Origin of the sequence: Rhodophyticola porphyridii (assembly GCF_003688285.1) — a bacterium.
Classification (GTDB): domain Bacteria; phylum Pseudomonadota; class Alphaproteobacteria; order Rhodobacterales; family Rhodobacteraceae; genus Rhodophyticola; species Rhodophyticola porphyridii.
Genome location: NZ_RCNT01000007.1, coordinates 112,933 through 169,940 on the forward strand (window position 1 = coordinate 112,933; position 57,008 = coordinate 169,940).

At 63.2% G+C, this 57,008-nt stretch carries 53 protein-coding genes and 1 pseudogene (2 of these 54 only partly in view); 31 read left to right on the plus strand and 23 right to left on the minus strand.

Features of this window, described 5'->3' with window-relative positions; genetic code table 11:
- The 3 genes in view from D9R08_RS14080 to D9R08_RS14090 are tightly spaced (each overlapping or abutting the next) and all read left to right on the plus strand, a layout consistent with a single transcriptional unit that may run on beyond the window.
- Positions 1-343: the 3' portion of a TRAP transporter small permease gene (locus D9R08_RS14080; RefSeq protein ID WP_121898702.1), read on the plus strand. Its footprint begins 134 nt before the window's first position; only the last 343 of its 477 coding nucleotides appear in the window; the start codon falls outside the window, past its left edge; it ends in the stop codon at positions 341-343.
- Complete coding sequence (locus D9R08_RS14085) at positions 340-1,629, plus strand: TRAP transporter large permease (RefSeq protein WP_121898703.1); 1,290 nt, start codon at positions 340-342, stop codon at positions 1,627-1,629. The genes D9R08_RS14080 and D9R08_RS14085 overlap by 4 nt, the downstream gene beginning before the upstream one ends.
- Positions 1,626-2,582: an alpha/beta hydrolase gene (locus D9R08_RS14090; RefSeq protein ID WP_158599003.1), complete on the plus strand. Its 957-nt coding sequence runs from the start codon at positions 1,626-1,628 to the stop codon at positions 2,580-2,582. The genes D9R08_RS14085 and D9R08_RS14090 overlap by 4 nt, the downstream gene beginning before the upstream one ends.
- Positions 2,583-2,737: 155 nt before the next feature.
- On the opposite strand, the gene D9R08_RS14095 is transcribed toward D9R08_RS14090, so the two are convergent.
- The 3 genes from D9R08_RS14095 to D9R08_RS14105 are packed head-to-tail and all read right to left on the minus strand — an operon-like array spanning position 2,738 to position 4,337.
- Positions 2,738-3,277 (minus strand): helix-turn-helix transcriptional regulator, encoded by a 540-nt coding sequence (locus tag D9R08_RS14095; RefSeq protein ID WP_158599004.1) that lies wholly within the window; start codon positions 3,275-3,277, stop codon positions 2,738-2,740.
- Between the two features lie 11 nt (positions 3,278-3,288).
- Positions 3,289-3,876 (minus strand): cytochrome b/b6 domain-containing protein, encoded by a 588-nt coding sequence (locus tag D9R08_RS14100; RefSeq protein WP_121898706.1) that lies wholly within the window; start codon positions 3,874-3,876, stop codon positions 3,289-3,291.
- 2 nt (positions 3,877-3,878) lie between these two features.
- Positions 3,879-4,337: a PepSY domain-containing protein gene (locus D9R08_RS14105; protein ID WP_158599005.1), complete on the minus strand. Its 459-nt coding sequence runs from the start codon at positions 4,335-4,337 to the stop codon at positions 3,879-3,881.
- 327 nt (positions 4,338-4,664) lie between these two features.
- Between D9R08_RS14105 and D9R08_RS18925 the strand changes: the two genes are divergently transcribed.
- Positions 4,665-5,114: a hypothetical protein gene (locus tag D9R08_RS18925; protein WP_147450687.1), complete on the plus strand. Its 450-nt coding sequence runs from the start codon at positions 4,665-4,667 to the stop codon at positions 5,112-5,114.
- Positions 5,115-5,600: 486 nt separating this feature from the next.
- The gene (locus tag D9R08_RS14110) at positions 5,601-7,358 is read left to right on the plus strand and encodes an ABC transporter ATP-binding protein (RefSeq protein WP_121898708.1); all 1,758 of its coding nucleotides are present in this window, start codon (positions 5,601-5,603) and stop codon (positions 7,356-7,358) included.
- Positions 7,359-7,906: 548 nt separating this feature from the next.
- Here D9R08_RS14110 and D9R08_RS14115 read toward each other — a convergent pair.
- From D9R08_RS14115 to D9R08_RS19435, 5 genes are all read right to left on the minus strand, one after another.
- Positions 7,907-9,247: an IS1182 family transposase gene (locus D9R08_RS14115; RefSeq protein WP_121898709.1), complete on the minus strand. Its 1,341-nt coding sequence runs from the start codon at positions 9,245-9,247 to the stop codon at positions 7,907-7,909.
- 33 nt (positions 9,248-9,280) lie between these two features.
- On the minus strand, positions 9,281-9,613 hold the full coding sequence (locus D9R08_RS19635; RefSeq protein WP_407690610.1) for an SEC-C metal-binding domain-containing protein: 333 nt from the start codon (positions 9,611-9,613) through the stop codon (positions 9,281-9,283).
- A gap of 187 nt (positions 9,614-9,800) precedes the next feature.
- A complete protein-coding gene (locus D9R08_RS18930) occupies positions 9,801-10,676 on the minus strand; it encodes a M48 family metalloprotease (protein WP_147450688.1) in 876 nt (291 codons plus the stop codon).
- Positions 10,677-10,679: 3 nt separating this feature from the next.
- Entirely contained in the window at positions 10,680-11,396 is a 717-nt protein-coding gene (locus D9R08_RS14130) for a hypothetical protein (RefSeq protein WP_121898711.1), read from the minus strand.
- A gap of 48 nt (positions 11,397-11,444) precedes the next feature.
- Positions 11,445-11,750: a hypothetical protein gene (locus D9R08_RS19435; protein ID WP_158599006.1), complete on the minus strand. Its 306-nt coding sequence runs from the start codon at positions 11,748-11,750 to the stop codon at positions 11,445-11,447.
- A gap of 36 nt (positions 11,751-11,786) precedes the next feature.
- Between D9R08_RS19435 and D9R08_RS19440 the strand changes: the two genes are divergently transcribed.
- Positions 11,787-12,104 (plus strand): transposase, encoded by a 318-nt coding sequence (locus tag D9R08_RS19440; protein WP_456114879.1) that lies wholly within the window; start codon positions 11,787-11,789, stop codon positions 12,102-12,104.
- Between the two features lie 374 nt (positions 12,105-12,478).
- On the opposite strand, the gene D9R08_RS14140 is transcribed toward D9R08_RS19440, so the two are convergent.
- From D9R08_RS14140 to D9R08_RS14150, 3 genes are all read right to left on the minus strand, one after another.
- Entirely contained in the window at positions 12,479-13,315 is an 837-nt protein-coding gene (locus D9R08_RS14140; RefSeq protein WP_121898712.1) for a hypothetical protein, read from the minus strand.
- A gap of 264 nt (positions 13,316-13,579) precedes the next feature.
- The gene (locus tag D9R08_RS14145; protein ID WP_121898713.1) at positions 13,580-14,599 is read right to left on the minus strand and encodes an IS110 family RNA-guided transposase; all 1,020 of its coding nucleotides are present in this window, start codon (positions 14,597-14,599) and stop codon (positions 13,580-13,582) included.
- Between the two features lie 273 nt (positions 14,600-14,872).
- Positions 14,873-15,685 (minus strand): SDR family NAD(P)-dependent oxidoreductase, encoded by an 813-nt coding sequence (locus tag D9R08_RS14150; RefSeq protein WP_121898714.1) that lies wholly within the window; start codon positions 15,683-15,685, stop codon positions 14,873-14,875.
- A gap of 481 nt (positions 15,686-16,166) precedes the next feature.
- Here D9R08_RS14150 and D9R08_RS14155 point away from each other — a divergent pair, with 481 nt between their 5' ends.
- The 7 genes and pseudogenes from D9R08_RS14155 (at position 16,167) to D9R08_RS14185 (ending at position 22,644) form a co-directional block, all read left to right on the plus strand.
- Positions 16,167-17,219: an ABC transporter substrate-binding protein gene (locus D9R08_RS14155; protein WP_121898715.1), complete on the plus strand. Its 1,053-nt coding sequence runs from the start codon at positions 16,167-16,169 to the stop codon at positions 17,217-17,219.
- Positions 17,220-17,286: 67 nt separating this feature from the next.
- Positions 17,287-18,378 (plus strand): ABC transporter ATP-binding protein, encoded by a 1,092-nt coding sequence (locus D9R08_RS14160; protein WP_121898716.1) that lies wholly within the window; start codon positions 17,287-17,289, stop codon positions 18,376-18,378.
- Between the two features lie 3 nt (positions 18,379-18,381).
- Positions 18,382-19,248 (plus strand): ABC transporter permease, encoded by an 867-nt coding sequence (locus tag D9R08_RS14165; protein ID WP_121898717.1) that lies wholly within the window; start codon positions 18,382-18,384, stop codon positions 19,246-19,248.
- A gap of 1 nt (position 19,249) precedes the next feature.
- Positions 19,250-20,089, plus strand: coding sequence for an ABC transporter permease (locus D9R08_RS14170; protein ID WP_121898718.1), 840 nt, complete (start codon positions 19,250-19,252; stop codon positions 20,087-20,089).
- 27 nt (positions 20,090-20,116) lie between these two features.
- Positions 20,117-21,001 (plus strand): annotated as a pseudogene (locus tag D9R08_RS19640) (NAD(P)-dependent oxidoreductase); the annotation flags it as partial.
- A gap of 115 nt (positions 21,002-21,116) precedes the next feature.
- Complete coding sequence (locus D9R08_RS14180; protein ID WP_199709367.1) at positions 21,117-21,881, plus strand: SDR family NAD(P)-dependent oxidoreductase; 765 nt, start codon at positions 21,117-21,119, stop codon at positions 21,879-21,881.
- Between the two features lies 1 nt (position 21,882).
- The gene (locus tag D9R08_RS14185; protein ID WP_121898721.1) at positions 21,883-22,644 is read left to right on the plus strand and encodes a FadR/GntR family transcriptional regulator; all 762 of its coding nucleotides are present in this window, start codon (positions 21,883-21,885) and stop codon (positions 22,642-22,644) included.
- Positions 22,645-22,742: 98 nt separating this feature from the next.
- Here the strand turns inward: D9R08_RS14185 and D9R08_RS14190 are convergent, their stop codons facing one another.
- The 3 genes from D9R08_RS14190 to D9R08_RS14200 form a co-directional block, all read right to left on the minus strand.
- On the minus strand, positions 22,743-24,458 hold the full coding sequence (locus D9R08_RS14190; RefSeq protein ID WP_121898722.1) for a choline dehydrogenase: 1,716 nt from the start codon (positions 24,456-24,458) through the stop codon (positions 22,743-22,745).
- 62 nt (positions 24,459-24,520) lie between these two features.
- Positions 24,521-24,931 (minus strand): GlcG/HbpS family heme-binding protein, encoded by a 411-nt coding sequence (locus tag D9R08_RS14195; protein WP_121898723.1) that lies wholly within the window; start codon positions 24,929-24,931, stop codon positions 24,521-24,523.
- 130 nt (positions 24,932-25,061) lie between these two features.
- Positions 25,062-25,946, minus strand: a complete 885-nt coding sequence (locus D9R08_RS14200; protein ID WP_158599007.1) for a LysR substrate-binding domain-containing protein — start codon at positions 25,944-25,946, stop codon at positions 25,062-25,064.
- A gap of 187 nt (positions 25,947-26,133) precedes the next feature.
- Between D9R08_RS14200 and D9R08_RS14205 the strand changes: the two genes are divergently transcribed.
- From D9R08_RS14205 to D9R08_RS14230, 6 genes are read left to right on the plus strand one after another with little or no spacing between them, the layout of a single operon-like run.
- Positions 26,134-27,225 (plus strand): pyridoxal phosphate-dependent aminotransferase, encoded by a 1,092-nt coding sequence (locus tag D9R08_RS14205; protein ID WP_121898725.1) that lies wholly within the window; start codon positions 26,134-26,136, stop codon positions 27,223-27,225.
- Entirely contained in the window at positions 27,218-28,411 is a 1,194-nt protein-coding gene (locus D9R08_RS14210) for an acyl-CoA dehydrogenase (protein ID WP_121898726.1), read from the plus strand. Before D9R08_RS14205 ends, D9R08_RS14210 begins: the two co-directional genes overlap by 8 nt.
- A gap of 8 nt (positions 28,412-28,419) precedes the next feature.
- Positions 28,420-30,615, plus strand: coding sequence for a thiamine pyrophosphate-dependent enzyme (locus tag D9R08_RS14215; RefSeq protein WP_121898727.1), 2,196 nt, complete (start codon positions 28,420-28,422; stop codon positions 30,613-30,615).
- Entirely contained in the window at positions 30,615-31,643 is a 1,029-nt protein-coding gene (locus D9R08_RS14220; RefSeq protein ID WP_121898728.1) for an ACP S-malonyltransferase, read from the plus strand. Before D9R08_RS14215 ends, D9R08_RS14220 begins: the two co-directional genes overlap by 1 nt.
- 10 nt (positions 31,644-31,653) lie before the next feature.
- Positions 31,654-33,150, plus strand: coding sequence for an L-piperidine-6-carboxylate dehydrogenase (amaB, locus tag D9R08_RS14225; protein ID WP_121898729.1), 1,497 nt, complete (start codon positions 31,654-31,656; stop codon positions 33,148-33,150).
- A complete protein-coding gene (locus D9R08_RS14230; protein WP_121898730.1) occupies positions 33,143-34,426 on the plus strand; it encodes an NAD(P)/FAD-dependent oxidoreductase in 1,284 nt (427 codons plus the stop codon). The genes amaB and D9R08_RS14230 overlap by 8 nt, the downstream gene beginning before the upstream one ends.
- A gap of 138 nt (positions 34,427-34,564) precedes the next feature.
- Here the strand turns inward: D9R08_RS14230 and D9R08_RS14235 are convergent, their stop codons facing one another.
- Entirely contained in the window at positions 34,565-35,755 is a 1,191-nt protein-coding gene (locus D9R08_RS14235) for a CaiB/BaiF CoA transferase family protein (protein ID WP_121898731.1), read from the minus strand.
- The gene (locus D9R08_RS14240; protein ID WP_121898732.1) at positions 35,752-36,711 is read right to left on the minus strand and encodes a hydroxymethylglutaryl-CoA lyase; all 960 of its coding nucleotides are present in this window, start codon (positions 36,709-36,711) and stop codon (positions 35,752-35,754) included. Before D9R08_RS14240 ends, D9R08_RS14235 begins: the two co-directional genes overlap by 4 nt.
- 406 nt (positions 36,712-37,117) lie before the next feature.
- Between D9R08_RS14240 and D9R08_RS14245 the strand changes: the two genes are divergently transcribed.
- The 6 genes from D9R08_RS14245 (at position 37,118) to D9R08_RS14270 (ending at position 42,629) form a co-directional block, all read left to right on the plus strand.
- A complete protein-coding gene (locus tag D9R08_RS14245) occupies positions 37,118-38,101 on the plus strand; it encodes a Bug family tripartite tricarboxylate transporter substrate binding protein (RefSeq protein WP_121898733.1) in 984 nt (327 codons plus the stop codon).
- Entirely contained in the window at positions 38,098-38,532 is a 435-nt protein-coding gene (locus D9R08_RS14250) for a tripartite tricarboxylate transporter TctB family protein (protein ID WP_121898734.1), read from the plus strand. The genes D9R08_RS14245 and D9R08_RS14250 overlap by 4 nt, the downstream gene beginning before the upstream one ends.
- Before the next feature lie 6 nt (positions 38,533-38,538).
- Positions 38,539-40,044, plus strand: a complete 1,506-nt coding sequence (locus tag D9R08_RS14255) for a tripartite tricarboxylate transporter permease (protein WP_121898735.1) — start codon at positions 38,539-38,541, stop codon at positions 40,042-40,044.
- A 25-nt stretch (positions 40,045-40,069) separates the two neighbouring features.
- Positions 40,070-40,954, plus strand: a complete 885-nt coding sequence (locus D9R08_RS14260) for a LysR substrate-binding domain-containing protein (protein WP_121898736.1) — start codon at positions 40,070-40,072, stop codon at positions 40,952-40,954.
- Positions 40,955-41,354: 400 nt separating this feature from the next.
- Positions 41,355-41,561, plus strand: a complete 207-nt coding sequence (locus D9R08_RS14265; RefSeq protein WP_121898737.1) for a cold-shock protein — start codon at positions 41,355-41,357, stop codon at positions 41,559-41,561.
- Positions 41,562-41,618: 57 nt separating this feature from the next.
- On the plus strand, positions 41,619-42,629 hold the full coding sequence (locus D9R08_RS14270; protein WP_121898738.1) for a fatty acid desaturase: 1,011 nt from the start codon (positions 41,619-41,621) through the stop codon (positions 42,627-42,629).
- Between the two features lie 48 nt (positions 42,630-42,677).
- On the opposite strand, the gene D9R08_RS14275 is transcribed toward D9R08_RS14270, so the two are convergent.
- The 7 genes from D9R08_RS14275 to murQ are packed head-to-tail and all read right to left on the minus strand — an operon-like array spanning position 42,678 to position 50,775.
- Positions 42,678-43,799: an anhydro-N-acetylmuramic acid kinase gene (locus D9R08_RS14275; RefSeq protein WP_121898739.1), complete on the minus strand. Its 1,122-nt coding sequence runs from the start codon at positions 43,797-43,799 to the stop codon at positions 42,678-42,680.
- Between the two features lie 4 nt (positions 43,800-43,803).
- Complete coding sequence (locus D9R08_RS14280) at positions 43,804-44,775, minus strand: serine hydrolase domain-containing protein (RefSeq protein ID WP_121898740.1); 972 nt, start codon at positions 44,773-44,775, stop codon at positions 43,804-43,806.
- A complete protein-coding gene (locus D9R08_RS14285; RefSeq protein ID WP_121898741.1) occupies positions 44,772-46,481 on the minus strand; it encodes an ABC transporter ATP-binding protein in 1,710 nt (569 codons plus the stop codon). Before D9R08_RS14285 ends, D9R08_RS14280 begins: the two co-directional genes overlap by 4 nt.
- On the minus strand, positions 46,478-47,317 hold the full coding sequence (locus tag D9R08_RS14290) for an ABC transporter permease (RefSeq protein ID WP_121898742.1): 840 nt from the start codon (positions 47,315-47,317) through the stop codon (positions 46,478-46,480). The genes D9R08_RS14285 and D9R08_RS14290 overlap by 4 nt, the downstream gene beginning before the upstream one ends.
- A complete protein-coding gene (locus tag D9R08_RS14295; RefSeq protein WP_121898743.1) occupies positions 47,314-48,276 on the minus strand; it encodes an ABC transporter permease in 963 nt (320 codons plus the stop codon). The genes D9R08_RS14290 and D9R08_RS14295 overlap by 4 nt, the downstream gene beginning before the upstream one ends.
- 28 nt (positions 48,277-48,304) lie before the next feature.
- Positions 48,305-49,813, minus strand: a complete 1,509-nt coding sequence (locus D9R08_RS14300; protein WP_121898744.1) for an ABC transporter substrate-binding protein — start codon at positions 49,811-49,813, stop codon at positions 48,305-48,307.
- 26 nt (positions 49,814-49,839) lie between these two features.
- The gene (gene murQ / locus D9R08_RS14305; protein WP_121898745.1) at positions 49,840-50,775 is read right to left on the minus strand and encodes an N-acetylmuramic acid 6-phosphate etherase; all 936 of its coding nucleotides are present in this window, start codon (positions 50,773-50,775) and stop codon (positions 49,840-49,842) included.
- Positions 50,776-50,900: 125 nt separating this feature from the next.
- Between murQ and D9R08_RS14310 the strand changes: the two genes are divergently transcribed.
- The 6 genes from D9R08_RS14310 to D9R08_RS14335 form a co-directional block, all read left to right on the plus strand.
- Positions 50,901-51,728, plus strand: a complete 828-nt coding sequence (locus D9R08_RS14310; RefSeq protein ID WP_456114880.1) for a MurR/RpiR family transcriptional regulator — start codon at positions 50,901-50,903, stop codon at positions 51,726-51,728.
- Positions 51,725-52,831 (plus strand): N-acetylglucosamine-6-phosphate deacetylase, encoded by a 1,107-nt coding sequence (locus tag D9R08_RS14315; protein WP_199709372.1) that lies wholly within the window; start codon positions 51,725-51,727, stop codon positions 52,829-52,831. Before D9R08_RS14310 ends, D9R08_RS14315 begins: the two co-directional genes overlap by 4 nt.
- Positions 52,832-53,144: 313 nt before the next feature.
- Positions 53,145-54,053 carry a DMT family transporter gene (locus D9R08_RS14320; protein WP_121898747.1) on the plus strand — a complete coding sequence of 303 codons (909 nt, stop codon included), beginning with the start codon at positions 53,145-53,147 and terminating at the stop codon, positions 54,051-54,053.
- A gap of 129 nt (positions 54,054-54,182) precedes the next feature.
- Positions 54,183-55,298: an OmpP1/FadL family transporter gene (locus D9R08_RS14325; protein WP_121898748.1), complete on the plus strand. Its 1,116-nt coding sequence runs from the start codon at positions 54,183-54,185 to the stop codon at positions 55,296-55,298.
- A 104-nt stretch (positions 55,299-55,402) separates the two neighbouring features.
- Positions 55,403-56,338, plus strand: a complete 936-nt coding sequence (locus D9R08_RS14330; RefSeq protein ID WP_233557481.1) for a DMT family transporter — start codon at positions 55,403-55,405, stop codon at positions 56,336-56,338.
- Between the two features lie 71 nt (positions 56,339-56,409).
- A protein-coding gene (locus D9R08_RS14335; protein ID WP_121898859.1) for an ATPase crosses the window boundary here: on the plus strand, positions 56,410-57,008 show its 5' portion. It continues 274 nt past the right edge of the window; 599 of the gene's 873 nt are visible here — the first part of the coding sequence; it begins with the start codon at positions 56,410-56,412; the stop codon falls past the right edge of the window.

Genomic DNA, 57,008 nt, shown 5'->3' on the forward strand with positions numbered 1-57,008 from the left:
GTGGTCGGGCGAGGCGGTGCAGTATGCGCTGGCCGCCATGATATTCTGCGCCCTGCCCGACATCACGCGCCGCAATGCCCATGTGGCCATCGACATCATCCCCGATGCGCTGCCCGTCGGCCCGGCAATCTGGCTTGGCCGTTTCAATGCAATGCTCGGCGCGGTGGCCTGCGGAGTGACCGGCTGGATCGTTGCGGGCGAAGCAATCAGGCAGTTCGAGCGCGGCCTGATGACAAATGCTGCCAACCCGATCCCGCGCTGGTGGATCACCACCGTGATCGCCGTGGGCTTCGCCTCGGCTGCGGCGCATTTCCTGCGCCAGATCGCCGGGCGCCGGCAATGAGCTGGGCCGCCCTCCTGATCCTCGCCATCGGGCTTTTGCTGGTGATTCTCTTTTCCGGCGCGCGGATCTTCGTGGGCTTTCTTCTGCTCAACATCCTGGGCGTTCTCGTGCTGATCGGGCCGAGGGGCTTCGGCATGTTCTCCAACTCGATCTTCGAAACCGCCACCTCCTCAACGCTGGTGACCGTGGCGCTTTTCGTGCTGATGGGAGAGATCCTGTTCCGCTCCGGTACAGTGGATGTGCTGTTTTCAAGCATAGACAGGCTGATCGGGCGGCTTCGCGGCCGGCTTTATGTCGTTACCATCGCGCTATCGACCGTCTTTGGTGCGCTTTCGGGATCGGCGGTAGCCGTGGCGGCGATGCTTGGCCGGTCGGTCCTGCCGCTGATGGCCGCGCGCGGCTATGCGTCCCGTACCTCCGCGACGACGATCCTGGCAGGCGCAAGCCTTGCGCCGATCATTCCGCCAAGCCTTCTGGCCATCATTGTCGGCTCGCTTGCGGATGCGTCAATCGCCGGGCTTCTGGTCGCCGGCATCATCCCCGGGCTGCTCTTTGCCACGCTGACCCTTGCCTGGGTCTATCTCCGCGGCGGCCCGATGCCGGAGGCGGACATCACGCAGGCGGAAACGCCGGTCTGGCGCGCGGTTCTCGCCATGGCGCCGTTCCTCATCGTCGTCTTCTCGGTGATGGGGCTGATCCTGCTCGGGGTCGCCTCGCCATCGGAATCCGCGGCAACCGGTGTGGTGGGTGCCATGGTGGTGGCCGCGATCTTCGGACGGCTCGACTGGATCATGCTGCGCGAGGCTGTGGCAAGTGCCGTCACGATCTCGGTCGTCATCCTGATCATTGTCGCCTCGGCCAAGCTGTTCAGTCAATTGCTGTCTTTCACAGGCGCAACCAGAGGCCTTGTCACGCTCATCGCCGAGCTGGGATGGAGCCCTGCGATGACGTTCCTTCTGATGATGGCGATCCCGTTCCTGCTGTGCATGTTCATCGACCAGATCGCCTTCATGCTGCTGGCGATCCCGATCTACCAGCCGATCGTCGCGGCAATGGGGTTCGATCCGATCTGGTTCTGGACGATCTTCCTGATCAACCTGACAGTCGGCAGCCTGACGCCCCCTTTCGGCTACACGCTATTTGCCCTGAAAGGTGCGGCCGACGGGATGAGTACGGCACAGGTCTTCCGCGCAGCCTGGCCCGTGGTCGGCATCTTCCTGACCGGGTTGGCGATACTCTGGGCCGTCCCCGACCTCGTCACCGCGATCCCGAGGGCCCTGCAGTGACCTGGCGCGACCACGACACCGCGGCGTCCCACTTTATCGCCTCGTCGGATGAGCCCGGTCTCAGACTGCACATCCGCGCCCATGGGGACGATCCGGCCCGTGCGCCCGTGCTGTTCGTTCATGGCGCGACCTATGCCAGCCGCCTTTACGACATCCCGCACCCGGGGGCGAGCTGGCTAAAGGCGACGGCGGAGGCGGGCTTTGCGGCCTACGCGCTCGATATCCGCGGCTATGGACTGTCGCATTCACCGGTGTTCGAGACGGCGGGGAAACCTTATGCGCGTGCATCCAAGGCGATCCGCGACATCGACGATGCCGTCGCCTGGATCTGCGCGCGCCATGCGGTCGAGAGCACTCGCCTGATCGGCGGGTCCTGGGGCTCGATCACCACGGCCCTCTACACTTCGACAATCGGCGCCGCGCGGGTCGAACGTCTCGTCCTCTATGCGCCGATCTTTGCCGAGGTCAATGCGGGCTGGCTGACGATCCTTGCCGACCCGAACGACCCGGCCAGGGTGGACCCGCGCCACGGCGCCGCGCGGCTGGTGACCGAGGCCGCCACGCGCGAACGTTGGGATGCGGAGATGCCGGATGGGGCAAATTGGCGGGATGAAGCCGTCTTTCAGGCGCTGGTACAGGCGTCACTTGCCGATGATCCTCACTCCGCTCACCATAATCCGCCCGCCTTCCGTGCGCCCAATGGTACCTTTCTCGACCTGTGGGAGGCTTTCAACGGACGCCGGCTTTATGATCCGAAAGATGTGAACTGCCCCACCCTCCTGATCCGTGGCGGCGCCGATCCGACATCGACCCGGACCGATGCCCTCAGGCTCTTCGACGGGCTCGGAAGCGCGGATAGGCAATATGTCGAAATCGCAAACGGCGCTCATTTCGCCAGCGCCGAAAAGCGCGCGCATCGTGTGTTCCGGGCAGTCAACGCGTTCCTCACATGAGCACCAGCCGCCTTGTCTGCTATAGCGCCGCAATGCTCACTTTGAGCCGCAGTGAACGATACTGCGGGCCGCATGAATGTCTGGAAATGCGAACCCAAATCTATTGCCGCGCTATGCCCGATGCAGACCTCAGACAGGAATGTTCGATACAGCGACTAGATTTCTTCTCGCACCGCCGACCCGCGACCATTCGAGGCGATCAATAGGTCTTCGATAAACAGCGACGTCAGTTGCCCGCGACCCGATACTTTAGCCTTCGCGTAGACCTTAGTCATTTGCGCCCGCACCGTCCCTTGAGCAGCCCCCCGCACCTGCGCGATGTCAGCGATATCAAGGCCTTTCAGTGTGAACATTGCAACCTCAGCCTCCGAAGGTGTCAAACGCCAATCCTGAAAGCGCGCCTGGATCAGTTCGAACAGCGCCCCCGAGGCAATCGACATGGCTGTCTCTGCCTGCCGGATACGAATGAGTATCTGCCGCATCTGCAATGCGCCGAAGGCCGTCCCGATGACAAGCGCCGCCGCCACAATGGCCTCAAGCAAGGAATGCGGAGTCACGCCGCCCAACAGAAGGTCCTGACCAACATCCGCGATAAAGAAAACCGCTGCCAGTGCCTGGACAGCCAGAACCACGGCAAGCGCACTCGCCCTGCGCTTGTCTGCTCTGATCCGTCGCGTCGTGGCTGTTTCATCCAAGGGCATGCCTCTCAGGATTTATCTCCGAATATCATCGGGCGAACCAGATTGCGACGGGAAAAGCGGGACTCGAGCACGACCCCACCGACATGCAGTACGGCCAGCAGGAGAAGGAGGTTGGCGGATACCTCGTGCATGTTTTCGATGACCTCCGTGCCCTCGTGATCCTCCTCCTCTTCATTGTCGTTGTGCTGGCTGTATGCGCTCTCATGCTCAGGAAAGGGCTCGCCGTCCAGCATCACGCCGGTGACCGAGACAAGCAGCAACATAGCCCAGAGTGCGTAGACCATGAGCGCCCCGAGTGGATTATGGGACGGGTATTCCCTGTGTTCGCCGCGTGTCAGGCCGGCGACATGGCGCGCCGCACCCGACAGGCTGATCGGGAAGGATGCGAAGCGGGCGTTGTCGGGGCCGATCAGACCCCAAAGAAGTCTGAGCGCCAGCAAGCCAAGTGCCGTGTAGCCGATCCAGACATGGGCCAGGGCATCCCCGTCGATCAGGAACCCATTGACGACGACGGCCAGTGCGATCGTCCAGTGTGTCAGGCGCACGAGCGGGTCCCAGACCCGCCCATCATCCCCTTGCGTCGGCTCGCCCATGATCAGTCCTCGGCCTCGATACGCAGGATGTCGCCCGTCCGTGGATCGATGTTTAGTTCCCAGCGGCGCCCGTCCTTCATTGCATAGACCTCGATCTCGCCGTTTTCGCGTTCGAAGCCGACCACCTCATAGCCCAGGCCTTGCAGTGCGGCACGGATCTGGTCGTCGCTGATCCCGGGCAGGGAGGATGGCCCGCGCCGGGCCGTCGTTTCGAGGCGGGTCACTTCGCCCGAGGTCGCATCTACGTAAAGCTCGTAGCGGGTGTCATCCCTGACGGCATAGAGCTCGATCCGGTTGCCCTCTCGCTCGTATCTCGTGAGCACATATCCATCTTCGGACAGCGCCGCCGAGATGTCTTCGATGCTGGTGCCCAGATTGGCGCCAAGCGAGGGTTCGACCGCGAAAGCCGCTCCAGTCAACAGGACCGAAAGTGTTGCGGGCAAAAGGACATGACGTTTCATGGGTATCTCCTTGGGTTGTGGTTCGGCACCGGAATGGTCGCCTTCCACAGGAACTTGGCCCTGCACCGACGTCGCCCCTATTGGAGGGCTGCTTATGAGCCATGAAACAAGCGCAGGCTTACGGGGACCGTTGGGCATGGAAAGCCGAGTTTGGTGCAGCCACAGTGAAAGCTCACTTCGTCCCGCACACCCGTCATCTGAGTCCGGTTCAGCCTTGCTGCGGCGCATTCGAGGTCGGCTTGGAGCCCAGAGTGCTGTTTTTCTGTGCTGCGGCGAATGTCAGCTTGTGCCTTATCGCAAATGCGTAGGATCATGTGAGGAGAGATTATGTTTTATGACGACGTAGAGCCCGATTGGACAGACGGGAAAATTAGTTGCCGAACAATAGACAACAATAAGGTCGTTACGACCAATGCTGGATCACTATTTGCAGCTGAGCTCGAAGTTCGGTGGGGCGAGCATAATGGAACTCGTTGGCTCTATGCCTGTGATGATATGTTTGCCACAGGCACCGCATACACGCGCCTCGACATTCCTGAACCTGATTATCGCCATCGCTTCAGGCTACGTAGCCTGCGCCTGACAGCCGCCGATAGCGCGATCACGCTTGTCGGAACCTTCAGCTTGCTCCGTGCTGCTGGAGCTGACCGTATCGCTGATGCCTTGGGTTTGTTCAACCTCCTCACAACGCAGTTCGAATACAGCCCGCGAGCTGTTGAATTTGGACTGTCGCGGCTAGATGGCTTTGCGGGCTGCAAATATCGAATACTTCAATGACTTGACTAGATAGTTTTCGCCGTAGCCGACATCCGCACAACCGCAGCGAAATGATGCTTTGTCCCGCGGACTGTGAGTTCGATCTCGCCCAGAGTTTGCGCTTGCAGCGAATGACCGCAAAGCGGGCTGCTACCGCAGGATCTCAAAGCTAGGTCGAAGGTCCTCAAAGGGCCAGGAACCCTCGGGGCGCCTGTGTTGGCGGTCTCTCGCAGATGCCGAACCGGTCGGGCTCGTGCGCTTGACATATCGGCGGTCTGATCGATACTTGTTGTAACGCTTTATGAGAAGCGTCTGATCAGGAGGGCGAGCATGATAATCGACTTTTACGCTGCCCCCTTCGGTCGACCACGTTTTTGGTTCGGCATTAGTTGACGCACTGGGCGATCACCACCCCTCACCGTCACCTCTTCATCGCATAGCCGCTCCCAAGCCCGGCTTCGTCTCATCCCACTAGCAGGGCGCAGACACCCGTCTGCGATTGCGTTCATGTCACAGCTTCCTACCCGCGGCACCTTTGCCCGCGTTCTCGCCTTCGCCACGTCCCGTTGGGCCCGGCGCCCTGGCCTGCTTTCCATCATCGTCGGGCTTCAGATCGTTTCGACAGGCGCCGACGTCTCGATACCCATCCTGACAGGACGCCTCGTGGCGGCTGTCGCCGACGGTGCCACGCCCTGGGTGGCATTCTGGGGCCTGATGGCATTGGGGGTTCTGTCCATAGCGGCCAAGATCGTCAGCTATTTCGCCATTATCGACCTCACGATCCCGACGATGCGCGAGGTCGAGGCCGAGGCCTTTGCCCATGTCCAGCGTTTGCCTGCGTCCTGGCACGCAAACGCCTTTGCAGGCAGCACTGTCCGGAAGATAACGCGGGGTGCGTGGGCGCTCGACGATATGGGAGACCTTCTGCTGCTCGCCCTTGGGCCAGCCGTCCTGGTCCTGGTCGGCACGACCGCAACGCTCACCGCCTTCCGTATCGAAGTCGGCCTAATGGCGCTTGCGGGCGCGACGATCTTCCTGGCGATCTCTCTGGCGCTCACGCTCAAATGGGTCGCCCCTGCGGCGCGCCTCGCCAATGCGCAGGACAGCCGTGTCTCGGGCGCACTGGCCGATGCGATCACGTCCAACGCCGTCGTCAAAGCCCATGCCGCGGAGGCGCGAGAGGATGCGCGGATCGATCGCGTTCTCAGAAAGTGGGCGCATCGCAGCCGCCGCACCTGGCGGCGAGGCACCTGGTCCGGCCTTGCGCAGGACTTGAGCCTCTGGCTGCTGCGGGCCTTGGTTCTGGGTGGCGCACTGCTGGCGTTCATGCGCGGCGCGGCGGGGGCAGGCGAGATCGCCTTTACCGTCTCGGCACTCGGTATGCTCGACGGCTACTTGCGCCAGATCGGCAACCACGTCCGCAACCTGCAAAAAGCCGTGAACGACGCTGAAGAGATGGTCGATCTCATGCAGGACAACCCGGAGAAAAACGTGGTTCGGCCACCGGCCCGTGCGCTTCCGCCGCGCGCGGCCGCGTTGTCGTTCAACCATGTCGACTACGCGTATGAGGGCGCCCCGACACCGCTCTTTACCGATCTGAACGTCGATATCCCGATGGGCCAGAAGGTGGGCCTCGTCGGCCGCTCAGGGTCTGGAAAGACGACGTTCGTCAAGCTGGTCCAACGTCTTCACGAGGTTACGGGCGGTACGATTACGCTGGACGGCGTGGACATCGCCTCGGTTTCCCTAGCCGAGCTTCGCAGTCATGTCGCGCTGGTCCCGCAGGAGCCAATTCTGTTCCATCGCTCCCTGGCGGACAACATCGGCTATGCACGGCCCGGTGCTACTATGGACGAAGTCTACGCAGCCGCCTCGAAGGCGGGCGCTGCTGAGTTCATCGAACGCCTTGAGAAGGGGTATGGTACCGAGGTCGGCGAGCGGGGCGTCAAGCTTTCAGGCGGTGAGAGACAGAGGGTCGCTATTGCCCGCGCATTCCTTTCGGATGCGCCCGTTCTGATAATGGACGAGGCGACGTCCTCTCTCGACAGCGAGGCCGAAGCGCGTGTGGCCGAGGCGGCAGAACGCCTGATGGAGGGACGCACGACACTCGTCATCGCGCACCGACTGGCCACCGTCGAGCGGATGGACCGGATCCTGGTCTTCGACCGTGGCCAGCTTGTCGAAGACGGCACGCCGTCCGAGTTGATGGCACGCCGAGATGGCCTCTACCGGGCACTACGGGAGAAGCAAACACTGGCGGCGTGATGCGCTACAGAGCATAGCGAGAGAATTGCCCCGGCAGGACCGCCTGTCGATTTGGGGTCGTGACTTCCCGGTAGCGCACTGTGTGGTTCGGCATCTCTCGCAGACCGGACTTTGCACTTGGCTTGGACAGTGCATACGCGGCCAATGGCGGCTTTGACGTGCTGGGATGCTGCATCGGGACTAAGTGGCTAAGGTCGGTTTTGGGCCGTCCTTGACGGAAGCCATGCGACGTGACGGTCAAAATGCTGCGATCGATCTAATGGCCGCGAAGAGCCCGGAGTGCTTGATGCTGCATCGTGCGCCAATGTCCACTTGTCCGGCCTCGGCCAAAAACGTGACAAAATCAAAATCGGTTTTGCCAAGGGTTTGTGTCACAAGATTTTTCAACCATTATGGCGACTGCTTCGCCCGTGCCAAAAACGGTCGATTTAGGTGAAAAACTCGACCTACTACATCTTGTGTTTTACCGACGCGCGGTCTTTCAACCCGCTGTTATCGCGGTCAAAGGCAGTGTTTTTGGCAGTTGCCGATAGCTGGTCTAGCGAACCTTAACACGGGACCATTTTGGCAAGGCGTTTTAGGTTCTGGGCGGTGGCGGCGAGGAGGAATTCTTCTTTGGCTCCCTTGAGGCCACGGAGCCGGAGGCGCTTGAAGCCGAGATGTCGTTTCAAATGGGCGAACAACATCTCGACTTTCTTTCGTCGTCGTCGGCTCTCGTCATAGGCTGCCGTATCGCGCAGATCGCGGACGGCCTGGCGCGCTTCCTCGTCCATGTGGCGGGTGACGGTTCGGAATGGCGCGTCGGTGCAGGCCTTCTTGATCGGGCATGCGCCGCAGGTGTCTTTCCCGGCAAAGTAGCTTTTGATCCGGTCGGCCTGCTTGATCCGCCGCAGCGGCATTTCATGGCCTTCGAGGCAGGTGTAGCTGTCGCGCTCGGGGTCATACTGGAAATAGCTGAGATCGTACTTGCCCTTGGTCTGATGCTGGCGGTCCAGGACAGGCACGTGCGGCGTGACCTTGCGCTTGAGAAGCCATGCCAGGAACGGTCCGGTGCCATATGATCCATCCGCTGCGACCCGATCCGGGTGGAAATCGTGGCGGGTCCGGCTGCGATCCAACATGGTCTTGGCCGCGACGATTTCCTGGCTGAGCCGGGCGGGTGTGGCCTCAACATCCACGATGATACCATGATCGGTATCAACCAGATAGTTGGTCTCGTAGCTAAACCGGCCAGGGCCATCCTTGAGCGACCATGCCGCTTCCGGATCGGTTTCCGAGATATACTTGGGCGGCTTCCTCTTGGGGCCGGATTGTGCTGTCCCATCGGCGTCAGTCAGCTGCGCCAGATAGTCAGCGACCGGGCGCTGCACCTGATCCTTGCGCGACCAGACTTTTTGAACCGCATCCGGCGCATCCTTGCGATCCCGGTTGGCATCCGCCTCGATGGTACTGCCGTCGATGGCCGCGTCCGTGCCACCTACAACTCCAAAGCCGATGCACTTTTCCACGACGCTTTCGAACAGTCGCCGCAGCACCTCGCCATCTGCAAAGCGGCCATGCCGGTTCTTGGAGAAAGTCGAGCGATCCGGCACCCGGCCTTCCAGCCCGAGCTTGCAAAACCAACGGTATGCCAGGTTGAGATGCACTTCCTCGACTAGACGTCGCTCGGATCGGATGCCGTAGAGATAACCAATCAGCAGCATCCTGAGCATCAGCTCAGGATCGACGGACGGGCGGCCTGTGTGGCTGTAGAGCGCGGCCAACTCCGCGCGGCTCGCGTCGAAATCGAGCAGCCAGTCGATCCGGCGCAAGAGGTGATCCTGCGGGACGTGATCCTCGATCCGAAACCGGTAAAATAGGTTCTCCTGCGCCTCCAACCGTCCCATCATCGCTTGATCCTCCCCGCCAATGTGGCAAGTGAATCAGGGGCATAGGCTTTGTGCAACTGTCGAGCGCCGGATCACCGGCGCTCTCTGAAAGTAATAATCCCGACGGCTACCGTCGAACTTGCCGCTCTTTAGACAACAACGCTTGTAGCGCTTGCCCGAACCGCAGGGGCAAGGATCGTTCCGTCCGAGCTTCTCTTGAAGTTCCACATCGCCCACGCACCGTTTGAACGCCGGTCTTGACGCGTGTCTCTGACGGGAACGATTTGCGACGCTTAGAAATGACCTCGAAAGGAGGCGCGGTCTTCGGGTTTGATACGCTTGGCCATGATACCCTCCATCATCTGAAATTGCCGAGGTGCGACGCATACCGCTTCAGGCGTGGTTCACCAAGAGTTTTTCACCAGTATCGGTCGTTTTCGCCTGTGACAGAAACGTGTGAGTTTTGGCGCTACATGCGCAATTTCCTGTGACCCCCGTGAGGCGTTCTCAACTGCCTGGGAGCGCTTTGGGATTGATGGCGAAACTCCGTGAAGCCGAATTGGGAATGCTCGTCCTACGGCATGAACTCTTCGGCAGCTTCCATGGCGTCCAATGTCTCATCTGCAAGTTCGTGATCACCGCGCCGTCGATGGAGTTCCGCTGCATAGCGCATTGAATCCCGCATGCGCCGCATACCTAGCGGATGCGTAGACCTCCTTTCGTCTTCGAGCGTCTCACCTCCGAGAAGAACAAGAAACCGCATCATCGGCAATGCCGCTGCCGGTGCAGCTAGATCAGACTCCACCATTATCCTGATGGCCCATCTATCCGCTGCTGCCTCCTGTTCGCGCGAGATGCTGAGCGTACGGTTGCCGCTCTCAAGGTGACCAAGAGTATGATGGGCAAGTTCATGCAAATAGAGAAAGGTCAGACTGGCATTCATCTGGGCGGCGTAGGCATTCATTATGTCAGGATGGAAGACTGTTCGGTCGTCAAAGCCCCTACAGGCACCACCATATCTTCGCCCGAAACCTCCGGGAGAGAGAACTGGGTTGACGGAGCGTCCCTCTGCAGCGCGATCCGAGTTTTCGATAACGTTGATGGCAAAATATTCGAGGTATTCCGGCGAACACCCGCGAAATCCGAGAAACTGTTCAGCGATCTGAGCGGCGGCAAGTTGCTGGAATATCCATCCTATTCCAGCGGACATCGTAATCCGTCCTTGTGTCGCCTGGGCGGTGAAAGATGAATCAAGCGGAACGCGGACGCGGAGGCTACGTTGGATCGCTCGCTCTTCGGGCGTGAGGGCCGATGCAATGCGATCAGCCACAAATGAGGTTACCTCGATCACATTACGCTGATAGCTACGAAGTTCCTGCTGTGTCTGTGCAGAGACCTGTGCTGTGCCTATTAACAAAAGCCCAAGGAGAAGTATAAACAGAAGTCTCACAGTCTATTCTCCGTCGGTAAGCTGGGCACCTGAAAACAACTGATCAATATCGAGGTAGAGGTCTTCCTCCTCGGCCGTGATATCGAGATCGGCAAGTGTCGTTCCTTCGCTGAGTAGCTGCCCCCGAATTCTTGAGTAGGTCGAGAATGCGCCGTCACCATAAACCGCATCCATAAGATCACCGAGATGGACTTCAAGGATACGAGCAGCAGAACTCACCCGCCGCCGGGTTTCGATATCGTCTGAGCTATCATCTGCGAGGTGGTCCTGGATGATTCCGAGAGAGGCAATCACCTGATGGGGGCTAAGTGCGCTTCCTGCCGGCAGAACGAGCATGCCTTCGATCTCACGTGTCATTGTTGTCGGCGCACTCGACGGCCTTGCATCACCATCATTGGCGTCATTCTCTTGCTCCTCTCCGTTGGCTTTATCCGGTTCGTTGAGCTCAATGCCTGATAGGGACCGCACGGTAACAGGTTGGGAGAAGACAATGTAACTGAACCCTACCATGACCAGCAGGAGGAATACCGGCATTGCCAGAACCACAACGCCACCAGCTCCAACCTTGTCTGCTGAGATGTTGAAGTCGATCCGTTGGACAGCCTTACGATAGGCCCAGACGAGGATTCCGCACAGAATTATGACAAAAAGAAAAATAAACGCCCGTTCTGCAACCCTCTGCATGGCAGCAAAGGCAAGCACATCCTCAAGTCCCGGCATTAAGAGCCCTCCCCCTTGGTAATCTGTTTGGTCAAATCTCAATGCTACTCATAAGAGAATAGCAGATAGGCTTATTTCGGGGAAGTCGTGCGCCACTTGGTTGACGCTTGTGACGTAGTGCCCAAGAGACCCAGCAGGTGTGCTGTTCCAGAGCACTATCAACCCGACCAGCGAGTCCCGGGTCTTACCAGGCGTCTGACAATAAACCCAGGCCAAAACATATGTGCCAAAAACGGTTGATACTGGTGAAAAACTCTTGGTGAACCACGCCTGAAGCGGTATGCGTCGCACCTCGGCAATTTCAGATTCCAGTATGACCCCGAGCGCGACAGCTACACCTGCCTCGAAGGCCATGAAATGCCGCTGCGGCGGATCAAGCAGGCCGACCGGATCAAAAGCTACTTTGCCGGGAAAGACACCTGCGGCGCATGCCCGATCAAGAAGGCCTGCACCGACGCGCAATTCCGAACCGTCACCCGCCACATGGACGAGGAAGCGCGCCAGGCCGTCCGCGATCTGCGCGATACGGCAGCCTATGACGAGAGCCGACGACGACGAAAGAAAGTCGAGATGTTGTTCGCCCATTTGAAACGACATCTCGGCTTCAAGCGCCTCCGGCTCCGTGGCCTCAAGGGAGCCAAAGAAGAATTCCTCCTCGCCGCCACCGCCCAGAACCTAAAACGCCTTGCCAAAATGGTCCCGTGTTAAGGTTCGCTAGACCAGCTATCGGCAACTGCCAAAAACACTGCCTTTGACCGCGATAACAGCGGGTTGAAAGACCGCGCGTCGGTAAAACACAAGATGTAGTAGGTCGAGTTTTTCACCTAAATCGACCGTTTCTGACCGGCTTGTTTCTCGAGAGCGGACCTTTGCGCAATTGCAGCGAACGGCAGAAATGTCCCGCACACCGGACCTTCACCCGCGCTCCGTACCGCCGAGGTGCGCTCGCGACCGCAGTGAAGATCTGCTTCGAGCCCAAACTTCTGCGCTTCTGCAACGCGGCGAATGTCTGCTAGATCGCGTTGTAGCCAAGTTTGTGACAAACCAAATGTGGCCTTGCCCACCAATGAAGCCAAAGATTCCTATGGGCTCTGGTTTGCCACCCGCTTGCCCCATGGTCGAGTGATCACAAACGCCACCGTTCCGCCTAACGTGAAAACAAGCAGGAAGAACAAGACTGAGTAGGGAACGTAGAATAGAGGAAAAACTGCGAGGAATGCCATTCCCAGAAAAGCAGAAACACTCAAGAAAACTTTAAGAATTCCAGAGAACCGCACTGGCTTGATTTTCCAATCATTGCCCCGCCAACGCCAAAACAGACGCGCCATCGGTGCCAACGCCAAACACCACCAAAAAATAGCAAAAAGAGTTGAGCCAGGAGCGCGCGTCATACCCGCAACCTCAAATGATATCTTCTCTGCGAATGTGGCGGATCGCTCAATAAAACCATAGGATATGTTGATGTGTTCGGGATATGCGTCGACTGACGGCCTGCCATCTTCCACAATAGTTCGGCCACGCCCCCACAGATCAAGATCGGGCTGATAGACCAACCCTCGCACTGCGTCATAGGCGCTGCACGATTGCCCGTCATTTGAACGGCGACATCGAATGATAAGCCCATCAGATAGGGGAGTGGCTGCCAGTAAGTGCCCCTCGCTATCAAAGACGATGACTTGCGAAGGATCAGCAAAGAATATGCCATCACCGAACAAAATGGCAAATTCGACTTCTCCGAATTCCGGCAGCTCGACCTTTTCGCGTTGGCCAAAGTAAGGAGAGTGAGCAAAGGCGGTAGTGGCCGAAACCAATACGGCAAAAATCAAAAACGATATGAGTTTCATAGCACGTGACTGCTCCACAGAACCTTTGCGTCCTATGTGGTCATTTTCGATGATCGCTGCAAGCAAAGCGGCCATTGGCGCAACCGCAGCGAAAGCCCTGTGTGGATGGCGCCCGCATAGCAAGGCTTAAATGGGATTGCGTGTACCTTTTCAGAAGCGGTCTTGTGTCCGGCCTGTTTGCGCGGTCATGACCGCTGGCCCTGATGGGATCCGCAGATCAGGTTCCTATCTGCTTTGCGGGCATTGGCACCCGGGTCATTCGTCGGAGTGTCCTGATCGTTGCGGCTGAAGGGTACACCATCACATCGTCGGTCTTGCTATCTCGTTTTCCTTTCCGGCTCAGACTGCATGCGGCCTATAGGGCTCGTTCCTGGTCAGCACCGCCCACATGATCCGAGCCGTCTTGTTCGCCATGGCGACGGTCGCAAGGCGCGTAGGTTTTCGTTGCAGCAAGTCCGCGAGCCAGGGATCGGCGCGGTCTGGATGATTGGCGACCTGTCGGACGCGGGATGTCATGCCGACCACGATGAGCTGGCGCAGGTACCTGTCGCCCATCTTTGTGATCTTGCCCAACCGTTCTTTGCCACCACTGGAATGGTTGCGTGGCGTGAGCCCCAACCAGGCGGCGAACTCGCGCCCACTTCGGAACTGGCGGCCCGAACCGATTGTCGCAGCCACGGCTGAGGCGGTGACCGGCCCGACACCGGGAATGGTCTGCAAGAGTTGCGCCTGCCTGCTGAGGCGAGCCTGAATGCGCATCGTGATCTCGTACCACCCAAGCCGATTGTGCAGATCGATCAGCTGTCGACTGAGAACGCGCAGAACGTCCTGGGCAAGCTCGGGGAGTTCTGCATGGCCTCCTTCAATAACAGATTTTGCAAAGTCGACGGCCCGCGCAACGCCGCGAGCGATGGCGATGCCAAACTCCGCCGCCAGGCTGCGAAGCATGTTGATCAGCTGAGTGCGCTGGCGGACCACGAAGTCCCGCGCCCGGTGCAGGGACAGAAGCGCCTGCTGCTCTTCGGACTTGATCTCGACAAACCGCATCGTCGGACGTGTCACTGCCTCGCAGATGGCCTCTGCATCGACAGCATCCGACTTGCCGCGCTTCACGTAGGGTTTGACATACATCGGCGGCATCAACCGGACGGTGTGACCAAGCTTCGACAACTCACGCGCCCAGTAGTGGCTCGATGCGCAGGCTTCCACGCCGATGAGGCAGGGCGCGAGACGGTCGAAGAACGCCAGAACCTGCGAGCGGCGCAAAGGCCGATTGAACGCAACCTCGCCTTCCTCAGTGACGCCGTGCACGTGAAAGATGGTCTTGGCCAAATCGAGGCCGACGGTGGTAGCTTGCATGGGGTGGCTCCTCGCTATCGCAGATCATGACACCTGCAGTATGGCGCATTGCGACGCCGGGGAGCGGGAGCCATCCACCCCATCTGCTTTGTCCGCAAAGCGGCCGTTAGGGGCGCACCGGCCTCGGGCATTGGCCGTTGTCATGAAAGCAGGCCAAGTTATCCGGGACCGTTTGGAGGTCGGAAAAGAGGCTCCCGCCGGGATCCGCCATGGAGGGCTATCGCCACCCGCCGCAAGGACGCCTTACCGGACCTCTTCGACCGAGTCTTGCAGTCAGGCTTTCGCGAGCCAGCCATTGTCGACCACAACTGCCTCTCCGTTCACGAAACGCGCGTCGTCGCTGGCCAGGAAAAGCGCTACATCGGCCACCTCCTCGGGCTCGCAGATACGCAACTGCGTCGCCGCCAGATCATCGTCGCTCCAATCGAAGCCAAGTGCCTGGAAGTCTTTGATTTCATTCAGACCATGAGGTGTGCGGACAAAGGCGGGACACACCGCGTTGCAGCGGATGTTATCTTCCCTGTACTCCACGGCGATGTTCATCATCATCGCCTGAACGGCGGCCTTTGAGACCCCGTAGAGCGCCTCCAGCGCGAAGCCGCGCATGGACGACACCGAGGACATCAGGACAATCGCGCCGCCACCCTCCGCGATCATTTGCGGGATCACCCGGCGGGTGACCATGAATGTGGATTTGACATTCACCGCCATAAGTCGGTCGAAATCGTCCTCGGTACATTCCACATAGGGTTTGACCAGAACGATACCGGCGTTGTTGAACAGCAATTGCGCGGGTCCCAGACTGGCTTTCGCCGTGTCGAGGGCGCTTTCGACCGCATCGACGTCGGAGAGGTCGACCGGGACAGGGCAGGCGGTGGCGCCGAGGGCCGCGATTTCATGGGCGACCTCCTCTGCCCCGCTCTTGTTTCGGTCGAGTATCGCCACCCTTGCGCCTTCGGCGGCGAGCCGCAGCGCCTGTGCCCGGCCCATGCCGCTTGCCCCGCCCGTCACGAGGGCGGTCTTTCCCTCGAACCGCTCCTGAAAAACACGCTGTGTGCTGACGGGTTGGTGGCTCCGGGCATCCATGATGGCTGACTCCCTCACATCAAAAAAGGCATGTCTACCGTACCATTAGGGAGCAACCTGCTGTCAACCGAGGAACGTGCCTCAACCTGGAAACCCGTATCGTCACCCTGACTGTGACTGAAAAATTAGCACCGATGGGAGGCTCGCGCGCTTCCGGCGGCGTCTTTGACCCTCCCGTAACAACAGATTTGGAGCGGTTTTGACCTTGCAAGGCATTTGGAAGAGGATTTCGGGACCACGCCCGGCGAGCGAACAGGATAACATGCTCAGGGGAGGACGAGGCCATAGGCCCGGCGACCTGTACCAGACCGGGTTGACACGAATCTCAAACTAAAATGGTATGTTGTGTATACCTTATTTGGTTGATCCGGTCTTAAGGCCAGATCGCCTGCACAACACAGTTGAGTTCTTGCCCGCGGTCGGCGCGCCGCCACGACAAAGCGCCGCACAGTCTTCACCGTCTCGCAAGGGAGCCACCGATATGGCCAAGACCACGCCTCTCAAAACGATCCTGACGACAATCTTCGTAGCCGCATTTGGCATGCCGGCCTCGGCCGAGGGCGAGCTGAGCCTGCTGACCTGGGAAGGCTATGCCGATGACAGCTTCATTGCCGCATTTGAGGCCGAGACCGGCTGTCGCGTCTCGGCGACCTATGTGGGGTCCGGCGAAGAAATCATCGCCAAGATGGCCGCGGGCGGTGGGGTCTACGACCTGATCACCCCCGCCTCCGACATCACCAGGCTGATCATCGAAGCCGGTTTCGTAGAACCCGTCGATATCAGCAGGATTGAACAGTGGGAGAATATCTATCCCCAGTTCCGGGAGCTCGACAACATCCAGATGGACGGCGAATACTACGCGATGCCCTACACCTGGGGCGCCATCGCGTTCATGTATCGCAACGATGCCTTCGAGACCCCACCGACCTCCCTTGCAGCGCTTTTCGACCCAAGGAACGAAGGCCGCATCGCGCTCTGGGACGACAAATCGGCGATCTATGTTGCTGCCCGCTATAACGGCGACACCAATATCTACACGCTCTCGGACGAGCAGATAGCGGCGGCGGTCGAGACGCTGATCGAGCAGAGGCCGCTGGTGCGCAGATACTGGTCCACCGCGGGCGAACTGGTCGATCTCTATGTGGGCGGCGAGGTCGATATCTCGAACACCTGGGCGGGCTACCAGTCGGCGCTGATCGCCGCGGAAGGCATCGAGGTCACAGAGTTCATCCCGGAGGAAAACGCCGAAGGATGGATGGATTCCTGGATGATCGTCGACGGCTCCGCGGACAATGCATGCACCTACCCTTTCCTGAACATGCAACTCAGCGAACAGGGCCAGTGTGGCGTGGCCAATGTGAACGGCTACTCGGTCGCCAACCCGGTGGCCGCGCGCAACTGCATGACCGAAGAGCAGTTCGTCGCCCTCCATCAGGACGACCCCGCCTATCTGGATGCCCTGCTGATGTGGCAGCCCCTGGGCGACCGGATGGGCGCCTATGTGAACGCATGGAACTCGGTCAAGTCACAATAACGACCTCTAGGCGGAGGGGCGTATCGTCCCCCTGCCCTTTCACGCAACTGGCAAGAGGCTCCGGCCCATGGCGGCGATCATCGAGCTCGACAGCATCAGCAAGCATTACGGCCCGGTGGTCGGTGTGAACCATGTGGATCTTGCCGTCGAAGACGGGGAGTTCCTGACGCTACTGGGCCCGTCGGGATGCGGCAAGTCCACCCTGCTGCGGATGGTCGGCGGCTTCGAAGTGCCCTCGGCGGGCACAATTCGCATTGCCGGGGTCGATGTCACCGCCGCGCCGCCGCAGCAGAGGGACGTGAACATGATGTTTCAGGACTACGCGCTTTTTCCCCATATGACCGTGGGCAAGAACATCACCTACGGATTGGAGCGCAAGGGCATCAAGGGCACCGCCGCACGGGACAAGGCCGAGGCTGCGCTGGAGCTTGTGGGCCTGTCTGGCATGTTCGAGCGTCACACCCACCAGCTCTCGGGCGGCCAGCGCCAGCGGGTCGCCCTGGCCCGGGCCGTGGTGCGCGAGCCCAAGGTGATCCTCCTAGACGAGCCGTTATCGGCCTTGGATGCGAAGCTGCGCGAGCAGATGCAGGTCGAACTGAAGCACATGCATGAAAAACTGGGCATCACCTTTCTGATGGTGACCCACGATCAGACCGAGGCGCTGGTGATGTCGGACCGGGTGGTGGTGATGGAGGCCGGCGAGATTGCGCAGGACGGCACGCCGGAAGACCTCTACGAGCGGCCTGCCACGCCTTATGTGGCCAATTTCATCGGAACCACCAACTTTCTGAGCGCCAGGGTCGTGGCGCGCGGGGCCGGGCTGGTGACGCTGGAGGCGGGAAATCAGGAGCTGAAAGCCACGGATGTCGCGACCTCGGACGGGCAAGCCATCGGGCAGATCGGGATCCGGCCCGAAAAGATGCAGATCCTGAAGGACACCGAGTGCCGGCCCGTCAACGTGCTGCCCGGAACCGTGGTCGAGACCATCTATCAGGGTCTGGCCCTGCGGACGGTGGTGCGCCTTTCCTCTGGCGAGGAGATGCTGGTGGACGAGATACTGCGGCAGGGCATGCTGCATTCCGACCATCCGCGGGCGGGGGACCCTGTCGTATTGGGCGTCGAGCCGCACAACATCCTCCTTTTTGGCGCGGAGCGATAGGCGATGACCCTGCGCGCGCTCGACCGGATCGGCATGGGGTTCTTTCTCGGACTTCCGATCCTCTGGATCGTGCTCTTCATGCTTGTGCCCTACGGGGTGCTCCTGACCTACAGCTTCTGGATCAAGAGCTACCCGCTTTTCGAGCCCGCCTTTCAGTTCGGCAATTACCTGACGCTGCTGAACGAACCGCAGTATCTGAGCGTCATCGGCCGGACCCTGAAGATCGCCGTGATCGTGTCGGTCACGGCGCTTGTTCTGGCCTATCCTTTTGCCTATTTCCTGGTCTTCCGGTTGAAGAACGTGACGATCCGCAAAGTGCTGTTTTTCGGCGTGATCGCGCCCCTCTGGGTGTCGTATCTGCTGCGCGCCTACCTGTGGAAGACGATACTTGGCACGCAAGGGGTTCTGAACAGCACGCTGATGGGCCTGGGGATCATCAGCGAGCCGCTCGATATATTTCTCTACAGCCAGGCCGCCATGGTGATAACGCTCACCTATATCTTCATTCCGTTCATGGTGATGCCGATCTATGCCGCGCTGGAGAAGATCCCACGCAACCTCGATGAGGCCTCCGCCGATCTGGGCCAAAGCTCCTGGACAACCTTCTGGCGGGTCACCGTGCCGCTCTCCCTGCCGGGTGTCGTCGCGGGCTTCACCCTGACATTCTGCTTGTGCTTCGGCGATTTCGTGGCGGCCTTTCTGGTCGGCGGGCCCGACGGCCTGATGGTGGCCAATGTCATCACCTCGCAATTCGGCGCGGCGCTCAACTGGCCGCTCGGCTCGGCTTTGGCGGTGGTGATGCTGGTGGTGGTTCTCGCGATCATCTCGCTGTCGGACCGCTTCGAACAGCGTACGAAGGTGCAATTCTGACATGGCCGATATCGCTTTGATCCGATCCAAGCCGCGCAAGCCCCCGTTGTCGATCCCGAAAGGCGCGGCGGACGGGGCGTTCATCACCTATGCCACTCTTCTGCTGGCCTTTCTCTATATGCCGGTGGCGATTCTGATCATCTTCAGTTTCAACGACTCGCGGGTTCTGGCCTGGCCGCTCTCGGGCTTCACGCTCGACTGGTACAGGACGCTCTTTGCCAATGCGGACCTGCTGGAGGCGGTGGGCAACAGCTTTTACGTGGCCACCCTGTCGACGGCCCTGGCACTCTGCATCGGGATCCCCGCGGCCATGGCGTTGCACCGGTTCGTCTTTCCGGGAAAGGCCCTCTTTCGGCGCCTGCTGCTTCTGCCGATCGCCCTGCCGGGAATCGTCACCGGCATCTCGATGCTCAACTTCTTCAACCTCATGGGCTTCAACCTGAGCCTGCACACGGTCGTTCTGGGCCATGCCACGGCCCTTTTGGCGGTGGTGGTCATCCAGGTCCTTGCCCGGCTGCAGCGGCTTCCGCCATCCCTTGAAGAGGCCTCCTCCGACCTCGGGGCAAGCGCGCTGGTCACCTTCTGGTATGTCACGTTGCCCAATATCAAGACAGCAATCGTCGGCAGCGGGCTTCTGGTGTTCGTCCTGTCCTTCGATGAAATCCCAGTGACCTTCTTTCTCACCGGACGCGATAACACCCTGCCGATGTATATCTACTCCACCATGCGGCGCGGCGTGACGCCGGAAATCAACGCAGTCGGGACTTTGCTTATTCTGTTCTCGGTTGTCCTGATCCTGCTGGCGGCGTTCCTGACCCGGCCGCCGGGGCGGAAACGCTGAGACAGCCGCAGAAGGCATGAACGAAACCCACCACAGGAAGGATCAGATATGTCCCTAGCGATCATAGGCTTAGGCAATATGGGCAGCGCCATCGCCGAGGCCGCGATAACCGGCGGCCACCAAGTCGCCGTATGGAACCGCACCCCTGAAAAGGCGGAGGCATTCGCAGACCGGGCCACGGTGGCCGAGAGCTTGGCAGAGGCCATTGCCGCCACCGACATGCAAGTCTGGGTGCTGTCCGACTACGAGACGACCGAGGCCGTGCTCGCAGAGACAGGCGTGTCCGCAGCCCTGGCAGGCAAGACCTTCGTGCAGCTTTGCAGCGGCACCCCGGCAGAAGCGCGCGCGCTCAGCGCGAAGGTGACGGATCTGGGCGCACGATATCTGGACGGCAAGATTTTCACCTACCCGGCCAGGGTCGGCGCTGAAATGACCCGCTTCGCATACTCCGGTGACGAAGTTGTCTACAAGGCCTGCGCGCCGACGCTGAAGACCTTCGGGGCCAGATCCGGCTGGCTCGGGCCCGATCCGGGCTTTGCGGCGGCGGCAGACCTCGCCTGGCTGTCCTATCTCTACGGATCCATGGTGGGTCTTTTCCAGGGCCTTGCCTTCACCCGGGCCGAGGGGATGCCGGACGAAGCGGTGTTCGGCTCCGTCCCGTCCTGGCTGGTGGAGATCGACGCGGAGGCCAGATACAGCAAGGAGCTGATCGAACGGGGCGATTTCCACGGAGGCCAGGCGGAACTGGATGTGCATTTCGCGGCGATGCAACACCTGCTGGACACCGCACAGGCGACGAGCATCTCCAACGCCTTTCCCAGGATGATCGTCGATGTCTTCGGCGAGGCCCTTGAGCGGGGGTACGGCGGCATGGAGATCACGGGCGGTCTCGAAGTGTTCTGCAAACCCTAGCCGAGTATTTACTGCCCCTGCCCGATTGCGATAAGCTGGCCCGACTGAAAGGGCCGTTATGGCGGTGAGCCGTCGATGCCGGCCCTTTCCAAATCTCAAACGGAGGCAGGACCGCTTGCAGCGCAGGAAGCTCGAGAACCTCGTCGCCGTGATCACCGGCGCGTCCAACGGCTGCGGCCGGGCCGCGGTGCGGGAGTTCATCAAGGAAGGTGCTGCGGTGGTGGGCGCCGACCGGGATGAGGAAAACGGGCAAGCCCTGTCGGAGGAGTTGCAGAGCGACCGGTTTCTCTTCGTACCCGCCGATGTGTCCCGGTCGGGGCATGTGAAGGCGGTGGTGGAGGCGGCGCAGGCCACCTTCGGCGGCATCGACATCCTGTTCAATCAGGCTGGCGAGATCCAGGTGCAGCCGCTCCTGCAGGTGACCGAGACTGATTTCGATTTTCTGATCAACAACAACGTGCGCAGCGTGGTGCTGATGACCCAGGCCTGCCTGCCTTCGATGCTGCAAAAAGGCCGCGGGGCGATCATCACGACCTCCTCGGTCTCCGCCTCGACGGCCACGCCGATGGAGGCGATCTATTGCACCACCAAAGCCGCGGTCACGCAGTTCACCCGCTCCGTCGCGGTGGAGTTCCGGGACCGTGGCATCCGCTCCAACGTGATCAGCCCCGGCTTTGTGCGCACCAAACACGGCGAGTACGAGATGGAGCAGTTGCGGCAACTGAATGTGCCCGCCAGCGAAGAGGACATCCGCACGCTGCAAGGGCGGATGTGTGAGCCCGAGGAGGTCGCCCGCGTCGCCGTTTTTCTGGCGTCCGACGACGCCAGTTTCATCAACGGGGCGGACATTACCGTCGACAACACATTTACAGTGATCTGAGATGTTCTGGACCGGAATCCGCATCGAAGGCGCACCCTTTCACGGCATCGCCTACGACTTGATCAAACGCCAGGTCGAGATCGGCGCGATGCGCCCGGGCGAGCAGTTTCCAGCGGAGCGCAAATTGTCGGAATCCCTGGGTATCTCGCGCGCGACCCTGCGCGAGGCGCTGAAACGACTGGAGGCCGAGGGGTATCTGGTCTCCAGCCGCGGGGCCAAGGGGGGGAACTTTGTCGCCGATGAGGATCAGATCAATCATCTGGCCCACACCTCGCTGCTCACCCGGCCCGATATGGCGTGGCGCAGTCTGGAGTATCTCAAGGCAATCCTCGAGGAGGCCGCGGTGCTGAGCTGCGAACGGCGCACACCGGCCGATCTGGCCGCGCTCGAAGCCGCGCATGGCATGCTGGACCCGGCCCGGCAGGCGGGGGATCTCCGCGAAGCGCAATACCTGTTCTTCTCGACCCTCGGGCACAGTTCGCGGAACCCCTTCTTCGTGGAGGGGATCGAGCGGTCCCTCGCGGGTCTGAACACGCCCGTGCGCCCGGACAGCGTGGCGGATCGTGTGGCCGAATGGCGCCCGATCTGGCGCGCCCTCGCCGATGCGGTGGGCAACCGGCAGCCGGATGCGGCGGCGAAATCGGCGCGGCGTCTCTTTGACGTCAAGTCGCGCGAGGTCATCGCAGCCATGACCGCGACCGCACTGAACGACCCACCCGATGCAGATGGAAGCGCCGAGGCGACCGAGGGTGCCCTGAGTTGAGCAAGCCGGTCTACGCGCGCCGCAACATCCCTGAGCACGCGCATATCGGCCCCCGGTTCGGGCGCGCGACGTCTGACCGCCCATGGGCGCACAGGATCTCAGGCGGTCAGTTCGACCGGCGGAGTTTCGTTACCCAGAACGCTGGTCCGTGACAGCGGCTCCCCCGTCGGCACCGGGACATCGGCCGGAGCCAGCAGCTGTTTGCCCAGGATCAGATCGGCGGCGCGCTCGGCAATCATGATCGTCGTGGCATTGGTATTGGCGCTGACGATCGACGGCATCACGGACGCGTCGACCACGCGCAGCCCCTCCGTCCCGTGAACCCGGAGTTCCGGGTCGACCACGGCCATCCGGTCCGTCCCCATCTTGCAGGTGCCGCAAAGGTGGAAATCGCCCGCGGTATTGTCGCGGATATAGTGGTCGAGCGCTTCGCGGGAAGCCACGCCGGGCCCCGGGTCGACCTCTCTGACGCCAAACCGGGCATTGGCCCTCTGTGAGGCGATCAGCCGTCCGACCTCGATGGCGTTGCGCATTTGCTGCATGTCGTGGTCCGTCGAAAGAAAGTTCGACATAAGGCGCGGTTGATCCATCGGGTTGGAGGAGCGCAATCTGAGCCAGCCCGACCGTTCGATCCGGGTGGGTCCGATGCAATAGGTAAAGCCGTGCAAATCGGGGCTGAGCCCGTCATCATGGTCCATGACAACCGGCAGGTACTGGATATACATATCCGGGTGCGGCACGGCGGGGTCGGAGCGCACGAGCGCCGCGGCCTCCACATTGTTGGTGGCCCCGGCGCCGGACTGGGTGGTGACCCAACGCGCGCCGGTGAACAGCATCAGATCCTTGCGCATGTAGCGCGACATCGAAATGGGCTTGTCCACATGGAACTTCATGTAGACGAGCGGATGGTCCTGCATGTTTTGGCCCACGCCGGGCAGGTCCGTGCGGCAGTCGATCCCCATCTCGCGCAGGTGATCCGCCGGGCCGATACCCGACAGCATCAGCATCTGCGGGCTGCCCGCCGCACCCGTGGTCAGGATCACCTCCCGTTCGGCGCGGGCGGAATATCCGTGGTCCCCGAAGCGGGAGAAGTTGACCCCCACGACCCGGTTGCCTTCGTGGATCAGACCGCTGGCCTGGGCCTGGTCGATCACTGTAAGGTTCCTGCGATGCCGGTTCGGGCGGATATAGGCCTGCGCGGTGGAGGCGCGCACGCCGTTGTGGACGTTCATCTGGAGATGACCCATCCCCTCTGGCTGGGCACCGTTCAGATCGTCGGAAACCGGGAAACCGGCCTGGGAGCCGGCCTCGATGAAGGCATCATAGAGCGGAGTGGGAAAGCTGCCTTTCCTGACCGAGATCGGACCCGAGCCGCCGCGATAGGTGCATTCGCCGCCTTCCCACCGCTCCAGACGCTTGTAATAGGGCAGAACATTCCGCCAGGACCAACCTGCCGCGCCTTCGTCGACCCAACGCTGGAAATCCAGGGGATGCCCGCGCAGGAAGACCATGCCGTTGATGCTGGATGAGCCGCCAAGCACCTTGCCTCGCGGCTGGAAGATGCGGCGGCCGTGCATCGTGGGCTCTGGCTCGCCTTCCATCATCCAGTTGTATTTCTCGTTTCGCCAAACCCAGTCAAAGGCGGCGGGCATTTCGATCTTCCAGTAATCCATGAGCCCGCCACGGCTCTTGCCCGCCTCGATCAGCACGACCCTGATCGCGGGATCCTCGGATAATCGGGCGGCCAGGGCACAGCCGGCGGAGCCACCCCCGATCACCACGTAGTCGGCAATTGCGGTCTTGTCCTTGTCCATCGCGATACCCTTTCGGCCGTGGGTTCTGAGTCTGCGGCGCGCTGTCTTCGCCCGTCCGGGGTTCAGCCCGGGAAAGCAGCCAGCATGGCCTGTGCGATCAGCACGTCATGCTCCACCGGCCCACCGGAGACGCCGACGGCACCGATGCACTTGCCCGCCCTCTCCACCGGGAGGCCACCTGCGATGGCGGTGAAACTGCGCCCGCGCCCGGCCGTTTCCAGGTTGAAGATCTCTCCGCCCGGCTGGACATCCGCCGACAGATCGCCATTGGGCATCTTGAAAGCGGCGGCAGTGTAGGCCTTGGTCACGGCGATCTCGGCGGTGCCGAACATCGCCTCGTCGCTGCGGGCAAAGCCAGCGATATTGCCGCCCTGATCGACAATCGAAACGCAGGAGGGCTCTTCCAACTCGGCGGCCTTGGTCAGCCCGGCGGCCAGCATCGCCATGATCTCTTCGCTGGTGATGTCAGTCATATCTGTGATCTCCCCAAATGGTTCTTAATATAGACCATTGGGGGAGTGGCGCAGTCTGTCAAGCCGAAATCCCTCGGCGTTTCCCGCCGGTGAAAAGCGTAAGCCGGCGCGGTGCCGGGCGCGCGCCACCTTACGCCATGGGCGTCTCCAGCCAGGCGATGAGCTTTTCCAGCGCCGCACTTGGTTGCGAATTCGCCTGCCAAACAAGGTAGTAGGCACCGCCCGCGGGGACAGGCCTGTCATCCAAAGGCGCCAGACGTCCGGCGGCGATCTCTGCCTCGGCCAGATACTCCGGCATCAAGGCGACCCCGAGCCCCGCCGCCGTGGCCGCCGCAAGGCTGGAGAATTGATCAAAAACCATACCTCTGAGCCGGGTCGCAGGCACGCCCTTGGCCGCGAACCATTCCTCCCAACCGCCCGGCCGGCTGTCGAGATGCAAAAGCCGGGCGTTGAGCAGAGACGCCGGCTCGGGCAGCGCGGCGGGTGCCGCAGAGGCAGCGCAGACCGGGATCATCCGCTCTCGCGCCAGCTCCAGATACCTGACCCCGGGCCAGTCCCGCGCGCCGTAATGCAGGGCCGCATCGAAGCTTTCGAGGTCGAAATCGAAGGGCGAGAGGCGCGCGCGCTGGTTGATGTAGATATCCGGGTTCTGATCACAGAATCCCTTGAGCCGGGGGGTCAGCCAGACCGCGCCAAAACTAGGCAGGACGGCAAGATTGATGATATCGCGGTTCCCGCCCGCCTTGATCTCCAGCGAGGCTTTGGCGAGGCCATGCAGGACCTGACGCACCGAGGCCGCGTAGCGGGACCCCGCCTTGGTCAGCGCAAGCCCCTTGCCATCCCGGACAAACATCGACACGCCCAACTGCTCTTCGAGCACCTTCAGTTGACGGCTGATCGCAGAATGGGTGAGCGACAGTTCCTCCGCGGCGGCAACGGCGGTGCCGAGCCGGTCGAACGCCTCAAGCGCGAGCAGAGAACTGATCGAGGGTAGAAATCGCCGGGGCGCAATCATGTGACAAATCCTCCAACCATTGTTCGGAACCTTCAATATTCCATGGTGAATGGTTTTGATAGGTTGACGGTACAGGTCACTTTCAAGGCACGTCAGGGAGGCAGGGATCATAGCGTTTCACCGGGCAAAGCGCATCGCTGCGATCGAGGTATCCGAAATCGCCCGCCTGACCGAGGCGGCGGCTGAAATGCGGGCCAAGGGCATCGATGTTGTGGCGCTGTCGACCGGAGAGCCCGACTTTGTGACGCCGGCCCATGTGATCGAGGCCGCCCATGCCGCCGCCCTGCAAGGCCAGACCCGCTATCCCGCGACCCGCGGCACCGCGCCCCTGCGCGCGGCCATCGCGGAGGGCGCCCGGGCAAACCCGGCGGAGGTGATCGTCTCAACCGGGGCCAAGCAGGTGCTGGCCAACGCCATGCTCGCCAGTCTCGATCCCGGGGACGAGGTGATCATCCCCGCACCCTACTGGACCAGCTATCCCGATATTGTGGCCCTGGCCGGAGGGCGGCCGGTGGCGGTGGCCTGCCCGATGGCGCAGGGCTTCAAACTGACGCCTGAGGCTCTGGCCGCCGCCATCACGCCCCGCACCCGCTGGCTGTTCCTGAACACCCCCTCCAACCCCTGCGGCGCGCTTTACACAGAGGCCGAGCTCAGCGCCCTGGCGGAGGTGCTGGACCAGCACCCAGATATCATGGTGCTGGCCGATGAAATCTACGCCCATCTCGCCTATACCGCCTTCCGGTCGTTCCGGGACGTGGCCCCCGCCCTGCGGGACCGCGTTCTGATCGTCAATGGCGTGTCGAAAGCCTATGCCATGACCGGTTGGCGGATCGGCTGGGGGATCGGGCCGCGCCCGCTGATCGACGCGATGACCGCGGTGCAGGGGCAGATCACCTCGGGTGCCTCGTCGATATCGCAGGCGGCGGCGCTGGCCGCGCTTACCGGTCCCCAGGACCTGCTGGCCGAGCGGCTGGCCGTGCTGCGCGACCGGCGCGACGGTGTGGTGGCACGACTGTCCGCCATGCCGGGGGTCAGATGCCCGGTGCCCGATGGCGCATTCTACGTCTTTCCCAATGTGGAGGGCGCAATGGCCCGGCTCGGCTTCGAGACCGACGGGGCCTTTTGCGCGGCCCTGCTGGAGCACCGGCAACTGGCCGTGGTCCCGGGCAGTGCCTTCGGGCTGCCGGGGCATCTGCGGCTCTCCTTCGCCTATTCCACCGAAGATCTCGATCGCGGCCTGAGCCGCATCGCCAAGTTTCTGGGAGCCGGGCATGCCTGATGCGTCCATCCCCACCTTCGATCCCAAGGATCCGTTCCTGCTAATCCGGCAACTTGAGGAAGAGGAACGGCTGATCGCCGAAAGCGCCCGCGCCTTTTGCCTGAAGCATTTGGCCCCGCGGGTAAAAAAGGCCTACGAGACCGAGGAGGCGGACCGCACCATCCTCCAGGAGATGGGCGCCCATGGACTGCTCGGCGTGACTCTGCCCGAAAGCGCCGGAGGTCTGAATGCGGGCTATGTCGCCTATGGGCTGATCGCCCGCGAGGTGGAGCGGATCGACAGCGGCTATCGCTCCATGATGTCCGTGCAGTCGAGCCTCGTGATCCACCCGATCCACGCCTATGGCAGCCAGGCTCAGCGTGACAGATACCTGCCGAAGCTGATCAGCGGGGAATGGGTCGGCTGCTTTGGCCTGACGGAGCCCGACGCCGGATCGGACCCGGGCGGGATGACCACGCGCGCCGAAAAGATCGACGGCGGCTACCGTCTGACCGGCAGCAAGACGTGGATCTCGAACGCCCCCATCGCCGATGTCTTCGTGGTCTGGGCCAAATCCGATGCCCATGACGGCAAGATCCGCGGCTTTGTGCTGGAACGCGGAACGGCGAACCTCTCGGCGCCCAGGATCGACCATAAGCTGTCGCTGAGGGCTTCGGTCACCGGCGAGATCGTGATGGACGGGGTGGAGGTCGGCGACGATGCGCTCCTGCCGGGGGCGGAAGGGCTCAAGGGGCCATTCGGCTGCCTGAACCGCGCGCGCTACGGCATTGCATGGGGCGTCATGGGGGCCGCGGAGGCCTGTTGGCATGCGGCCCTGCAATACGGCCTCGACCGTGTGCAGTTCGGCAGGCCGCTCGCCGCCACGCAGCTTTACCAGAAGAAGCTCGCCGACATGCAGACGGAGATCGCACTTGGCCTGCAGGCCAATCTGCGGGTGGGGCGGCTCTTTGATGAAAACCGTGCGGCGCCGGAAGTGGTCTCCCTGATCAAGCGAAACAACTGCGGCAAGGCTCTGGACATTGCCCGCGCTGCGCGGGACATGCACGGAGGCAATGGGATTTCCGGCGAATTCCCGGTGATGCGGCACATGATCAACCTTGAAACGGTGAATACCTATGAGGGCACGCATGACATTCACGCCCTGATCCTCGGGCGCGCGCAGACCGGGTTTCAGGCGTTCATGTGAGGTTGGCCATGGATCGCGCAACCATCGTTCACGAGGCCTTTCTGGGCCGGGTGGCCGCGGGCGATCTGCCCCCGGGCGCTCCGGCGGGCGGGCCGTTGCCGCCGAAACTGGCGGTATCGATCTATCGATCGGGATGTCTGTCGCGGGCACTCGACCGGGTCAGTCGGGAAATGCAGGCGCAAAAGCAGGGGTTTTATACCATCGGGTCGTCGGGGCACGAAGGCATGGCGGCCGTGGCGGCGGCGCTGCGGCCCACCGATCCGGCCTTTCTGCACTACCGCGATGCGGCGTTTCAGATCCAGCGGGCCGGGCAGGTCCCCGGCCAATCCGTGACCTGGGACATGCTTTTGTCTTTCGCATGTTCGTCTGAGGATCCGATTTCGGGCGGGCGGCACAAGGTGCTGGGCTCGAAGCCGCTGAACATTCCGCCGCAGACCTCGACCATCGCCAGCCACCTGCCGAAGGCGGTCGGCGCGGCCTACGGCATCGCCGCGGCCAGGCGCAATCCACCCGAACACGCCGCCTTTGCCGAAGACGCCATTGCCTTTTGCAGCTTTGGCGACGCCTCGGCCAACCACTCCACTGCGCAGGGCGCGTTCAACACGGCGGCCTGGACCGCCTATCAGGGGGTTCCGCTCCCCCTGCTCTTCTGCTGCGAGGACAACGGGATCGGGATTTCGGTCAAGACGCCCAAGGGCTGGATCAAGGCGACATTCTCGCACCGCCGGGATCTTGCCTATTTCGCCTGCGACGGGTTGGATATCTACGACACCTACGCCACGGCCCGGGCCGCGGCGGAATATGTACGCAAGCGGCGAAAGCCCGCGTTTCTGCACGTCCGAACAGTCCGGCTTTACGGCCATGCGGGCGCGGACGTGGCCAGCACTTACCTGTCCAAGGCCGAGATCGAGGCCGATGAGGCCAACGATCCGCTGCTGCATTCGGTGCGCCTGCTGAACGAGGCCGGCGCGCTGGACCGCGGCTCGGCCCTCCGGATCTATGAAGAAACCGATGCGCGGGTCCGGCGGGTTGCCGCCAGGGTGGTGACCCGCCCCCGGCTGCAAACCGCAGAGCAGGTCATGGCAAGCCTGATTCCGCCACCGCGCGCCTGTGCGCCGCTGATCGGCCCCGAACCAGAGACGCGGGCGCAGGTCTTTGGCGGCGATCTCAATGCGATGGCCCAGCCCCAGCCGATGTCCCGACTGATCAACTGGGCCCTCACCGATCTCATGCTGGAGCACCCGGAAACCGTGCTGATGGGCGAAGATGTGGGCCGCAAAGGGGGCGTATACGGCGTCACGCAGAAGCTTCACGGCCGGTTCGGGGCACATCGGGTGATCGACACCCTTCTGGACGAGCAGTCGATCCTCGGGCTTGCGATCGGCATGGCCCATAACGGCTTTGTCCCGATCCCCGAGATCCAGTTTCTGGCCTATCTGCACAATGCGGAGGACCAGATCCGCGGCGAGGCGGCCACCCTGCCCTTCTTCTCCAACGGCCAGTTCACAAACCCGATGGTGATCCGCATCGCGGGCCTGGGCTACCAGAAGGGCTTTGGCGGACATTTCCATAACGACAACTCGCTGGCGGTGCTGCGCGATATCCCCGGGGTCATCCTCGCCGTGCCGTCCGACGGGGCCGTTGCCGCACGGATGCTGCGCGAATGCGTCCATCTGGCCCGCGAAGAGCAGCGTGTCGTGGTCTTTGTAGAACCGATCGCGCTCTACGCCACACGGGATCTGCACCGGCCCGGCGATGACGGCTGGATGCGGCTCTATCCGGACCGGGACGCGCGGATCTGTCTTGGCGAGGTCGGGGTTCATGGCACCGGGACGGATATGGCGATCGTGACCTTCGGCAACGGCACCTATATGGCCCACCAGGCGCTGCCTCGGATCGGTGCGGCGGGGATTTCCGCCCGGGTGATCGACCTGCGCTGGCTGGCGCCGCTCCCCCTTGCCGCGCTGGATGCCGCCGTCGCGGGCTGCGACAAGGTGCTGATCGTCGATGAAACCCGCGCCTCCGGCGGAGTGGCCGAGGCGCTGATGACGCATTTTGCAGAAAAAGAACTCCACGCGACATGGCGGCTGACGTCTCTGGACAGTTTCATCGCCACCGGCCCCGCCTATGCCGCCACCATGCCCTCGGCGGAGGGGATCGTGGACACCGCCCGCGCCTGGGCCGGCACGAAGGTCCGCGCCTGATGCGAACTGCGGTGGTCATCTGCCCGGGCCGGGGAACCTACAATGCCCCCGAACTGGGATATCTGGCCGCGCATTTTCCCGATGCGGGCATGATGGCCGATTTCGAATTCCAGAGGCTGGCAGGCGATCAGCCGTCGCTGGCGTCGCTGGACGGGGCCAGCCGCTACAGCGTCCGCACCCATGGTCGGGGCGACAATGCCGCGGCGCTGATCTATGCCGCGTCCCTCGGCGATTTCCTGGCGCTGGACCGCTCCGGGATCGAGGTGGTCGCGGTCACTGGCAATTCCATGGGCTGGTATACCGCGCTTGCCTGTGCCGGCGCGTTCAGCGCCGCAGACGGCTTCCGGGTGGCCAACACCATGGGCGGGCTGATGCAGGCCGCGATGATCGGCGGCCAAATGGTCTACCCCTGGGTCGGCGAGGACTGGGTTCCGGAGCCGGGCGTCAGGGCCGCTCTCCTGAACCTGATCGCCGAGATCGACAGCCGCCCGAACCACAGCCTCGCTTTGTCGATCGACCTGGGCGGCATGATGGTGGTCGCGGGCGATAGGGCGGGGCTTGCCGCCTTCGAGACCGCGGTGCCCCCGCGCAAGGACCGGTTTCCCATGCGGCTGGCCAACCACGCGGCCTTTCATACCGCACTCCAGGCTCCGGTTGCGGGCCGGGCGCGCGCCGCGCTGCCCTCTGCCTTGTTCGGTCAGCCCGCGCTGCCCGTGATCGACGGGCGCGGCACGATCTGGTGGCCGGGAGCCAGCGCGCGGGACGCTCTCCGGGACTACACATTGGGGGCGCAGGTGACCGAAACCTATGATTTCACCAGAGCCGTGGCGGTCGCCGCACGGGAGTTCGCGCCAGACCTTTTCGTAGTTCCGGGTCCGGGCACGACCCTTGGCGGTGCCGTCGCGCAGGCGTTGATCCTCGCAGGCGTGCAGGGGCTGGCCAACCGGACCGATTTCAAAGACCTTCAATCCAGAGAGCCGCTTGTGCTGTCCATGGGACGGCCCGATCAACGCGCGCTTGTTACCTAAGGAGAGTGCCATGCAGCATCTAGCAATTCTGAAGTCCTTCGATCTGGCAACCCCGGTGCCTACCGAAGGCGGGTTCCCGTCCCGATCCCCCATCGACGGCATCGAGCTGGCGCGGGTTCCGGGCACCCCGCTGAGTGAGATGCCCAAGATGATCGCCCGATCCCGGAAAGCGTTTCAGGCCTGGCGCAGGGTTCCGGCCCCGCGACGCGGAGAACTCGTGCGCCTTCTGGGGGAAGAGTTGCGCCGGGCCAAGGCCGATCTCGGCGGCTTGGTCACCCTTGAGGTGGGCAAGATCGTTTCGGAAGGTCTGGGCGAAGTGCAGGAGATGATCGACATCTGCGATTTCGCCGTCGGCCTGTCGCGCCAGCTTTACGGGCTCACCATCGCCTCGGAGCGCCCTGGCCACGCCATGCGCGAGACCTGGCATCCCATCGGGCCCTGCGGGGTGATCACGGCCTTCAACTTCCCGGTAGCTGTCTGGTCCTGGAACGCCGCGCTGGCGCTGGTATGCGGCAATCCGGTGATCTGGAAGCCGTCGGAAAAGACGCCTCTGACCGCCCTGGCCTGCCAGGAGATCTTCAACCGCGCCCTTGCCCGGTTCGGGGATGACGCGCCCGCCGACCTCGTGCAGGTGGTCATCGGCGGGGCCGAACTGGGCGAAAGCCTTGTCGACAGCAAGGACGTCCCCGTCCTGTCGGCTACGGGCTCCACCCGGATGGGCGCCATCGTCGGGCCACGGGTCATGGCGCGATGGGGCCGCCCGATCCTGGAACTGGGGGGCAACAACGCGATGATCGTCGCCCCTTCGGCGGATCTCGATATGGCGGTGCGTGCCATCGTTTTCTCTGCGGTCGGCACCGCGGGGCAGCGGTGCACCAGCCTGCGCCGCCTGATCGTGCACCGCGACATCAAAGAGGCGCTTCTGGCCAAGCTGAAATCGGCCTATGCGAGCCTGCCCGTCGGCGACCCGCGCGAGGCGAGCACGCTGGTGGGCCCCCTGATAGACGCAGACGCCCTGGCCGCGATGCAGGCCGCGCTCGATGCGGCCCGGTCCGAAGGCGGCACGGTCTATGGCGGCGAGGTTCTGGAGGCCGTATCCGGCGGGACCTATGCGGCCCCGGCACTGGTGGACATGCCCGCCCAGACCCGAACGGTGGAGGCGGAGACCTTTGCTCCGATCCTCTACGTCATGACCTATTCCGACTTCGCCGAGGCCATCGATATGCAGAATGCCGTGCCACAGGGCCTCAGCTCTTGCGTGTTCACCCTCAACCTGCGCGAGGCCGAACTCTTCATCTCCGCCGAAGGCTCCGACTGCGGCCTGGCAAATGTCAATATCGGCCCGTCGGGCGCGGAAATCGGCGGCGCGTTCGGTGGCGAGAAGGAAACCGGCGGCGGCCGCGAGAGCGGCTCGGACGCCTGGAAAGGCTATATGCGGCGCCAGACCAGCACGGTGAACTATTCCGACGCATTGCCCCTGGCCCAAGGCGTCCGTTTCGATGTCTGACCCGGGCCGCAACCTCTGGACCCATAGTGCAGAGGAGGCCGTTTCCGCCCCGCCCCTTAACGCGGATGCACGGGCCGATCTGGTGGTGATCGGCGGCGGCTACACCGGTTGTGCCGCGGCGCTGGAGGCCGCGCGGCAGGGAGCAAAGGTCGTTCTGCTTGAGGCCGAGACCATCGGCCATGGCGGATCTGGGCGCAATGTGGGGCTGGTCAATGCCGGCCTGTGGTTGCCGCCTGACGAGATCGTCAAGGCGCTGGGGGCCGATGCGGGGGGGCGGCTGATCGATGCGCTGGGGCGCGGCCCGCAGATGGTCTTTGAGCTGATCGCCCGGCACGGGATCGATTGCGAAGGCATACGCAACGGCACCCTGCACCTGGCCCACGGGCTCTCGGGTCTGGACGATCTGCGCAACCGCTTTCGTCAGGGCAACCGCCACGGCGCGCCGCTTCAACTTCTCGACAAGGCCGAGACGGCACGGCGCACGGGAACGGCGGCATTTCACGGCGCCCTCTTCGATCCGCGGGCCGGCACGATCCAGCCCCTGGCCTATTGCCGGGGCCTCGCCCGCGCGGCGCAAGACGCAGGCGCCGCCCTGCACGGCCAGAGCCCGGTGGAGCGGATTACAAGGGAGGCCGAGGCATGGTGCGTCACCGCGGGTAGCCACAGCGTGCGTGCGGGTGCGTTGCTTCTGGCGACCAATGCCTACCACCGGACACTGAAAGGCATCGCCGCGCCGCAGTTCATCCGCGTCAACTACTGTCAGTTCGCCACCGCACCCCTGCCGCCCTCGACCCGCGCGCGCATTCTGCCCGGCGGCGAGGGGGGCTGGGACACCGCGCTGGTGATGAGTTCCGTACGCACCGACCGGGCGGGACGGCTGATCGTCGGCGGTATGGGCGACAGCGACGGATTTGGCGCGCGCGCACACAAAAGCTGGGCGCGGCGCAAACTGGCCAGCCTTTTCCCGGAGATCGTTGACGCAAAGATCGAACACGAGTGGTCCGGACAGATCGCCATGACATCCGACCATATTCCAAAGATACTCGACATCGGACCGAATGCGCTGGCCGTGTTCGGCTATTCCGGGCGCGGCATAAGCCCCGGCACGGTGTTCGGGACAGCCGCCGCAAGGAACCTGCTCCGGCCGGGAACCGTCGACAAGCTTCCCGTTCAGGTTCAGGACAGGCATATCGAGCGGTTTTCGCTTGCGAGAAGCTATTATTATGAGATCGGGGCAACACTCGCCCACGGGATCTCGGCCGCGACGGGGCGCTAGGGGCGCCTTCTGCACAAACGTGACACCTGCGTGACCAAACCTCTCGTACGCAGTTCAGCTCAAAACAACCTTGAGATCTTATCCACGCCGATCTTTTGGACGCGAATCTCGCAGACCTGTCCTAGGGCCGGGAGCCCTTCAGATGACGTTGCGCGCCTTCAACCGTGTAATATCGGCATCGGAATAACCTGCCTCGCGCAGCACCGCATCATTGTCGCCGCCCAGATCGGGTGCCGGGTGTCGGACCCTGAGCGGTGTGGCGGAGAATTTCATGGGAAACCCGGTCATCCGTACCGTCCCGTGGCCGGGATGCGGCACGTCCAGCACCATCTCCTGCGCGGCCACCTGCGGATCATCCAGCACGTCCAGCATGGTCTGCACCCGTCCGCAGGGCACACCGGCATCGTTCAGCCGGGTGATCCAGTTGGCTTGCGTATCCGTCGACAACGCCGCGTTGATCATCGCATTCAGCTCCGCGCGATGCTCCAGGCGCTTGCCGTTTGTGTCAAACCGCGGGTCGGAAAGCACATGGCCCAGATCCAGTTCGGTCATGAACTTGGCGCAGATCGCCTCGGTCGACGGGGCTACGGCGATGTCCCCGTCTGCGGTATGAAACAAGCCATAGGGCGATGCGATCGGGTGATCATTGCCCGTACGCGCGGGGTCCTTGCCGCTCGCCAGTGCGCCTGCGGACAGATAGGCCATCATCGACAGCATGGACATCATCATCGACGCCTCGACCTTTTGCGCCGGGCCGCCGGCCTCCCGCCCGCGAAGCGCCGCGACCGCGCCGAGGGCGGCATAGAGCCCGCAGATCAGATCCGTGATCGGGTTCGCGGCCCGCAGCGGCCCGGTCTCCTCGGTTCCGTTGGACGACATGAACCCGGACATGGCCTGCGCGATGAAATCGAAGGCCGGACGGTCCGCATAGGGCCCCGTGGAGCCATAGCCGTTGATGCTGGTCACAATGAGCCCGGGGTTGATCTCGGCCAGACGCTCGGCGGTCAGGCCCATCTTGTCCAGAACGCCGGGGCGGAAGTTTTCGGTCAGGATATCGGCGTCTTTCAGCAGGCGCTCGAGCACCGCCTTGCCCTCCTCCGTGCGAAGATCGAGCGTGAGCGAGCGCTTGTTGCGATTGAACCCCGCGAAATACCAGGACATCCCGTCGACGATATCGCCCTGCCGCCGGACTGCATCGCCATCGCGGCCCTCGATCTTGATGACCTCCGCGCCAAGATCGCCCAGGATCATCGAACAGAACGGCCCCGAAAGGATCCGGGTCAAATCGATAACGCGCACACCCTCAAGCGGAAGCATGTCGTCGGTCATCCTGCGGCCGTCGCGGTCAGCTCCGGGTCGAACCGGCGCAGGCGCGGGCCCGCCTTGAGCACCTGCCCCGGCAGATCTCGACCCACGGTGTCCTGCGTCATCCGCGCGACCTCGATAAGCGCGCCGAGGTCGAGCCCGGTCCGATAGCCGCTCTCCTCAAGCAGATAGGCCAGATCTTCGGTGCAGATATTGCCTGTCGCCCCCGCCGCGAACGGGCAGCCCCCCAGACCACCGACCGAGGCATCGAAATAGCTCACGCCCTCCGCCAGCCCGGTCATCACACAGGCAAGGCCAACGCCGCGCGTGTTGTGGAAATGCAGGCAGATCTCCACCTCCGGGGCTTCGGAGCGGATCGCCTGAATGGCCGCTTTCACGGTTTTCGGCGTCGCCATGCCGGTCGTATCTCCGAGGCTCACGCGTTTCGCGCCAAGTTCCCGGTATCGCCTTGCGATGCGCCCGACCTGCTCCGGCGGGACGACGCCTTCGAACGGGCAGCCGAATGCCGTGGCCATGCCCCCCTCCAGCGTAATGCCATTGCGATGCATCAGATCGGCAACCGCCTCGAAATCCTTCAGCGACTGTTCGATTGAGCGGTTCACGTTCTTGCGGTTGTGCGTCTCCGACGCGGAGACCACGGTGTGAACCGCATCCACCCCGGCCTCCGCCGCATGTTCGGCGCCCTTGAGGTTCGGGATCAGCACAGACAATGTCGCATCGTCCGGCCGATCGATCCCGGCGATCACCTCCGCCGCATCCGACAGTTGGGGCACCGCGCGCGGGCTTACGAAGGAGGTCACCTGGATATGGCGTAAACCGGCGGCGAACATCGCATTGACGATCTCGATCTTGCGGCGGGTCGGGATGAATGTCTTCTCGTTCTGAAATCCGTCCCGCGGCCCCACTTCGCAGACCGTGACGTCGCTGCCTTCGGGCAGTGGTTTTGCAGTGTTCGTCATTTCTGATTTCCTCCCGTCCGGCGGCGTTGCGGTCCGTTTCGCGGCATGTGGCGCCATACGCGCGCCGAGCAAGATGCCAGCAAGACCCGCGGCGCAGCAAGAGCGGCGCGGTTGCAAAAAGGCGATCTCTCCATAAGGACATGCAGGCAGGCTTGCCGATGATCAGCGCGCGCCTGAGATCCCGCCGATATGTATCAGGTCCCGGCAACCACATGAAATTTTATACTTAAATCCCGCTGCGATCAGACCCGCCGGCCCCGATGCCCACCCTGCCCCAGCCTCCGGCCACGGCCCAGCCATCGGATTTTTCGACGCCTGCAATCGCCATACGGCAAGACAGGCTTGAAATCCGTGAAAAGGTCACCTCTTCTGCACCGGGGTTTCTTTACGGGAGGAGTTCAGACCCATGGGAGTAAAAACCATCCTATCGGCCAAACTGGCCATTGCCACCGCCGCAACGGTGTTTTCGTTGTCGGCCGCGCCGCAGATGGCGCAGGCAAATGAGTGCATCGCGCCATCCAATCCGGGTGGCGGATGGGATTTCACCTGCCGGACCATCGGCCGCATCCTGTCGGAGCTGGATCTGGTGGACGGCAATGTGCAGATTACCAACATGCCCGGTGGAGTCGGCGCGGTGACATATGCGATGGTCGCGTCCGAACGCTCGGACGACCCGGGTCTGATCGTCGCCACGTCGACCGTCGGCGTGACCCAGATCGCACAGGGCCGATACCCCTCGGGCATCGACACGATGCGATATCTCGGCATGCTCGGGGCGGATGTCGGCGTTATCGCCGTCGCCGCGGACAGCGAATACGAAACCCTGGCAGATTTGAACGCGGCGATGGTTGCCGATCCGTCAAGCGTGGTGACGGCAGGCTCTTCCGGCGCGGGGGGCTGGGATCATATCCGCCTGCTGATGGTCGCCCGCGAGGCCGGTCTGGAGGATCTCACGGCGCTGCGTTGGGTCCAGTTCGACGGAGGCACCGATGCGGTGACGCAGATGATGGGTGGGCAGCTCGACGTTGTCTCGACCGATCTGGGCGAGATCGCGGGCTTCGTGGAATCGGGCGACATCCGCGTTCTGGCCGCGCTTTCCACCGAGCCGGTCCCGGCGTTTCCGGACATACCCACCGCCATCAGTCAGGGCATCGACGTGACAGGCTATAACTGGCGCGGGCTCTATACCGGCGGCGACGTTTCCGACGAGGCCTACAACGCCTGGGTGGCGCGGCTCGAAACGCTCTACAACTCCGACGAGTGGCAAACGGCCGCGGTCGAGTTCGGTCTGGTTCCGATCTGGATCGGCGGCGCCGATTTCGAGGCCTATGTGCGGGAGCAGGAACAGATCATGGCCGACATCTCCCGCGATATCGGCGTGATTGAATGAGCATCAGGCTTGCGGGCGTCGCGATCTTTCTGGTCGCGGCGCTCTATGCCTGGACCGCGCAGGACTACACGGCCTCGTTCGGCGACGTTCTGGGGCCGTCGGTTTTTCCGGTTATGGTGGGTATCCCGGCGATGGCGCTTGCGCTGTCGCTGGTGGTGTTTCCGGGGGGCACAGTCAGCTGGCCGTCGGGTGACAGGCTGTTGCGGCAGGCCATGGCGCTGGCAGCGCTCGTCGTCTATGCGCTGCTCCTGGAACGTCTCGGGTTTCCGATTGCGACGGCGGCGCTCATAGCGGTGGTGGCGATCATTCTGGATGGCCCGCCCGGCAAATCGCTCCTGATCGGCGTGGCCGGATCCTTGTCCTTGTGGGTGCTGTTCGATCAGCTTCTCGGCCTGCCCATAGATTTTCTCGGCAGTTTCTTCACCGGTTGAGCATATATGGAAATTCTCTCGTCTCTCGCGCTTGGGTTCTCCGTGGCGCTGCAACCGCTGCACCTCGCGCTGCTGCTTTTCGGATGCTTCGCGGGCACCCTGATCGGCGCGATGCCGGGCCTTGGGCCGGTGAACGGCGTGGCGATCCTGATCCCGCTCACCTTCGCGTTCGGCTTTGACGCGACGGCCTCGCTCATCCTGCTCAGCGCCGTCTATTTCGGCTGCATGTATGGCGGGCGGATCAGTTCCATCCTGCTCAACATCCCCGGCGATGAACCCGCCGTGATGACCACGCTTGATGGCTATCCGATGGCGCAGCAGGGTCAGGCTGCGAATGCGCTGGCGATCTCGGGCGTGGCATCCTTTGTCGGGGCCACCGTTGCGATTGTGGGGCTGACCCTCTTCGCGCCGCTCCTTGCGCGGGCGGCGATCTATTTCGGACCTGCGGACTATTTCGCGCTTTATGTCATGGCCTTTGCCACCATCGGCGGGCTGGCGGGCGTCGATCCACGCAAGACGCTGCTCTCTGCCCTGATCGGCCTGATGATCGCAACGATCGGGCTGGATCCCGCCACCGGCATCCCGCGTTACACGGGCGGCTCCTTCAACCTCTATGACGGCATCGACCCCATCGTGGCGCTTGTGGGTCTTTTCGCCATTTCCGAACTGATGTTCCTTCTGGAGCGCGCGATCAAGGATCGCGATGCCGCGATCCGCCTGACCACCTGGATCCCGGAGGCGAAGGTCATCCTGGGCACGGCCTGGGCGACCGTGCGCGGCGCGGTGGTCGGTTTTGTCGCCGGCGTTCTGCCGGGCGCGGGCGCATCGCTTGGGGCGGTGATGAGCTATTCGATCGAAAAGCAGGTCAGCAACAAGAACGGCACGTTCGGCAAGGGCGATCCCAGAGGTGTCGCGGCACCCGAGGCGGGAAACAACTCCGCCTCCGCCGGTGCACTGATCCCGATGCTGTCGCTCGGCGTGCCGGGCTCCGGCACGACGGCCGTGATGCTGGCGATGCTGATCTCGCTCAATGTCCAGCCCGGGCCGCTCCTGTTCGAGCGCCAGCCAGACCTTGTCTGGGGCCTCGTGGCGTCGCTCTACATGGCCAACGTCATGCTGCTGATCCTGAACCTGCCCCTGATCGGGCTGTTCACCCGATTGATGGCGATCCCGACCTGGTCGCTGATGCCGCTGGTGGTCGCGATCAGCTTCATCGGCGTCTACTCGATCAGCAACTCCACCTTCGACCTTTACGTCATGATTGCATTCGGCGTGCTGGGTTACATTCTGCGCAAGCTCGACATCACCCTTGTGCCTTTGGTGCTGGGTCTGCTGCTCGGTGCGGATATGGAAAACAACCTGCGCCGCGCCCTGTCGATCTCGGGCGGCGATTACGGCGTGCTTGTCGCAAGCTGGATTTCGGTGGCTCTCTATCTGGCGACGGTCGCCTTTCTGGCGCTGTCGATCTGGCTGGGCCTGCGGGACCGCAAGCGCGGCCCTGCGGCGGAGTAAAACTGTCCGGAACGCGGGAGCCGTCATGCGCCACGACTTCACCAGTCTGATCCTGTTCAGGGCCGTCGCCCGCGCCGGCTCCATCGCCGGGGCGGCGGCGAAGCACAACATGGCCGCCTCCGCCGTTTCCAAACGGATATCGGACCTCGAGGCCCGGCTGGGCGCGCCCCTTCTCTACCGCGAGCGGCGCGGTGTCGACGTCACCGCGGCAGGGCGCGAGTTGCTGACCCATATCGACAGCCTGGTTGGCGTTATCGAGCACATGGATGCCGAGATGAGCCGCTACGCCGATGGCAAGCTTGGCACCATCCGGATCGCGGCCAATACCTCCTCCATCACCCAGTTTCTGCCTGAAGACCTTGCCGAGTTTGTCAAGCATCACCCGGAATTGCGGATCGAGCTTGCAGAACGGACCAGCCGGGAAATCCTCAAGGCGGTGCACGAAGGCCAGTGCGACATCGGCATCTTTTCCGGCCTGACCAGCACCAAGAGGCTGAAGACCCTGCCCTACAGGCGCGACACGCTGGTCGTGGCAATGCCCCCGGAGCACCGGCTTGCGCGGCAGGCGGCGGTCCCGTTCGAGGCGCTTCTGGATGAGGATTTTGTCGGTCTGCAGGGGGGTAGTTCCATCCAGTCCCACGTGCGCAAAGTCGCGGCCGCCGCGGGTCGGGAGTTGAGAATTCGGGTCGAGGTTCAAAGCTTCGACGGGGTGCGCCGAATGGTGCAGGCCCGGCTCGGGATCGCGATCCTGCCCTATGGCGCGGTCGAGCCCTATGTCCACGATGCGGAGCTGACCATGGTTGCGCTGGATGAGCCCTGGGCGAAACGCGACCTTTTCATAGCGGTGCGCAGGCTGGGCACCCTGCCCCGCCACGCAAGACTCCTGCTCGACAGCCTGACCGGCTCCTAGGCCGGGCTGGTCAGTCCGCCGGGGGCGCGACCGGCTTGCCGCCAGAGGGGCGGGCCGGTTCGGGATCGGGTTGCCCTTTGGGATCTTTCGATTGCGACGCCTTTTTCTTGGCCGCCTCAATCCTCGCCAAGTCGTTGAACGACATTTTGGCTTTCCTTTTCGGGCCGCCGGGGTATCCGGCAGCCTGCCACCAGTACTGACCGGCTTGTGGAATAGCAAAGGAAACCTTGGCTAATGGATGCCACCCCCTTGCAAACCCGGCCGTCAATCGCCAAGTAGAGGATGCTACTGACCTCATTTTCGACCCTCTGTTTTCCTTCACCGGCTCACAGCGCTAGACACAGTCGTGAGAAGCCGGGCCGCCGCATTCTGCGGGCGGCGATCATAAAGGAAACTTCACATGGCCAATGGCACAGTGAAATGGTTCAATTCTTCCAAAGGCTTCGGCTTCATCGCCCCCGAAACAGGCGGCAAGGACGTGTTCTTGCATATCTCCGCACTGGAGCGGGCGGGCATGACCAGCCTCGATGACGATCAGAAGGTAACCTATGATGTCGAATCCGGCCGTGACGGGCGGGAAAGCGCGATCAATCTTGCGCTTGCCTGAATTGACTGCGCGGGCGCTCCAACGGAGCGCCCTTTCGCAATCACCGAAACCGATGGAATGACCCATCCGGCACCCAGCCCTTCGGACTGGACCCGTGTTCTTGCCCGGTATCGCACACCCGACACGGCGCGCAGCCTCTTCGAGCTGATCGTAACACTCACACCGTTCCTGGCCCTTTGGGCCTGCGCCTGGTGGATGCTGTCGGTCAGCACCACGCTCGCCGTCTTTCTGGCGCTTGGAAACGCGGCCTTCCTGATCCGCTTGTTCATGATCCAGCACGATTGCGGCCATGGCTCCCTGTTTCGAAACCGGCAGGTCTGCGACTGGACGGGCCGTGCGATCGGCGTTCTCACGCTGACGCCATATGACGTCTGGCGCAGGACCCATGCCATCCACCACGCCACCAACGGCAATCTGGACCGCCGCGGTGTCGGCGATTTGCCGACACTGACCGTGAAGGAGTATCAGGCAAAAGGATGGATCGGAAAAGCGCTCTATCGCCTTGTCCGCAATCCGCTTTTCCTGTTCGGCGTCGTCCCCTTCTACACGTTTTTCCTGCAGAATCGGCTTCCGGTCGGCCTGATGCGATCGGGTTGGAGGTACTGGCTGAGCGCCCTGGCCACGAATGCCGCCATCGGTGCCGCCCTTGCGGCGATCATCTGGCTGGGGGGCTGGAATGTCGTTCTGTTTGTCTTCTTCCCCACCATGCTGCTCGCCGCGATCGCCGGGATGTGGTTCTTCTTTGTGCAGCATCAGTTTGAGGAGACAAGCTGGCAGCGTGAAGGCGACTGGGATGTGCAGAACGCAGCCCTTGAGGGCAGTTCGCATTACGCGCTGCCCGGGATCCTGCGCTGGATCACCGGAAACATCGGCGTCCACCATGTGCATCACCTGGCCAGCCGCATCCCCTTCTACCGGCTAGACGAGGTGATCAGGGATCACGATCTGCTGGCACAATCCAAGCGCATCACGCTGTGGGAAAGCTTCCGCTGCGCACGTCTTCATCTTTGGGACGAGGAGCGCCGCAAACTCGTTTCGTTTGCCGAAGCGCGCAGCGCGGCTGTCTGACCGAGGATATCGTTCGGTGTCCCGTCGGACGCGGCTTTCCGCAGCAGGTCAGGCCGCCGTTGCGATCCGGCCCGCAAGGGTCGGAGCCGCCGCCCCGGTCGTCGAAGGGAAACTGCCCGGGAGGTTCCGCAGCCTGCGCATGGCGAGATAGGCGAAGCACTGGGCCTCGGTCGCATCCCCCTCCCAGCCGACGGCCTCGGCGGTCTCCACCGTGACCTCGGCAAAGGTTCCCAGCATCTTCAGAAGCGTCGGGTTGCGCCGACCGCCGCCGCAGACGATCAGCCGCGCGGGCCGCACCGGCAGGAGGTCGAGGCCCCGCCCCACCGCCGCCGCCGTGAAGGCCGTCAGCGTCGCCGCCCCGTCCGCATCGGAAAGCGGGGCCGCCCAGTCATGACCGAAATCGAACCGGTCAAGAGACTTGGGATAGGCCTGCTTGAGATAGGGATGCCCGAGCGCCTGCCGGAGCCGCGCGGTGTCGACCCGGCCCGCCGCGGCAAGCCGGCCGTCGCGATCCATTTCGCCAAGCCCGCGGCTTCTGACGAAATCGTTGATCGGGGCGTTTGCGGGCCCGGTGTCGAATGCCACGAGCCCGCCCGCGCCATCGCACGCCGTCACATTGGCCACCCCACCGAGGTTCAGGATCGCCGTGCCGGTCCCGCCGCCGAGGCTGTCCAGCAACGCGCCGTGATAAATCGCTGAAAGCGGCGCCCCCTGCCCGCCCGCCGCCATATCCGCATTGCGGAAATCATGGACGACCCGCACCCCGAGCAGTTGCGCCATCAGGCCCCCGTCGCCAAGTTGCCGGGTCCGGCCCGGGCGCCCGCCCACGGGTGCGCGATGCAGAACGGTCTGGCCATGAAACCCGACCGCCGCGATGTCGGACATCGCCAATCCCGCCTCTGCCACCAGCCGGGCAACGGCGGCGGACTGCGCGCGGGTAATCCGCTCCTCCGCCACGGCGAAGATGGCAGGCTCCGGGCCGTCGAAGTTCCAGTCCAGCGCCGCGCTCAGGCAGCGAGGCAGGATCGCGCGGGTGTCCTCGTCATAGGGGTCGAGCGCGTACGGGCCGAATTCGGCCACGCCCTCCCCATCGGTTCGCAGGAGCGCCACATCGATATTCCCGTCAAGGACCGTGCCGGTCATCAGGCCGACGCACCAGTGCATATCCATTTCATCACTCCGCGAAGAGCGCCTCCCCCACTGCGCGCCTGAGATCGGCGATGCCGCTTTCGGTGTGGCGCGTGGGGTGGACGCGATTGGTCAGAAGGGTCCAGGCGATCCCGGCCTCCGGATCGATCCAGAGACCTGTGCCGGTAAAACCGGTATGCCCTATGGTCGCAGCCGAGCATTTCTGCCCGCCGGACCACCCGTCATGACGGATCTCCCAGCCATGGCTGCGTATGGGCGAGAGTGCCGTGAAGATGGGCTCCGGAGCCTGCGCGAGCCGGTCTTCGGCAAAACCGAGCAGCGCATCGGCGGTGCCGAAAAGCCCCGCATGCCCGGCCCCCTGCAAGGCAAAGCAGTTCTCGTCATGCACCTCGCCGCGCAGGATACGCCCGCGCCACGTACAGGCCTCGGTCGCCGCGCAGGTCTCCGGATCGGGGGCGAAGGTAAAGCTCGGCCCTGGGTCCATTTGCCTGATAGGGCAGCCTTCAAGACGTTCCAGGGCGATGCCGAGCAGGATGAAATTGATGTCGGAATAGACCGGAGGCGCCTGCCGTCTCCATTCGCGTTGCAACACGAAGGCGCGCAATCGGGCCGGATCGCCGCCATAGGTGTAGATCGGCTCGACCGCGGGAAAGGGCGTCCGGTGGGCAAGACAATCCCGAAAGGTAACCCGCCGCTCCCAGCTCTCGGCATCGTATTGGCGCAGGTCCGGGATGATGGAGGTGAGCGGTGCATCAAGGTCGATCCGCCCGGCCTCCGCATGGGCAAGAATACGCTCGGTCGTGAAAACCGGTTTGGTCAGCGACGCAAGATCGAACAGCGTGTCGCGCGCGACGGGCACCTCTTCGGGAAACTTCGCCGCCAGTCCCGTCGCCCGCACCTGCCGCCCGTCAGGGCCGGTGACGCCAAGCACCGCGCAGGGAATGCGCCCGGCGGCCACGGCGCCCGCCGCGTTGGCCCAGGCCGCATCGAGGGTCATGCCGCGGGCTCCACCGCGACACGGTGATCGGGGCCATGATCCCGCCAGCTTTGCGGCGGCGCCTGCCACCCGTCCGGGCGCAGCGTTGAAGGGACCTCGTCCGTGTCGAGCGCGAAATCAACATGCCGGCGCTCGATCGATGGGACCGCCGCGATGAGCTTGCGGGTGTAAGGGTGACACGGATCGGACAGGACCGACCGGGCCGCGCCGATCTCCACAATGCGACCGGCATAGATCACGGCGATTCTGTGCGCGATGCGCTCTACCACAGCCATGTCGTGAGACACGAAGAGATAGGCAAGACCGAAATCCCGCTGCAGATCGATCAGAAGGTCCAGTACCTTGGCCTGCACCGACACATCGAGCGCCGAGACGGCCTCGTCCAGAACCAGCACCCTGGGGTTCGGCATCAGGGCGCGCGCGATGCAGATGCGTTGCCGCTGACCGCCGGAGAATTCGTGTGGATAGCGCGCCAGCGCATCCTGCGGCAGATCCACCTTGTCGAGCAGCATCCGCATCCGGTCGAGTGCCTCGGTGTCCACCCGCCTGCCCGCCGCGATCACCGGTTCGGACAGGAGCGCGCGCACGTCCATCCGCGGATTGAGCGAGGCGTTGGGGTTCTGGAACACCATCTGCACCGCGCGGCCCTCAGCCCCTTCCACCCGGCCCGCCGTCGGCCGCACCAGATCGAGGATGGCGCGCGCCGTCGTCGACTTGCCGGAACCGCTTTCGCCCACGATGCCGAGCGTCTCGCCCGGGACAAGATCGAAGGACACGCCCTCTACCGCGTGGACATATCCTTTGGCCTGCCTGAGGAAGCCGCCGCCAACCGAGAAGCGGACGCCAAGATTTTCAACACGAAGCGTGGCCTTGGCGCCCTCGCTGCGAACTGCATTTACACGGGCGGATCGCCCGCCCCGGAAATGGGGCACCGCACTCAGCAGATGGCGTGTGTAGTCATGGGCGGGCCGGTCGAAAACGTCATCGGCGGTCCCGCTTTCCACCGCGCGGCCGCCCTGCATCACCACAACCCGGTCCGCTATACCCGCAACGAGGCCGATGTCATGGGTGATGAAGATCAGGCCCATCCCGGTTTCCCGTTTCATCTCCGCCAGAAGCGCGAGGATCTGTGCCTGTATGGTGACATCGAGCGCCGTGGTCGGTTCATCCGCGATCAGCAGGCGCGGCTCACCCGCGAAGGCCATGGCGATCATGATCCGCTGGAGCATGCCACCCGACATCTGGTGCGGGGCCTGATCGAGGCGACGCGCCGCATCGGGAATGCGGACCCTTTCAAGGGCCCGGATCGCGGCCTGCCGTACCGCCCGTCCGCTCAGACCGCGACGTTTGGCGAAGATCTCGCCAATCTGTGTGCCGATTTTGAGCACCGGGTTGAGCGAGGTCATCGGCTCCTGGAAGATCATTCCGATCTCGCCCCCGCGAAGGTTCTGCATCCGCGCTTCGGAGGCGGTTGCGAGGTCCGTCGTCCCGTCGAGCAGGATCGACCCGCCGAGGATGCGCCCTCCGCTGTAATCCACCAGCCGGTTGATCGACATCGCCGTAACCGATTTGCCCGACCCGCTTTCGCCCACTATGGCCAGCGTCTCGCCGGCGGCAAGGTCGAGGTCGACACCCTGAACCACCTCGGTCTCGTGACCGGGCCTGCCGAAACCCACGCGCAGATCCCTGACCGTAAGCAGCGTCATGACAGCGCCCTCCGCGAGCGCGGATCCGCGATGTCGCGCAGCGCGTCGCCCAGAAGGTTGAAGCCGAGAACCGCCAGCATGATCACCGCCGCCGGGAAGATCAGCATCCATGGCGCCATCTCCATCAGGTTGCGGCTGTCCGACAGCATCAGCCCGAGGGACGGGTTGGGCGGTTGGGTGCCGAGGCCGAGAAAGCTGAGCGCGGCCTCCGTCAGGAGCGCCCAGGCCAGCGCCAGCGTGAACTGCACCGTGAGCGGGGCCACGAGATCGCCAAGCAGATGGCGCGTCAGGATGTAGCGCCGCGAACTGCCGAAGGTGCGCGCGGCATCGACGAAGCTGCGCGTCTTGAGCGACAGAGCGGGGCCGCGCGCGACCCGGGTAAAGATCGGCGTATAGACCACGGCGATGGCAAGGACCGAGGTGGCCATACCGGCCTCAAGAATCGCCACGATCAGAAGCGCCAGAAGGATCGCCGGGAAGGCCAGAAGCACGTCCATCATGCGCATCGCCACCCCATCCCAGAGCCCGCCGAACCACGCCGCCGTAAGGCCGAGTACCGTGCCGACCGTGGCCGCGATCCCGACGGAGAGGAAGGCGACCGTGAAGGACTGGCCGACGCCCACCATCAGCCGGCTCAGAATGTCGCGGCCAAACAGGTCGGTGCCCATGAGATAGCTCCCGCCCGGCGGCTGGAGCCGCGCGAGCCGGTCCTGCGCCAGCGGATCATGCGGCGTGAGGCCGAGCAGGCCCAGCACCGCCGCCACGGTGAGCACACCGATGATGACAAGGCCGATGCGACCGGCCGAATGCCGCAGGAGCGCGCCCGGGATCCTCATGGTCTGTCTCCGTACCGGATACGCGGATCAAGCGCGGCATAGGCCAGATCGACCAAGAGGTTCACAAGCATGAAGTTGAACGCAATGAAGAGGACAACACCCTGAACAAGCGCGTAATCGCGTTGCAGGATCGCGTCGAGGACGACCCGCCCGAGACCCGGCAGCGCAAAGATCTGCTCTACGATCACGGCGCCGCCGAGGAGATATCCGAACTCCACCCCGCTGAGCGTCAGCACCGGGATCAGGGCGTTGGGCAGGGCGTGGCGCCAGATCACATAGCGTTGCGAAAAGCCCTGGGAGCGTGCGGTGCGCACGTAATCCTCGCTCAGGATATCGAGCATCGCGGCACGGGAGATGCGGGTGACCGCAGCCGCGAAGGCGGTGCCGAGCGCGATCGCGGGCAGGATCATCTGGGCGAGGTTTCCGAACGGGTCCTCGCGGAACGGCACATAACGCCCCATCGTCGGCAACACGCCGAAGCCCACGGACAGGATGTAGATCGCCAACAGGGCGACGACGAAATTCGGCATCGACTGGCCGATCATTGCGAAAACCCGCACGAGCAGGTCCGATGGCCGATCCGCCTGCGTGGCGGCATAGACCCCTGCCGGCAGACCGATCAGAAGCGCGATGACCATGGACATAAGCGCCAGTTGCAGTGTCAGGGGAAAGCGCTCGAGGATGATCTGGAGCACCGGTTGTCCATAGGTCACCGAGATGCCCAGATCACCCCGGAAAAGGCCGCCGAGCCAGCGGAGATACTGGACCGCCCAATTCTGGTCTAGACCGAAATAGACTGTGAGCGCCTCGCGCTGCGCCGGTGTCAGCATCCCCCCCTCGGTGCCCAGCATCGCCGTAATGGCGTCGCCGGGCACAAGCCGGATGGCGATGAAGACGAAGATCGACACGCCCAGCATCACCAGTGGAAAAACCGCGAGACGTCTGAGAAAGTAGCTCACGTCGGCCCCTCCACCGGCGGGTTACGGGTCAATCGGGGATCGTCACATCGACAAGCCCGAAGAGCGAGCCCGTCGGGCTCGGCTCGAAGCCGTCAATGCCCTCGCGCTGCGCCGTGTAGGTATTACCGGTGAAGAGCCAGACCCAGGGCGCCATCTCTGCCAGATGGCTTTCGAAGTTCGCGAAAATTTCACGTCTTGCCGCCTCGTCGGTCTCGATCCGACCCTCGGACATCAGGCTGTCGAGCGTATCGTCGATATAGTTGGCCACACCTTGCAGGTTGCCATCCCGCGTCCAGTAGCGGTTGTACATGGTGTAGGGGTCGACCCGCCCGCCATTCAGCGCCACGGCCATGTCGAAGTCTCCCGCCAGCCAGCGGTCGATATAGACATTCATCTCCTGCATCTCGATCTCAAGCTCGATGCCGACCTCGGCAAGCTGCGACTGGATAAGCTGCGCCACGGCCGACGCGGTGGGCGGCTCGCCCGTTGCGGCCATCAGCGTCGCGCTGAACCCGTCGGCATAACCCGCCTCGGCAAGAAGGGCGCGCGCGCGGTCCTGATCCTGCTCGTAGCAGAAAAGCCCCTGCGGGTCGCTGCGATAGGCTGGCGATGTGAGCGGTCCGGTCACCTCCCCCTCGCCCAGAAGGGCTGCGTCGAGAATATCCTGCCGGTCCACGGCACAGGCGATGGCCTGCCGAACCGCCAGTTCGCCCATCGGCTCCCGCGCGGCGTTGAGCTGAAGCACATAATAGCTGAGCGTGGGCGCGGCGTTGAGCTCAAGCCCTGCGGTCTGCGGCACGAGTGTCGCCACAAGCGGATCGTTGATCAGCGCGAAATCCGCCTGCCCCGCCCGCAGCGCGGCCAGAAGCGCCGTTTCGTCGGGAAGCACGTTCACCGCGATCTCGTCATAGGCGATCTCTCCGCCATGCCAGTCCTCGAACGCGGCAAGGCGGGCATTCGCGTTGGGCGTCCGCTCGGCAAGGGTGAAGGGCCCCGAACCCACGATCTCCGTGCCGATGGTTCCCGCCGCGATGGCGGAGGCCGGGACGATGGCGGCATTGACCGAGGCCAGACCGTTCAGGATCGGGGCATCCGGCCCGTCGAGCTGGAGAACGACGGTCTGCGCATCGGGCGTCTCGATCCCGGTGATGGAGGTGTAGTTGGCCCGCGCCACGGCGCCGGTCGCCTCGTCGAGGATACGCTCGAAAGAGGCGCGCACATCCTCGGAGGTCACGGATGTGCCATCGTGGAACACCGCGTCGGGGTCAAGCCGGAAGGTGAGCTGCGTGCCGTCTTCGGAAAAGGACCAGCTTTCGGCCACCGCCGGCTGGAGTTCGAGATTTGCATCGAGGCGCACCAGCGGCTCGTAGAGCAACTCCAGCAGGCGGATCGAGGCGAAGCCGGGCTGCGTGTGAGGGTCCAGCCCGGTCGCGTCCTGCGACCACGCCACGTTCAGCGTCTGTGCACCGGCCGGGGCGACCAGTGCCGTGGTGAGGCCAAGCGCCAGCGCGGCGGCCGTCTTCTTGATCGAAGTCATTCGAAACATCTCCCTTGTATCGGTTGTCATGGCGTGGCGGGGTTGCTCCCCGCGCGTCTGATGGCCTTGCGCAGAAATCCGCGCTCGGCTTCGAGGTCTGCCCGTGCCGCATCGGCATCTTGGCCGGTGATCTGCATGAGAATGGCAAGCTTCACGCTGCCGCCGCTGCGCGCAAGAAGGTCGCGCGCCTCTTCGGACCCGCATCCCGTGGCCTCCCGCAGGATGCCTTCGGCGCGATCAGCCAGCTTGCGGTTCGAGATGGTCACATCGACCATCAGATTACCCCAGGTCTTGCCGAGCCGGATCATGGCTGCCGTGCTGAGCATGTTGAGAACCATTTTCTGCGCCGTGCCCGATTTCAGCCGGGTCGAGCCGGTCAGGATCTCGGGCCCCACGACGGGTGCGATGGCGATGTCCGCGAGATCGGCGATGAGCGATCCGGGATTGCAGGAAAGCGCGATGGTGCCGGCCCCGACGCCTCGCGCATGGCGGAGCGCACCAGCGACATAAGGCGTCCTGCCGCTGACGGCGATCCCCACGACCACGTCCGTTGCGTTCAGGTCGATGGCCTCCAGATCAGCCGCGCCCCTCGCGTCGTCATCCTCTGCAGCCTCGATCGACCGGCGCAGCGCGCCGTCGCCGCCGGCGATGATCCCGACCACCATGCCGGGCGGAACCGAAAAGGTCGGCGGACATTCCGACGCGTCGAGTACACCAAGCCGCCCGCTTGTCCCGGCACCGATATAGATCAGCCGCCCGCCTGCCTCGAAGGCGGTCACAATCCGGTCCACGGCCGCGGCGATGGCGGGCGCCTCGGCGGCGACCGCGTCGGCGACCAGACGGTCCTCCGCATTCATGCAGGCGATGATCCCGGCCGAAGACATCAGGTCGATATCAGTGGAACGCGGGTTGCGTCCTTCCGAAACGAGCGCACTCAGATCCGGCGAAGCGGAATTGGACACGGCAGCTCTCTCCTCCCCAAGGTTGGCGTGAGCCTGAATTTTCTATTCCTTATTGTCAATATTTTTGTGATATACTATTCCATAGCGACGTCGCTGGAGGTTTTACCCTGTCCATCCTCACCGTCATCGAAGCGCATCTGGATACGCTGACAGCTGGCGAACGCCAGATCGCCAACGCGATCCTTGGAGATCCCGATACCGTAGGCCGCCTTTCCTCTGGGGAACTGGCCCACGCGGCGGGGCGCAGTCAGTCAAGTGTCGTGAAGTTCTGCCAGAAGCTCGGCTTCTCTGGCTATCAGGACCTGCGGCTGGAAATCGCGCGGGCCGCTGCAACCCGCATGCCCCCCCTTTCCGCAGTCCATGGCACAATCGAGGCGGGCGACGACCCATCGGTGACGGCGCAGAAACTTCTGGCAAGCAAACTGCACGCAATGCAGGAGACGATTGGCGTGAACCCGTCCGCGCAGCTCGACGCCGCGCGCGACACACTGAACGCGGCCCTGAGGATCCAACTGTCCGGCGTCGGCGCCTCCTCGCTCGTGGCGCGCGACTTCGCCTACAAGCTTCAGAAACTGGGTGCGCCAGTGTCCTTCGACGCAGACAGCCACATCCAGATGGCCAATGCCGCGACCCTAACACCGCGGGACGCGCTGGTCTCGCTCTCCCAATCCGGCACCAGTCTCGAAACCCTGCGCATCGCCGAAACCGCGGCCCGGCGCGGGGCGTCCGTCGTAACGGTGACGGGACTTCAGCCGAATCCGCTTGCGGCGCTGGCCAGCACTGCGCTCAGGACTGTCACCGACGAAGAGCGCGTGCGCTCCTCCGCCATCACCTCCCGCGACGCGCAACTGATGATCACCGATCTGCTGTTCCTGCGCCTAGTGCAGGTGCGCGAGGACGCGGCCGATCTCATCAGCGGCGCGGCCGCGGCCGTGGCGCCGCTGAAGCTGTGAGCGGCTCCTGCGATATCGACGGGACGATCCTGACGCCGGACGGATGGGTCGCTGGCCGTATTCGCTACGGGACCCATATCACCGCGATCGAGGGCACCGCCGTGGAGATGCCTGCCCCGCCCTTCATTCTGCCGGGCTTCGTTGACTGCCACATTCATGGCGGCGGCGGCGCCGACATGATGGAGGGGGCGGCGGCGATCGCCATCTCCGCCCGGCTCCACGCCCGCCATGGCACGACCGCCGTCTGCCCGACCTCCGTCACAGCGCCTGTCGCTCAGACGGAGGCCTTTCTCGATGCGCTGGCCGGGGTGATGGCCGATCCGCCACCCGGAGCGGCGCGTATCCTCGGCGCGCATCTTGAGGGGCCGTTTCTCAACCCCGGAAAGCTCGGTGCTCAGCCGCCCTTCGCGGTCCCGGCCGACGCGGAGCTGCTGCGCGACTGGGCGCGGCGGGCGCCGCTGAGGATCGTCACCTTCGCTCCCGAGATGGACCCGGGGGGCGCGCTTCACGCTGCACTCGACGCCCTCGGCATCCGCGCCCAGATCGGCCATTCGCTCTGCGACTACGCGATGGCCCGCGCAGCCTTCGCGAAGGGGGCCGCCGCCACGCATCTGTTCAACGCGATGAGCGGAATAGCCCATCGCGGCAACGGGCTGTGCGGCGCGGCCTTCGCCCATGCCGAGCGTGCCGAGATCATACCCGACCTGATCCATGTGGAGGCGGGCGCCATCCTCGCCGCGCGCCGCGCGATCCCGTATCTGCACGGCGTCACCGACGCCACCGCGGGTGCAGGCATGCCCGATGGACCCTACCGGCTCGGCGGGCAGGAGATCGTGAAGGCCGAGGGCGCCATGCGCCTGCCCGACGGCACGCTCGCAGGCTCGGCGCTGACCATGGATGTCGCCCTGCGCAACCTTGTCGAGATCGGCCTGCCCCTCGCCGAAGCGGCGCGTCGCCTTTCCACACTGCCCGCCGACTGGCTCGGCCAGACGGATATCGGCCGCCTCGCGCCGGGCGCCCACGCGGATCTGATTGTTCTGGACGACGCGCTGCGGATCGACCGCGTCGTCATCGGCGGCGAACGGATCGACGGGGTTTCGTGAGCTTGGCGCAGTAAGCGCATGGCAAGGCAGGATCCGACTGCCTGCCCGCCCGTCTGAGCGGGCGGTCGCAGCGCGAGACGCCTCAACATGTCGCAACGCCTGTCGATGAGGGCAGCGGGCCGATCCCTATCCTAAAACGGCTGGTGAGCATCGAAGGGAATATGCGCCCCTTCCTCTCTGCAACGGGTTCGATCACCGGGACTTTTCGTACAGCCTGCTCTGCCCGCTTGTGGGCCGCACCGGAAACATGGCATTGCAGGCGGGCAGGATGTGGCCGGGCAGACCGATGGCCGCGCAAACGAGGCTTTCCATCATGGCCGAGGCTGGACAGACCGTCGCCAATCAATCGCGCGCCGGATCCGCGGCGATATGGATGATCGGCGCGATCGTTTCGTTCAGCGCAATGGCGGTGGCCGGGCGCACAGTTACGGTCGAACTCGATACCTTCGAACTGATGACCTATCGCTCGGCGGTCAGTCTCGTTCTGGTTCTGGCGATCGGTGGTGTTCTGGGTACTCTGGGTCAGGTCCGGCGGAACAGGCTGGGCCTTCACGCGGTCCGCAACCTGACCCATTTCGCGGGTCAGAACCTCTGGTTCTATGCCATCACGCTGATCCCGCTGGCGCAGGTCTTCGCACTTGAATTCACCTCACCGCTTTGGGTCATGCTCTTTGCCGCGCTCTTTCTGGGAGAGCGGTTGACGCTGGTCAAAGCGCTCGCGGGGCTGGCCGGATTCATCGGTATTCTGATCGTGATCCGTCCGGGCAGCGCGCCGATCTCGCCGGGGATGATCGCCGCCGCCATGGCCGCGATCTGCTTTGCGGCCACCGCGATCGTCACCAAGTTCCTGACCCGCACCGAAACGATCACCTGCATCCTCTTCCATCTTGCCGCGATGCAGCTGGTCTTCGGCCTTGTCGTCTGCCTGATTGACGGCCAGATGACCTGGCCCAGCCTGGCCATTGCGCCTTGGGTCGTTCTGATCGGGATCGCGGGGCTGACCGCCCATTTCTGCATCACGAAGGCGCTTAGTCTCGCGCCAGCCAGCATCGTCATGCCAATGGACTTCGTTCGCCTGCCGGCCATCGCGATTGTGGGTATGGCATTTTATGCCGAACCCTTGGAATGGCCGGTGTTTCTTGGAGCGATTTTGATCTTCGCAGCCAATTACGCGAACATCCTTGCAGAGAGCCGCGCGCAACGCCGACCCGCACAACTGTAGCAATTCTGACACAACACCGCCCCGACGGATGACGTGGCACGCCGCTTACGTCAGGGAATATTTGACCGATAACCGCTTGTGTCGTGTATCATTCTTCCAAAGGGACATTTACTCTCAGGGAGGAGAGCAATGAAACACATCGCCGCAGCCAGCGCAGCACTTTTGGCCAGCACCGCCATCGCCAGTGCAGATATCAGCCGCACCGATCAGAGCATGCGCGTCCTGTTCGAAGACGTCGGGCCGACCGGAAACTACGTCGAACTCTCGTTTGGCAGGGTAATGCCCGAGGCCAACACACCCTCTCTGCCCAACCCGCTCCGTGACTACACGCTGCCTGGTTTTGCATTCCTGCATCGCATGAACGATCAGCTTTCGTTTGCGGTCATTTACGATAACCCCTTCGGCGCCGGGGTCGGTTATCCCGGGTTCGCGACTGCGGCACCAGCCGGTCTTCCGTTTTTTGGCGGCAACGCCAATGTGGAGACTCAGGCCCTGACGGTGACCGGCCGCTATGAGTTCGGCAATGGCTTCAGCGTCCATGCCGGTCTGCGCGCATTGGATTCCACCGGTACGATTTATACCCGCGTAACCCCAACCCTCCCCCCGGCGTTCTCGGATTTGAACGCCTCGTCGAGCGAGCCTGGCCTTGGTTACCTTGTCGGAGCAGCCTATGAGATCCCCGACATCGCCTTGCGCGTTGCGCTGACATATCACTCCGCGATAGACGTATCCTTCACGGGCACCGAGGCTACAGTCAATCCGGAAACCGGAGTGGCTGCAGTAACCGTAGACACGGCCTTCGAAGTGGAGTTTCCAGAAAGCATCAGCCTCGAGTTTCAATCGGGCATCGCGGAAGACACACTGCTGTTCGGCTCGATCCGACATGCGTTTTGGGACGGTTTCAACGTCACCACACCTGGCGCGGGGCGATATGTGAATTTCACGTCCGACAGCACCACCTACACGATCGGTGTCGGACGCCGCTTCAATGAAAACTGGTCCGGCTCGATTGCGTATACGCATCGGACATCGGGCACAACGCCAAGCGATACCGCGCTTTCCCCGACAACCGGCCTGAATTCGATCACTCTTGCCGGCCAGTACGAGCAAGACGCTATTACAGTGTCAGGCGGCGTTACATACGGCATGCCCGGCGATCAGATCGTCAACAGTGCTCTTGGCCCCCTGAGCTTCGAAGACAACGAGGTGGTCGCGGTCGGACTGCGGGTTGGCTTCCGCTTCTGATCCTTGCGGATCAAAGATCTCACCCGCGCGTCGTTTTTCGTCGCGCGGGTTTTTCGTGCATGAATCGGGTCGTCGGCAGCGCAGCAGGCGGCTAGACCGACCGCATGACAAAGTCAGCCAGCACTACCCGATCACTCGTTGTCAGCCACCGCGCCTGGGCAGAAATGGCGCTTCTGGGCGGGATCTGGGGGGCCTCTTTCCTTTCCATCAAGCTCGCACTGTCCGAAATGCCGGTCATGACGCTGGTCGCCCATCGTGTGTTCTGGGCCTGCCTGCTGCTTTGGGCCTATGTGATATGGCGGGGCCTGACCGTGCCACGCAGCCCGCGTATCTGGGGTGCATTTCTTGTCATGGGGCTTCTGAACAACATCATCCCCTTTTCCCTCATGGCCTGGGGGCAGCAGTTCATCGAAACCGGGCTGACATCCATCTTCAACGCAGGCACAGCCGTTTTCGGTGTGCTGGTGGCAGCGATGGTGTTCCGGGACGAACGGCTGACCCTCAGGCGCGGGCTTGGCGTGACCATAGCGTTTTTCGGTGTCGTCGTGGCGATCGGGTTCGACAGTCTCGCCGGTTTCGACATACGCAGCATGGCCCAACTGGCCGTCGTTGCAGGCACATTGTCCTACGCCATTGCCGCGGCATGGGCGCGGGTGCATCTGGTGGGCCTGCCGCCACAGGTTGCCGCGGCCGGCATGCTCACCGGCTCCTCGCTTGTCATGGTCCCGCTGGCATGGATGATCGACGGAGCGCCCAAGATGCCGACCGATCCGGTCACCTTTGCGGCTATCGGCTATTTCGCCGCCTTCGGCACCGCCATCGCCTACCTGCTCTACTACCGGATCCTTGCCATGGCAGGCAGCGGCAACGCCATGCTCGTTACCCTTCTCATTCCGCCGGTAGCGATCCTGCTTGGTGCCGCGGTGCTTGGAGAACGGCTCGGCCCGTCGGCCTTCGCGGGCTTTGCATTGCTGGCCACCGGGCTGCTGATCCTTGATGGCCGCGCGCTACAGATCTTCCGAAAATCACCGCCCATCTGAATTTTTGGATGAAGAAAGGCCCCGCCCGCGCTAGGGGTTAGATCTCCACCAGCGGGACACCCCAGATGAGTTTGATCTACGAAACACCCCGGGCCTGGCTCGACGCGCCCGAGAAACACCTGCTTGTATTCGGGATGTCCGGCCTTGGAAAAACAAGGCTGGCCAGCCTCTTGCGCGCCGATGGAGACTGGTTTCACTACTCCGTCGACTACCGCATCGGCACCGCCTATATGGGCGAACACATCGCCGATAATCTGAAGCATATCGCGATGCAGACGCCGTTTCTGGCCGAGCTTCTGAGGTCGGACTCGATCTATATCGGCTCCAACATCACCTTCAATAATCTGGCCCCCCTGTCGACCTTCCTGGGCAAACCGGGCAATCCCGCGATGGGCGGGTTGCCGTTGGACGAGTATCAGAGACGTCAGGCCCTGCACCGCCGGGCGGAGATCAACGCGCTTCTGGACACACCCAGCTTCATCGCGCGCGCCCGCGATCTCTACGGCTATCCAAACTTCATCTGCGACACCGGCGGATCGATCTGCGAGGTGGTGGACCCGTCCGATCCGGCGGACGAGGTCTTGCGCGCGCTGCAGGCCAACACGCTGATGGTCTGGATCGAGGGCAGCCCCGATCACACGGCCGAACTGATACGCCGCTTCGATCAGGC

What these genes read in the sequence shown, in the direction of transcription:
- D9R08_RS14085 (WP_121898703.1), top strand. Translation starts at nt 340, where the DNA reads ATGAGCTGGGCCGCCCTCCTGATCCTCGCCATCGGGCTTTTGCTGGTG.
- D9R08_RS14100 (WP_121898706.1), bottom strand. Translation starts at nt 3,876, where the DNA reads ATGGGCGAGCCGACGCAAGGGGATGATGGGCGGGTCTGGGACCCGCTC.
- D9R08_RS14105 (WP_158599005.1), bottom strand. Translation starts at nt 4,337, where the DNA reads ATGAAACGTCATGTCCTTTTGCCCGCAACACTTTCGGTCCTGTTGACT.
- D9R08_RS18925 (WP_147450687.1), top strand. Translation starts at nt 4,665, where the DNA reads ATGTTTTATGACGACGTAGAGCCCGATTGGACAGACGGGAAAATTAGT.
- D9R08_RS14110 (WP_121898708.1), top strand. Translation starts at nt 5,601, where the DNA reads ATGTCACAGCTTCCTACCCGCGGCACCTTTGCCCGCGTTCTCGCCTTC.
- D9R08_RS14115 (WP_121898709.1), bottom strand. Translation starts at nt 9,247, where the DNA reads ATGATGGGACGGTTGGAGGCGCAGGAGAACCTATTTTACCGGTTTCGG.
- D9R08_RS19635 (WP_407690610.1), bottom strand. Translation starts at nt 9,613, where the DNA reads ATGCGTCGCACCTCGGCAATTTCAGATGATGGAGGGTATCATGGCCAA.
- D9R08_RS14130 (WP_121898711.1), bottom strand. Translation starts at nt 11,396, where the DNA reads ATGCCGGGACTTGAGGATGTGCTTGCCTTTGCTGCCATGCAGAGGGTT.
- D9R08_RS19435 (WP_158599006.1), bottom strand. Translation starts at nt 11,750, where the DNA reads ATGGCCTTCGAGGCAGGTGTAGCTGTCGCGCTCGGGGTCATACTGGAA.
- D9R08_RS14140 (WP_121898712.1), bottom strand. Translation starts at nt 13,315, where the DNA reads ATGGCCGCTTTGCTTGCAGCGATCATCGAAAATGACCACATAGGACGC.
- D9R08_RS14145 (WP_121898713.1), bottom strand. Translation starts at nt 14,599, where the DNA reads ATGCAAGCTACCACCGTCGGCCTCGATTTGGCCAAGACCATCTTTCAC.
- D9R08_RS14150 (WP_121898714.1), bottom strand. Translation starts at nt 15,685, where the DNA reads ATGGATGCCCGGAGCCACCAACCCGTCAGCACACAGCGTGTTTTTCAG.
- D9R08_RS14155 (WP_121898715.1), top strand. Translation starts at nt 16,167, where the DNA reads ATGGCCAAGACCACGCCTCTCAAAACGATCCTGACGACAATCTTCGTA.
- D9R08_RS14160 (WP_121898716.1), top strand. Translation starts at nt 17,287, where the DNA reads ATGGCGGCGATCATCGAGCTCGACAGCATCAGCAAGCATTACGGCCCG.
- D9R08_RS14165 (WP_121898717.1), top strand. Translation starts at nt 18,382, where the DNA reads ATGACCCTGCGCGCGCTCGACCGGATCGGCATGGGGTTCTTTCTCGGA.
- D9R08_RS14170 (WP_121898718.1), top strand. Translation starts at nt 19,250, where the DNA reads ATGGCCGATATCGCTTTGATCCGATCCAAGCCGCGCAAGCCCCCGTTG.
- D9R08_RS14185 (WP_121898721.1), top strand. Translation starts at nt 21,883, where the DNA reads ATGTTCTGGACCGGAATCCGCATCGAAGGCGCACCCTTTCACGGCATC.
- D9R08_RS14190 (WP_121898722.1), bottom strand. Translation starts at nt 24,458, where the DNA reads ATGGACAAGGACAAGACCGCAATTGCCGACTACGTGGTGATCGGGGGT.
- D9R08_RS14195 (WP_121898723.1), bottom strand. Translation starts at nt 24,931, where the DNA reads ATGACTGACATCACCAGCGAAGAGATCATGGCGATGCTGGCCGCCGGG.
- D9R08_RS14200 (WP_158599007.1), bottom strand. Translation starts at nt 25,946, where the DNA reads ATGATTGCGCCCCGGCGATTTCTACCCTCGATCAGTTCTCTGCTCGCG.
- D9R08_RS14205 (WP_121898725.1), top strand. Translation starts at nt 26,134, where the DNA reads ATGCGGGCCAAGGGCATCGATGTTGTGGCGCTGTCGACCGGAGAGCCC.
- D9R08_RS14210 (WP_121898726.1), top strand. Translation starts at nt 27,218, where the DNA reads ATGCCTGATGCGTCCATCCCCACCTTCGATCCCAAGGATCCGTTCCTG.
- D9R08_RS14215 (WP_121898727.1), top strand. Translation starts at nt 28,420, where the DNA reads ATGGATCGCGCAACCATCGTTCACGAGGCCTTTCTGGGCCGGGTGGCC.
- D9R08_RS14220 (WP_121898728.1), top strand. Translation starts at nt 30,615, where the DNA reads ATGCGAACTGCGGTGGTCATCTGCCCGGGCCGGGGAACCTACAATGCC.
- amaB (WP_121898729.1), top strand. Translation starts at nt 31,654, where the DNA reads ATGCAGCATCTAGCAATTCTGAAGTCCTTCGATCTGGCAACCCCGGTG.
- D9R08_RS14230 (WP_121898730.1), top strand. Translation starts at nt 33,143, where the DNA reads ATGTCTGACCCGGGCCGCAACCTCTGGACCCATAGTGCAGAGGAGGCC.
- D9R08_RS14235 (WP_121898731.1), bottom strand. Translation starts at nt 35,755, where the DNA reads ATGACCGACGACATGCTTCCGCTTGAGGGTGTGCGCGTTATCGATTTG.
- D9R08_RS14240 (WP_121898732.1), bottom strand. Translation starts at nt 36,711, where the DNA reads ATGACGAACACTGCAAAACCACTGCCCGAAGGCAGCGACGTCACGGTC.
- D9R08_RS14245 (WP_121898733.1), top strand. Translation starts at nt 37,118, where the DNA reads ATGGGAGTAAAAACCATCCTATCGGCCAAACTGGCCATTGCCACCGCC.
- D9R08_RS14250 (WP_121898734.1), top strand. Translation starts at nt 38,098, where the DNA reads ATGAGCATCAGGCTTGCGGGCGTCGCGATCTTTCTGGTCGCGGCGCTC.
- D9R08_RS14255 (WP_121898735.1), top strand. Translation starts at nt 38,539, where the DNA reads ATGGAAATTCTCTCGTCTCTCGCGCTTGGGTTCTCCGTGGCGCTGCAA.
- D9R08_RS14260 (WP_121898736.1), top strand. Translation starts at nt 40,070, where the DNA reads ATGCGCCACGACTTCACCAGTCTGATCCTGTTCAGGGCCGTCGCCCGC.
- D9R08_RS14265 (WP_121898737.1), top strand. Translation starts at nt 41,355, where the DNA reads ATGGCCAATGGCACAGTGAAATGGTTCAATTCTTCCAAAGGCTTCGGC.
- D9R08_RS14270 (WP_121898738.1), top strand. Translation starts at nt 41,619, where the DNA reads ATGACCCATCCGGCACCCAGCCCTTCGGACTGGACCCGTGTTCTTGCC.
- D9R08_RS14275 (WP_121898739.1), bottom strand. Translation starts at nt 43,799, where the DNA reads ATGGATATGCACTGGTGCGTCGGCCTGATGACCGGCACGGTCCTTGAC.
- D9R08_RS14280 (WP_121898740.1), bottom strand. Translation starts at nt 44,775, where the DNA reads ATGACCCTCGATGCGGCCTGGGCCAACGCGGCGGGCGCCGTGGCCGCC.
- D9R08_RS14285 (WP_121898741.1), bottom strand. Translation starts at nt 46,481, where the DNA reads ATGACGCTGCTTACGGTCAGGGATCTGCGCGTGGGTTTCGGCAGGCCC.
- D9R08_RS14290 (WP_121898742.1), bottom strand. Translation starts at nt 47,317, where the DNA reads ATGAGGATCCCGGGCGCGCTCCTGCGGCATTCGGCCGGTCGCATCGGC.
- D9R08_RS14300 (WP_121898744.1), bottom strand. Translation starts at nt 49,813, where the DNA reads ATGACTTCGATCAAGAAGACGGCCGCCGCGCTGGCGCTTGGCCTCACC.
- D9R08_RS14320 (WP_121898747.1), top strand. Translation starts at nt 53,145, where the DNA reads ATGGCCGAGGCTGGACAGACCGTCGCCAATCAATCGCGCGCCGGATCC.
- D9R08_RS14325 (WP_121898748.1), top strand. Translation starts at nt 54,183, where the DNA reads ATGAAACACATCGCCGCAGCCAGCGCAGCACTTTTGGCCAGCACCGCC.
- D9R08_RS14330 (WP_233557481.1), top strand. Translation starts at nt 55,403, where the DNA reads ATGACAAAGTCAGCCAGCACTACCCGATCACTCGTTGTCAGCCACCGC.